Here is a 57,671-nt window from a genome sequence, read left to right as displayed (position 1 = left end):
TAAGCATTTGAATCCACTGTCTGACTATCCATTTGTTTTCTTATCATACATTTGTTCCTCCTTGTTATTTATCCATAATGGTTATTCGTAATGCATATATACGTATCCTATTAACCAAAAGTTATCCAACAATCGCCCAACATGAAAAAATTCCACTTTAGCCTATCTTATAGGAGGGTGGATAACTGGCTTTTTAAATAAGCGTTTCGTTTTTCGATGAACTCGTAAATCCATTCGGGCTCATCATCAAATTGTTCAATACGGTCATTTATATACGGATCATCGGGGACATGTGGCCGCAATTGCTGATAAAGTTCCTCCACTTTTGGCTTCATAAACTCCACCGTGAATTCATGATCTAATGTATGTTTCATGATGTCATAATACATTTTTCGGAAGCTTTCTATATCTAATAATCGAGCTGTTAACGTATTAAATCCTTTGATACGTACGTAATCATAATCCATTGGTTTTCCATTAATATCCCTTCCCCAAGTAGCGTCAAAATCCCACGGAATGATTTCGAATAGACCGGAGTCTGGATTGCGATATAGCGCGTAATTGTGAACGAAGCCGTCAAAATTTTGCGTGCAAACAACTCCTGCGAGCCAGCGCAAATATTTATTTACGTCCAAAATCTTTGATATGACAGATTCATACTCATATTTTGGTGTTGTATTTAATTTGAAAATGAATTCCTCCAGATATCGGTGATCCTCTAGAGTTCCCAGCTTCCTTTCATAGCCTGCATCTAAAGACGTTTTAGGAGCCTTGTCAAACGAACTAATCAGCGAAAAATTAGCGTCATCATCAACCGCGTAAAAAATGGGCCCTATTGGCAATTGACGTTTTTTTAAGAAAAATTCATCCACCGATTCTAATTGAAGATAAATTCCCTCATGTTTTCCATTGATGGATAAAAGAATGTGTTGAGAGGAAGGCGAAAGGACGCCAAGTGCCGAGAAAAAATCGAGGGAAAGTTTATTTCTCATGAGAGAAGGGTCTTTATATTCCGCGTTCAAGTGAAGTTCATGAACTCCATGAAAGAAATAAGGTTTATAAAACGAGATAAAATAGGATTTTTTCTTAAATTTTCGAATATGTGAGCCGCGATAGCTTATATCGATATGAAATTTTTTCTGATGAAATGTAAGCGTGGCAGGAACAAGTTCATCGTTCCAAATATCGCGGCGCAGCTCCCGCAAATCATCAGGGTGGATATAAATCGCAAACAGAGGCAGCTGACTAGTTGGCATCTATTATCCATCGCCTCCTTTCTGATCATGTTCAATAAATCCTATGTGAATGGTAAGGCGCTTGTTACTCTAGGCATTTATCCATTTTTGTGAAAAACAGACAAGTGTCTAAGCAACATATAGTCGCACAACGTACATTGTTTATAGGCAAAGATAGATGACCACCAATTATCCTTACTCTATCTTTCCGAAAATGACATATATTAGGAGGTCAAAAAATGAGCGTTTATACTCAAGATGACATTCAAAAGGCTGTTAAAGAACTTGAGACGGAGGGCTTAGAGGACTTTTTATATCAAGAGCCGGTAGGCCGTAAACACAGCTCAGGCCGTAAGCACAGCTCAGGCCATAAGCACAGCTCAGGCCATAAGCACAGCTCAGGCCGTAAGCACAGCTCGGGCCGCAAGCACAGCTCAGGCCGCAAGCACAGCTCACACCGCACGAGCTGCTTCCGCCCTCGCAGAAAACGAAGATACTGGCATGACAGCAATATGCATACGTTATGGATAAAATGGTCAGATTAAATAACATGTTATGAACTGCTATATTTTTTTTCTAGTACAAAATAGGCGATGTAAAAAAGACATCGTCTATTTCTTTTTTAATAAACATTGTTCTAAATAAACAATTAAAAAAGAAAATTATTTGCTAAGCTACGTTGATTTTCCGAGGCAAAAATATTGCGAAATATTGTGTAGATTCAAGATATGTAGTTATAATGTAAACAAAATAATTTTTTTAGTTAACAATTGGGGGATGAGGATGAAAAATCATATTCAATCCGTACTTCATCAATTAGAACAAAAAACACAAAAGCGCATGTTGAAAAATGTATCCTCTTCGGACGGCGCGTGGATCGTCATGAACGGACAAAAGATGTTAAATTTAGCATCGAATAATTATTTAGGACTAGCGGGCGACGAACGATTGATCGAAGCGGGATGTCAAGCAATGCGTACATACGGAGCGGGAGCCACCGCTTCGCGTCTTATTGTCGGCAATTATGAACTATATACGAGAGCCGAAGAAGCGTTAAAAAAATGGAAAAAGGCAGAAGCAGCGCTCATTTTCAATAGTGGATATACAGCTAATCTAGGCATCATCACGTCCCTGATCGGCCGCGATGATATTGTGTTTAGCGACTGGCTCAATCATGCCAGCATTATTGATGGCATCAGACTAAGCGGGGCAGAACGGTATCGTTATTATCATAACGACCTCGATCATTTAGAGTCATTGTTAAAACAAGCATCTCCGCATAAACGAAAATTGATTGTCACCGATTCGATTTTCAGCATGGATGGAGACATGGCACTTTTAGAAGGATTAGTGACGTTGAAAAAACGTTACAATACCATACTGATGGTCGATGAAGCGCATAGCAGCGGCATTTATGGAGAAAGAGGAGAAGGTCTCGTTCACCATCTTCATTTGCAAGACGAGGTCGACATCCAAATGGGCACCTTCAGCAAGGCGCTAGGATGTTTTGGAGCTTATGTCACGGGAGAACAGTGGCTCATTGATTACTTGATGAATACAATGCGCAGCTTTATTTTTACGACCGCTTTGCCTCCAGCTGTTCTTGGTGCAATTGAAAAATCGATGGAGATTGTTCAAAAAGAACATGTAAGAAGGCAAACGTTGCAAGATCATAGTCATTATTTCCGCACTGAGCTCCAAAAGTTAGGATTTAATATTGGAAAAAGCACGACACACATCGTTCCGATCATCATTGGCTCGAATGAGCAAACGGTTCAAATGAGCGAGCGGCTTCAGGAACACGGAATCGCCGCGGTAGCGATTCGGCCGCCAACCGTTCCCGAAGGTACGTCCCGCATTCGCTTCTCTCTTTCTTCCTCTTTGACGAAGGAAGAATTAGACTGGGCGCTGGAGCGGATTGCGAAAGTAGGAAGAGAAATGGGATTGATCGTATGAACCTCTCCCACCTACACTCTGTTTAGAGGTGGGAGACTTCTCGGTAAATATGTTAAAATGCCCCCCTCGACGCATTCCCTTTCTCATAACATTGAGGCGGGGAAGTTGACTTTCCCTGTTTATTCCTACAACTTTGGACTGATAGGATGGTCATACGAATAGTCGATCAAAGTTACACCCGCGCTCCGATGTCGGATGTTGTTTGATTTTCTATAATCAATACAAACAAGACAGAGGAGCGTGAGAAAATGTTGCTCATCAATGATGTTATTCATAAAATGATTTATGATTTGGAAAAAAGACCAGACATGAAAGTCCAGAACAATCGTCAATCAAACCGCTAAACAGACAATGTTTGGCGGTTTTTTTACATATTGAACATTTTGCCGGCCATACTAACAACAGGTGATGGCGGATGTACACAAAATCGGAATTAGAACAATTTGTCGAACAAGCAAAACAGTATGCGCGCCATGGCAAAGTCGCTAATTACATTCCCGCCCTTGGCAAGGCGAATCCAAACGATTTGTCGATCGCTATTTGCACGCCCGACGGCAATGTCATCGACGCGGGGGATACGACTCATAAAGTGACGCTGCAAAGCATTTCGAAAATTATTGCCCTCGCCCTTGTCCTAATGGACCGCGGGGAAAAAGAAGTGTTCAAAAAAGTAGGAATGGAGCCGACGGGAGATCCGTTCAATTCCATCGCCAAACTTGAAGAAGTGCAGCCGGCAAAGCCACTCAATCCAATGATCAACGCCGGTGCGCTCGCGGTGACGCATATGATTGTCGGCGCTTCGGTCGAGGAGCGGTTCGAGCGGCTTTTGCAGTTTGTCCGGAAGCTGGCGGGAAATCCGACGATTTCATATTCGGAAGAAGTGGCCCAGTCCGAATTTGAAACAGCGTATTTGAATCGTTCATTATGTTATTTTCTCAAGCAGCATGGTATTATCAATGAAGATGTCGAAGAGCTGATGGACCTTTACACGAAACAATGCGCGATCGAAATGACGTGCGTCGACCTAGCGCGCATCGGCCTTGTGTTCGCGATGGACGGGCGCGACCCGCTCACAGAGGAACAAATTATGCCGCTTGATGTCGCTCGCATTTGCAAAACGTTTATGGTCACGTGCGGCATGTACAACGCCTCCGGCGAATTTGCGATTAAAATCGGCATTCCGGCTAAAAGCGGAGTCTCAGGCGGCATCCTCGCCGCTGTGCCGGGGCGGTGCGGCATCGGCATTTTCGGTCCGGCATTGGATGAGAAAGGCAACAGCATCACCGGTATGAAATTGTTAGAGCTGCTATCAAAAACATATTCCTTAAGCATCTTTTAAAAAGGAGGAAACAAAGAATGAAATCATTTACTGTGCAATTTCATCGCGAAGATCAAATGGAAAACATGACTGTTCAAAAGTTAAACGAACAAGACTTTGAAAAAGTGACAGAAGGCGGGGTAAGACATTTATTTGATTTGGATACGAACATCGGCTATTTTGTCTTTTTTGACGCCGAGGACGCAGAGGGAAACGTTTCGTATCTCGTCTTGCAGTACGAAGAGGATAACGAGGACCCAAGCGCGTGCTACGGATTTGAGCTGAAAGATTTTTACGAATTCATCGCACTTTACTTAAATGATCTTGAATTTGGAGATGAGGAAAGCGACGAAGAAGAATACGGTCCAATTCACCATTTGGCCCATCTTCTTTATCATGTTGTGGAAGAAGGAAATTCGATTGAAGTGTAACAAAGCGATCCTGGATCATGCGTGATCCAGGATTTATATTGCCCGCTTTTTGCACGTTTCGACACTGTCTTTCACCAGCCGCCGCTTATGCCTGTCGACGATCCAATTATTAGCACTTCGTTGGCAAAAGTTTTTATCGAAGGCGATTGATTTGCTGAAAAAGCTGCTTTTCAAAGAGGAATTGCCAAATATGTGGTGGGCGTAAAGCAAAAAAGGAAGGTGGCGAGGAGGTCTCCGTCCCTCTTTGCCACCTTATTATTGCAACTGGCGTCATATCGCTTGCTTCTCATATTTTTCAACATTTCCTTTCAATAGTTTCAACTCCTGCCCATCGATGCTTAAATCAATCAGCACCCCATTGAAAATATCTTCATTCGTCTTTTTATCATTCGACTGCAAATATCGTACGCGATACCACTTGCGGCCGTATTGAAAATACATATATAGCCCTTTTGCAAAGTCAAACCAAAACTTAACCCGTTCCCCGTTCACCGTTTTCCAGACGTAGCCCCATGAACGTCCTTGGCGGAAATTGGTCATTTTCGGCCTGCTGGAATTGATCGCTTTGTAATACAGTCTATTTTTTACATCGTACAGTACCATCGTTTACCGCGCCTCCATTTTGGTAGTTCTAGTATATGTATAGCAAAAGAAAGAAAAGTTAGACTTGTTTTCGATGATTGGCCATGAAAAATAGAAAACAGCGGATTGATTTCCCCTCACTTCCCCCTTGGTGAAAGTGAAGGTCTTCACTCTCGTTCATGATAAAAAGCTGAATCGAAAGAACGCGGTCAATGTGTTGATGTATATGGAGAAAGGTTCCGAAATACGAACGCATTAAGGTAAAGGCATCCGAGGCAAGCGGAACAGAGCTAGCTCTTAAATTGAAGGCGGTAACCTAACGTTTGGCTCTTTTTAGCAGTGAATCCTTAGAAATGAAAGGACTCCTTTCTGGCAATGAATAGGTGGGTGTACCATCTTCGTTAGAAAGGAGCCCTTTATGTGTTGAGTGGTGCTAGGTAGAAATCGGTTTAAGTGATGTAGCTGCCATTAAAGAAGCTGTCATGAACACTAGCTTGATGACTGTTCCCTTTTGTTGATTAGCGTCATCAGCATACGCACGAAAAACGAGAGGATAAAGATGGTTATAAACGAATACATCCCCGTCCATCCATGGTACTCAACTAAATTCGTATACTTTTCACAAAGAACCTCAAGGGCCGTTAAAGCGGCGGTATATAATGCGCATTGCACAATAATGCCTAGAAAGCTGGAATGATAAGAGGTTTGATAAAAATAAACACACATGATAGGATACAGAAAGTATTCAAAAAGAATGCTCGTTTCGAAATATTGACCTAAAAACCTTACAGGGTATTCAACCAAGTTTTCTCCTACAACAATAACGCCAAAAAATGAGGAAAAATAGGCTTTCAATAAGAACACTAAAACCGTGTCTTTGATTAGCGGTTTTCTCAGACTAAAACAAAATAAGACAATGCCAATCATCAGCAATGCCCACAAAAGGATTCTGTCCATGGATTCATCCATCTCCTATGATTGATTTGCATATCGTTTAGTATGTCCAGGAGAAAATGAAATATTTCTGAATACATGAAAATGTTGCTTAAGCACTGATTTGGTTGTTTCACTAACTCGTGGCACAAATAGACAAAAGACGCGCTTATTGATCTCTAAATACGATCATGCCGCAAATCATCGGAATGATCATTAACATTGCGACGGTTAGAGTAGGTATCGGCAGCCGGTTTGCAAATATTGCGCCCATCTCTCCCAGAAAACCTCCAATAATAAAAGGAATGGCGGTTTTTGTCTTGTCCCCATTCGGTTTTGCGTGATACCATGCGTCCCATACGCAATAAGCATAAAATCCAGGGTAAAATAACATGTATCCAAAATTGGTCGCTTCGACCGCCTGTTGATGTAATCCGTTAAAATCAAGGTGAATGGCTTCGTTTATATGTCCGAATGCATTATCAAAGTGTTCCACAATGACAAAGAAGAAACCCTTCATGAATTGACCATTATATATTTGCCCAAATCCAGGCATCAGTAATGAAAATAAAGCGGCAATATTTCTCAATTTCTCATCGTATCCCCTTTCGTTTTTTGCCAGCGGAAATAATCATCGTTTGTTACTTATATTTCCTTATGAGCGTGTTCAGTATGTATATGATGTTTCGATTTGGACACGAATTTTTTTCATTTATGGATACCGCGTTGATAAAAGTGCTCAACCAGACGCGCTGATGAACCATAGAAGCCATTTATGAGCGATTCATCCCGGCTTTTCGGCAGAATATTTAGTTGCATGGATGAATGTCGCTGGTTAAGATAACGGGTTTTAGCGTTTGGGTGTTGGGGTTGGAAGGTGAACTCAAATAGGGTTATTTTCTAGGTTGTGGCGGTGATGTCATCCAATTTCCCAGCCCATGTGGGACTATTTTGTTCGGGAGTTGGACTTATTTTATTGATGGCGAAAATCGAACGTATCTCCGGGAACATCTAATCGATGACCGTTCATCACTACTGTCCCGCTAATACCATGAGCAATGCGAACATTATCGAATTTTTTCTTATCAACGTAAAGCCTCCTAGCGTAGATTCATTTTTCGATAGAGGGAAGAAAAGTGCACATTTCAAACCAGGGAAAAATCTTGTAAAATATGTAAAGAGAAAATAAAAAATAGGAGAGGATATAATGCCGGTATACAACAAACTTGTCCGTGATAAAATTCCGCAAATTATTGAACAAGCGGGGAAAACATTGACAACGAGAATATTGGAAGATGACGAATATCGCAAAGAACTGCGAAAAAAAGCATTTGAAGAATTAGAAGAATATATGAATGCCAGTGATGACGAAACAGCGCTGGAAGAATTGGCGGATGTGTTGGAAATTATTCATGCTCTTGCTGAATGCCATGGTGGAACGTTCGAACGTGTCGAGCAAATCCGAGCAAAAAAAGCGGAAAAGCGAGGAGGGTTTAAAGAAAAAATTTTTTTAGTCGAGGTACACGATGAGTAAGGTCGAATTCATTCAACGCAATCTTATCGAAAAGATACAGGAATATATTGAAACATCGTCGACCATATACATATTGACCTCGTTCGTGATGAAATCGGGTGTCCGCCTGCTGAAGGAAACATTGAAAAAAGCGGCGGAACGAGGGGCGGATATCAAAATTTGCGCTGGCGATTATCTCTTTGTCACCCAGCCGGAAGCGCTTTGTGAGCTAATTTCCATTCATCCCGATATCGAAGTCCGTTTATGGCAAAGCAGGGGAGTATCTTTTCACCCGAAAGCATATTTATTTGAAAACACAAAGAGCGGCTATTTTATTGTCGGTTCCTCCAATTTGTCGAAATCGGCGCTAACAGAAGGAATCGAGTGGAACATCGGGCTGGACAAAAACGTTGATGAAAACGTATTTGCAGAAGCCATGGAAGAGTTTTTGAAGCTGTTTTATGCCGATGAAACTGTACAAGTGAACGAAGAAACGTTAAAAGACTATGAAAACCAGTATCATGACTATCACCAGCGGCATCCAAATCTTGCGCGAACATGGGCGGATGCGGAAGAAGTTGAATTAATGCTTCCGCTAGAGAAAATGGAGGCGGATGCAAAAGAATTTGATCATAGCATAATTCATGATCCGGCAACGGTGACATATGAAACGATTCAACCGCGATTTGCTCAAGTGGAAGCGCTCGAACGGCTGGAAGCAACTTATGAAGAAGGTTACGACAAGGCGATGGTCGTCATGGCGACAGGGCTTGGGAAAACATATTTGGCCGCGTTTTTTGCCCGTCGCTTTCAAAAAGTGTTGTTTATTGCGCATCGTGAAGAAATTCTTCGTCAGGCAAAACGCTCATTTCAGCGGGTTATCTCCAATAAAACGTTTGGCATTTATGATAGAAATGAAAAAGAAAAGGACGCCGACATTATTTTTGCTTCCATTTTTACGCTAAGCATGAAAAAACATTTAAAAGTCTTTTCCAAAGACGCGTTCGATTTAATTATCATTGATGAATTTCATCACGCCGCAGCGCGTTCTTATCAGCGGGTGCTTGACTATTTCGAACCAAAATTTCTGCTTGGCATTACCGCAACCCCGGATCGAAATGACAACAAAGACGTATATGCGATTTGTGGCGGAAATGTCGCCTATAAAATTGATTTTATTGAAGCGGTTCAGCGCGGATGGCTTGCCCCATTCCGTTATTACGGAGTTTACGATGATACGGATTATTCAAAAATCAAATGGCTCGGCAACCGCTATGATGAGGCAGAGCTGCTTCAAGCGCAGCTAAGGGAAGAAATGGCGGATAAGATTTTAAAGGCATGGGAGAACTATAAGAAAACACGAACGCTTGTATTTTGTTCATCAATCAAGCAAGCCGATTTTTTATCGGACTATTTTCGAAAACGAAATTATCGAACGGTCAGTCTTCACTCTAAACAGACAGACATTCCGCGCGACAGGGCAATTGCAATGCTGGAAAAAGGAGAATTAGACGCTATTTTCACGGTGGACTTATTTAATGAAGGTGTCGATATTCCATCGGTGGATACATTGCTGTTTGTCCGGCCGACGGAGTCGCTTACCGTGTTCACCCAGCAAGTGGGCCGCGGACTTCGGCTGTATGAAGGAAAGAATTATTGCGTCATTATCGATTTAATCGGGAATTACCGCAATGCAGATGTGAAGCTGAAATTGTTTGATACAGAGCGCAATGCTGATAAAAATGGAAAAAGAGAAAAGGTGATACCGACCGTTCCCGACAATTGCTCGCTTCATTTAGATATACAGGCTATTAACTTATTAGAAGAAATGAGAAAAAAGAGCCAGCCGCGCAAGGAAAAGCTGCTGTGGGACTATAAGCAGCTGAAACAGGAATTAGGTTATCGTCCTACGTATCTGCAGCTTCATTTGCGTGGAAGAAGCGATGCGACAGAATACAAGTCCGAATTTAAATCATATGTGGGCTTTTTATACTGGGCGGACGAATTATCGGAGAAAGAGAAGGAAATTTTCTTAAAGTACGAATCGTGGCTAGTTGAGGCAGAGCGAACGTCTATGGCTAAGAGCTATAAAATGGTCGTATTGCACGCAATGTTAAACCGCGGCCCTTCGCGTTGGCACCTGCCGATTACACCAAAAGAAGCAGCGCCATTTTTTCATCAATATTTAATGGAAAAAGAATATCGGAAACGAATCGACTTTTCAGACAAGAAAACAAAACAGCTATGGATTTATGATGAAGAAAAAGTAAGCAAGCTTATTGCCGAAATGCCAATGACGAAATGGAGCGGAAGCTCGAACGGTCTCCTTTCTTTTGAAAATGGCGTCTTTTCTTTTAACTTTTCCATTGCAAAAGAAGACGAAGAAATTCTGTATCAATGGACAAAAGAGATTTGTGAGTATCGGTTGCATGTGTATTTTGAAAGGAAAGAAAATAAATAATAGAATAGTTTTTGTATTTTACACGCTACCTTTTAAGAGTCAGTCTTCTTTTTCCATTATACATTGGCATGACATGACTTATACCTTTCCTATTCAGGTAAATCGGAGTTCACGAAATATTTTGAGGCGATTCACCAAGAGCGCCAAAAAGTGGATGAGCAGCGACAAAAACATGGATAAATAAAAAATACATAAAAGTAGAGTGGTCTTCTGTTCCACTCTACTTTCCATTTCTCTTTAACTCTTACACGTTGCGACGAGTTTTTCTGTAATCATGTCGTTTTCAAATATCGTTTCAAGCAACATCACCGTTTCAAGCGTTGCTTTGTAGTCGAGCGTTTCGAATTCAGTATGTTCCGCGCGTTTCATTAGGAGAATCGGTTCGTCTGTTATTTGTTTTATCAAGAAAGAGAAGAAGCGTATATGCTGGCAAACGCCGAAAATTTGCGGGCAGAAGATTTGCGGCGAGAGCACGATGTGTATGTAGTCGATCCGCAGTTTGCTTGTTCATTTCCACATTCAGTGCGTTAATAATTGTATCTGATCTGTTTTGTCATCTTCTTAAAGAATAAATGGTAGAATGAAAAGAAGGAAAATTTTGTGATGATTTATAAACACGCATAATAAAAGAAAGAGGGATGCAATAGTGTTAATCGCATTAGACATGGACGGAACGCTGCTCAATTCGCAAGGACAGGTGAGTGAAAGAAATAAAGAGGCCATTGTAACAGCGCAAAAGCAAGGCCATATTGTGGCAATCGTGACGGGCAGGGCGTATAAAGACGCGCGCGCGCCGCTCCGGGATGTGGGGCTTGTTTGTCCGATTATGAGTTTAAACGGCGCGGTGATGACATTAGAAGATGGAACGGTGCTTGGCGATGTGCCGCTTGATAAGGAAAAGTTGATTCCAGCGCTCGAATGGGTGCGCGCGCAGCCCGATTTATATTGCGAAATTTATACGGGCGATGCTGTCTACGTCGGGCTCCATAACCGCGCCCACCTCGAGGCGATGGCCGAGCGGGCAAGCGATATCGCTCCCGAATTAAAGGGCATCGTCGAAAAGCAGTTCCAGCAGGCGCGCGTGACGTATGTCGATGACATCCGCGCCATCTGGAAGGATCGGCAAACCGTTTTTTATAAGGTGCTCATTTTTTCTCTCAATCAAGAACGTTTACAAGAAGCGGCCGCCCAGTTTGCCGGCATTTCCGGCATTACTGTCACCTCGTCGCATCCAAACAACATTGAGATTAACCATGAACAGGCGACGAAAGGACAGGCGCTTGCGAAACTGGTCGCCCATTACGGCATCGATCTGAAAGATACGGTTGTTTTCGGTGACAGCCATAACGATTTATCAATGTTCGCCGTCGCCGGCTACCGCGTGGCGATGGGAAACGCCGCTCCGGAATTAAAAGAAGTCAGCGACATGGTCACCGCCTCACATGAGGAAGACGGCGTGGCGGTCGCGCTGGAAGAACTGATCAGCAAGCGAAAACAGTGACGCTACAGCAAGCGGTGAAGCATGCTGGCAACGGTTTTGCCTGTCGTGCGGGAATCGAGTTTGCGAGATAAGGATGAATGATATGCCAGGAGAGTGAAAAAATATGAAAGGAAATGCGGAAGTTCCTAATCACGGCAAAAATATTGTACTCATCGGGTTTATGGGAGTGGGAAAAACGACAATCGGACAGCTGGTAGCGAAAAAACTAGATTGGGAGTTTATCGATACCGATCAAGAAATTGAACGGCGTCATCACATGTCCATTCCCGCTATGTTTGAACAGAAGGGGGAAGATTATTTTCGCAAAGCCGAAAGAGAGCTGATCGTTGACTTATGTACAAAAGAGCGGCAAAAAGTGCTTTCGCTTGGCGGAGGGGCGTATTTGCAGGAGGAAGTGAGAAACGTCTGTTTATCCCACGGCATTGTCGTTTTCCTCGATTTGTCATGGGAAAACTGGAAAGAACGTCTTCCGTCCATTGTCCATGACCGTCCTTTACTGAAAAATAAGACGCTGGAGGAAATCAAACAATTATTTGAACAGCGGAAACAAGCTTATTCCCAGCATCATTATCGCGTGGCAACGGATGGGCTTGATCCGGAAACGGTAGCAACTCGTATGATGGAATTGATTCGCGAGCGGAATGTGGAATAATCATGGAAAAACACCCTTTGTTTTGTACAAGGGTGTTTTTTGTTGGAATGCATGATACATCGCTGAATCAAGGAGTGCTCTTTTTAGAGGTTTATTTTTGAAGCAGCAGGAAGAAAATAAGAGAGGAGACGGTCATTGCTGCCGATACAACTCGCGAATTTTCCGTTCATGCTGGAGCGTTTTGCTCGAGAGGAAATCGACCGTTTCCTGTGTTTCTGACAGTTCGATGCACAGGCTGTCTACTTTTGTTTCTAAACGGTTGAATCGCTCATCCATTTTTTCTTCTAGTTTTCCGACCCTCTCTCGCATTTCTGTTCTAAGTTGGCTATTCATCTCTTGTATTTCTTTTCTCAACTGATTGGCCGTTTCTTGTATTTCTCCTCTTAGTTGGTTTCTCAATTCCTGAATTTCTGCTCGAAGTTGGCTACTTATCTCTTTTATTTTTGTTTGAAGCAGATGGTTCCATTTCTGCATTTCCACTGAAGATGGGCTGCTTGTTTCTTGATTGTTTGCTTTAGGTCGATCGATTGTTTCTCGCGTTTCGGTCGAAATATGATCGGGATGCAGTCGTAATGCTTTGAAAATTTCCTTCCGCAGCGTTTCCTGTTCCATTCTCTCACCTCCTCATTCCCTATTATGAAGAAAACAAAGTATAAAAGCAAAAAACCTGTTTTTTATTTAAGATTGGCAAATCACTCCAATCAGCGTATGAGGCGGATGGGCTTTTTCACTCAATTTTCACTGTCCTGTTGTATGTTGGAAACACATCAAAAAGAGGTGACGAATCAAGAAAGGGAGTGGGAAAGAAGATGAAATGGATCAAACGGGTGGATGGATGGCTATTGGCCATTGTCCTTATCTCTATTTTTCTTCATTTCTATCATATCGGCAACGCGGGGTCAAACGTATATTATACCGCGGCGGCGAAAAGCATGACGGCGAACTGGAAGGCGTTTTTTTTCGCGGCGCTTGATCCGGAAGGGTTTATTACCGTTGACAAGCCGCCGGTGGCGTTATGGTTTCAAGCGTTAAGCGTAGCCATCTTTGGCGTGAGCGACTGGAGCGTTCTGCTTCCGGAAGCACTCGCTGGCGTCGGTTCGACGCTGCTCGTTTATTTTATTGTCAAGCCGTTTGCCGGCAGGGCGGCCGCCAGATGGTCGAGTTTGATTTTCACTTGTACCCCTATTTTTGTGGCAGTGGCGCGCACGAACAATATTGATGCGATTTTAATTTTCACGTTGTTGGTGGCGGCATGGGCGCTGATGAAAGCCGTACAAAAACAGCGACTTTCGTGGCTGTTCGTCAGCTTTGCGCTTGTGGGCGTGGGCTTTAACATGAAAATGCTACAGGCGTATATGGTACTGCCGGCGTTTTATTTGTTCTATTGGCTGGCAGGAAAAGCGTCCTGGAAAAAGCGGCTCTGGCATTTGACGGCCGCTACTGTTGTCGTCTTGGCTGTTTCGCTTTCCTATGCGGTCATCATCGACGCGATTCCAAAAGATAAACGCCCGTATATCGGCAGCAGCCAAACGAATTCAGTACTCGAGCTGGCGCTTGGCTATAACGGGCTCGACCGTTTAACAGGAGCGGCAGGGCCGGGTGGGAAGCGGGCCATGCGTGGCGATATCGAATTCCAAGGCGGAAATGGGCAAACGAATCGTTCCGCAAACGAAGCTTCGCCTTCATCGCTTTCTGATCATCAAAACGATTCAATATATAGTCCGCCAAACCTAAACGGGGAACGGCCGATGGGCTCGTCTCGTCCAAACGGCGGACAGCCTCCTAGCGGAATGGGGGGAATCGGAAGAGGAGAAACGGGAGAACCTGGTGTGTTCCGCCTGTTTCAGCAGCAGTTAGCCGGACAAATCAGTTGGCTTCTGCCGTTTGTACTGTTTGTTACAATCGGGTTGTTTGCGTCGATCCGTCGGCAGCGGGCGATCACGCCGCTTCACCGATTTGTGTTGTTTTGGTTCGCTTGGCTCGTTCCGATGGCCGTGTTTTTTAGCGTCGCCGGGTTTTATCACCGCTATTATTTAAGCATGATGGCGCCGGCGATCGCGGTGCTGGTCGCGGTCGGAAGCGAACTGTTGTGGCAGTTTTATAAGGAACAGGGAGGTTTTTGGCAATGGCTGTTTCCTAGCGCGCTGCTTATGACGTTTTTGTTTGAATCGTATGTTGTATTTCAGCACCGCTCTTCCTTATCAAGCATTTGGCCGTTGTCGCTTGCGCTCTATGGACTGGCCGTCGTTTGCTTTCTTCACGCGTTTCGCCATCACAGGAAAGCGGCGCTCTATTTGAAAACAGCGAGCTTGCTTGGCCTTCTTGTCATGCCGTTTTATTGGTCGCTCACCCCGCTTTTATATGGCGGAAATAGCGTGATTCCGTATGCCGGACCGGATTTAAAACGTCCGAACGAATACGGACAGCGCGCTTTCGGAGGCGGGGAAGAAAGAGAAGTCAATTCCGATTTGCTTGCTTATTTGGAAAAGCATTATAACGGCGAAAAATATTTAGCGGCAACAATCCGCGCCAATACAGCGGCCGAGCTGATGCTAAAGACGGATAAAGCGGTCATGGCGATGGGCGGATTTTTAGGGACGGACCCGGTGTTGACAACGGAACAATTAGCGAAAATGGCGAAAAACGGCGAAGTGAAATATTTTCTTATCTCCGGATTTGGCGGAGGCGGCGAAGGAAACAGCGAGCTGATTCAGTGGATTGAAACGCATTGTCAAGAAGTGCCGCAAGAGGAGTGGCAAACCAATGCGGCAACAGCGGAGCGCCAGAGCGAACAGGATGGGATGCCGTTGCCGATGGAGCGCGGTGTGAAGCTTTATAAATATGAAGGATAGGAGGTATGGTATATGGTAAAATATTCCGTGGTGATTCCAGTATATAATGAGGCGCTTGTCATTCGCGAGACATACCGCCGGCTAAAGCGCGTGATGGAACAAACCGATGGGCCGTATGAACTGTTGTTTGTCAACGACGGCAGCGAAGATGAAACGATTGACATCCTGAAAGAGCTTGCCGTGAAGGACGAAACGGTCAAATATGTGGATTTTTCCCGCAATTTTGGCCATCAAATCGCGATTACGGCTGGAATGGATTACGCGTCGGGAAAAGCGATCGTCATTATTGACGCCGATTTGCAAGATCCGCCCGAATTAATTTTAGAGATGATTGACAAATGGAAAGAAGGGTATGACGTTGTTTATGCGAAGCGCGTGAAACGAAAAGGGGAAACGATGTTTAAAAAAGTCACCGCCTATCTGTTTTACCGGGTGCTGCGGGCGGCGACCGAAATCGACATTCCTGTCGATACCGGCGATTTCCGCCTCATTGACCGGAAAGTGCGCGATCAGTTAGTCTATATGAGAGAGCGGAGCCGTTTTGTCCGCGGGCTCGTCAGCTGGGTCGGATTTAAGCAGACAGCTGTAGAATATGAGCGGGAGGAGCGGTTTGCCGGGGAAACGAAGTATCCGCTTAAGAAAATGATTCGCTTTTCGCTCGACGGGATCACTTCGTTTTCGTACAAACCGTTGAAGCTTGCCAGTTTGTTAGGCTTTCTCCTTTCCGCCTCAAGCGTGCTTGGCATCATCATCACTTTATATTTAAAGCTGTTTACGCATTCGACGGTGGCGGGATGGGCGTCGCTTTTCATGGCGACCTTATTGTGCAACGGCGTGATGTTTATGATGCTTGGCGTGATGGGGGAATATATCGGCCGCATTTATGATGAAGTTAAGCAGCGTCCTCTATATATCGTTAAAGATACATGGGGAGTTGGAACCAAGTATGAAAAAGTACCGTTTTATATGGAATGAACGAGAAAACATGCGAACGTTATGGCGCTTTTGCCTTGTCGGGGTCGGAAATACGTTCGTGGACTTTATTGTCTTTTTTCTTCTTACCTCGTTTGGCGTTTCCGCGTTACTAGCGCAAGTATGCTCTTATACCGCCGGCGTGGTCAACAGCTATGTGTGGAACAGGATGTGGACGTTTCAAGTAAAACGAAAAGCGAACATCGGAGAGTTTTTGCGTTTTATCGTGGTGAATGTGCTGTCGCTGGCAGTGACGCTCCTTCTGCTCTTTCTCTGCCGGGACGTTGGGCATTGGCCGCTATTTGCCGGAAAACTGATCGCGACGTTGGGAGGCATTGCCGTCAATTTTGCCGGCAGCCGCTTTTGGGTGTTTGCTTCGAAACCGTCCCATTCTTAACATGGGTGTACGACAAACTTTGTACACCCATGTTGATTGGTTAGACACCTAATATTTCGAATCGGATGAACAAGGATGTGTACCATATAATTGTCTTACCATTTTGAGGTTCCTTTTAACATGTTCGAGCTGTTTCATTCCAACCATAACCGAAAGAATTCCGTTAACCTGTAAAATGTCTGCCAGCAGATGATCGGGAGCGAGTCCATGTTTTATCATTTCTCCTGCGTGAAAAGGGGAGAACAATAGTCTTAATTTTCCATAAAAATAATGATACAATAATAATAGAAAGAAGCAGGATAGACGGATGGGAGCAGAAAACTAAGTGATTCATTCTTTCGAGCTGTTGTTTTTAGCGGTTGTTTCGTTTTTGCTGGCGTACTTTATCGGAGTGAAAAAATATACGTGGCTGTTGTCCGGATATAATCAGCGGCGCATTCGTGATCAAGAAAAACTGGCGGGAATGGTAGGAAAATATAATATGATCGTTGGTATTGCCGCAGCGGCTGGAAGTATGATTGATCATCCTGATACGATGGTTATTTTCCCGTTTGCCGTTATTGGTCATGTGGCGCTGGAGGCTTACGTGAACGTCAAAATGGTAGAGTAAAAGCCGAATCCATTGCGTTGGATTCGGCTTTTTCCTTGTTAAGAGCGAATTTGTCCCGTGCCGTAGACGAGCGATTTGGTTGTCGTGATCGCGCGCAATCCCATCGGACCGCGGGCGTGCAGTTTTTGCGTGCTGATGCCGATTTCCGCCCCGTAGCCAAACTGCTCGCCGTCGGTGAAGCGGGTCGAGGCGTTGTGGTAAAGCACGGCGGCGTCAATCGCTTGGAAAAAGAAGCGGACGTTGTCGTTTTGCTCGGAAATAATTGCCTCAGAATGTTTCGTGCCATAGCGGTTAATATGGTCGACCGCTTCTTTGACGTCTTGCACGAGCTTGACGGCTAAAATCGGCGCCAAATATTCGGTGCTCCAGTCGGCTTCGGTAGCCTGCTGGATAAAGGAATACGATGAAGCAAGCTGCGAGTCGCCGCGCAGCTCGACGCCGCGCGCGTGGAGCGCTTCGATGAGTTCGCCGATATACGGCCAGTTTTGATGGATTAACACCGTTTCCACCGCATTGCAGACGGATGGGCGCTGCAATTTCGCGTTCAATACAATATCGATTGCCATTTGCTTTTGCGCGGATTCATCGATGAAAATATGGCAGTTGCCGACACCAGTCTCAAGCACGGGAACGGTGGCGTTTTCGATAACGGAGCGAATCAGCCCGGCCCCGCCGCGCGGAATTAATACGTCTAAGTAGCCGTTTAAACGAAACATTTGCTGGGCCGTCTCCCGGCTCGTGTCTTCAAGAAGCTGGATGGCATCGGCAGGGATGGCGGAATCGCGAAGCGCCTCCTTCATGACATGGACGAGTGCTTTGTTTGAATGAAGCGCGGAGGAGCTGCCCCTCAATAAGACGGCGTTTCCCGTTTTTAAGCAAAGGCTCGCGGCATCGACGGTGACGTTTGGGCGCGCTTCGTACACCATGCCGATGACGCCGAGCGGCACGCGCACTGTTTGAATGCGAAGCCCGTTTGGCCGCGTCCATTCTTCGACGATTTCGCCGATTGGGTCAGGAAGACCCGCAACTTGACGGACGCCATTGACGATTTGCTCGATTCGTTCGCTGGTTAGCTGCAATCGGTCGATTAAGGCAGGAGAAAGACCTTGTTCTTTTCCAAGTGCCACATCTTTTTCATTTTCTTGCAAAATCCACTCTTTTTGTTTGATCAGCGCTTCGGCGATGCGCGTCAATGCTTCGTTTTTTTCTTCCGTGGACAGGAGGGCTAGCGTTTTCGCTGCTTGTTGCAGCCGCTTGGCTTTGGTAAGCAATTCGTTCATTTGATAACACTCTCCTTTCGTAATGATACCCAATTGTCGCGGTGGATCACTTCAGGGCGATGGTTAATCGAATATTTTCTTGCCTCATTGCTAGGAAGGCCTTTGACTTGTTCTAAATCGCCAGAGGAGTAATACACTTGGCCGCGGCCGATGACGGCTCCTTTTCGGTTGACGACCTCGACGACATCCATGGCGGAAAACGTGCCAAAAACGGCGGTAACGCCAGCGGGAAGCAAGCTTTTTCCACGTTGCAATAGGGCGGTTTCCGCGCCTTCGTCAATTTCGATTTTTCCGGAGACCGGCGCATGGTATGCGATCCATTGTTTGCGCATTTGCATATGTCCATGAAACGGTGCGCCGATATATGTTCCGTCTCCTTTTCCTTCCAAAATGTCGCAAAGCTTTTCTTTCCCTGTACCCGTTCCGACAAAGACGCTTACCCCGAACGAGAGCGCTTTTTGTGCGGCGAGAAGCTTTGATTTCATGCCGCCCGTTCCGACCGCAGAGCCGCTGCCGCCCGCCGCTTCAATCATTTCATCGGTAACATTCGGAAGAAACGCGTATTTTTTCGCCTTCGGATTTGTTTTCGGATTATCATCATACAGCCCGTTAATATCGGTTAAGATAATGAGCGCATCCGCGTGCAAAAAGCCGCTGACAAGGGCGGAAAGCATATCGTTGTCGCCAAACGTCAATTCCTCGACGGACACGGAATCGTTTTCGTTAATGATCGGCAAAACCCCGCATGCCAGCAATGTGGTGATCGTGGAAAATAAATTATGAAACCGTTCGCGGCTATAAAAATCTTCTCTTGTTAATAAAATTTGTCCCGTCGTTATGCCGAACTGTTTGAACGCGGAAATATAGCCTTGCATGAGCAGCCCTTGCCCGACCGCCGCCGCTGCTTGCTTTCCCGCCTTAGTCGTCGGCCGTGATGGATAGCCGAGCGGTCCGAATCCGGCGGCGACAGCGCCTGACGTAATTAAAATCACCTCATGGCCGAGCTGTTTGAGGTAGGCGATTGCTTCCACATGGTCATGGAGTTTTTCATCACAAAGCGCGCCTTTCGCGTCCGTTAATGAGCTGCTTCCGATTTTCACGACGACTCGCTGCTTTTTCATGCGCATCCTCCTTTCTGGTTGCCAATAAAAAACGCTTTTTCCCTTCCTTGCAAAAGGACGGAAAAAGCGTTCCGCGGTACCACCTTTTTTGGCGCATCATGCGCCCACCTCTTGCCCGTAACGAGGGCGGACGGCTTATGTTTGCATAAGCGGCCTTTTTAGGGCAGGTTCAATCGACTTCCCGTGAGGAACCTTCCAGCCTACGAGTTCCACTCTCTTGCACGTTCCATCGATTTACTAGTCCCGTACCGTTTTCCGTATCAATGGTTTGTTAGAAATTATCCATACAAATCAGAAAATTGTCAAGGGGTTTTTCTTCGACAACGAGGATGGTTGTTGTTATCGAAATAAATATAATTGTCATTTTATTTGAAAAAATGGTACAATACTAAAAACATCGAGCCTACAATACTACTATTTGGAGGGATTTAGATTGAGAGAACTTCGCAGCAATATGATCAAAAAAGGGTTTGACCGGGCGCCGCACCGCAGTTTGTTGCGCGCGGCAGGAGTAAAAGAAGAAGATTTTGACAAGCCGTTTATCGCTGTAGTGAACTCGTATATTGATATTATTCCGGGACACGTTCATTTGCAGGAGTTCGGGCAACTTGTCAAAGAAGCGATTCGCGAAGCGGGCGGGGTCCCGTTTGAAATGAATACGATCGGCGTCGATGACGGCATCGCGATGGGGCATATCGGCATGCGCTATTCGCTGCCAAGCCGTGAAATTATCGCGGATTCGATCGAAACGGTCATTTCTGCGCATTGGTTTGACGGAATGGTTTGCATTCCAAACTGTGACAAAATTACGCCGGGCATGATGATGGCAGCGATGCGGTTAAACATTCCGACGATTTTCGTCAGCGGCGGGCCGATGAAGGCTGGGGTGACGAGCGACGGGCGCAAAATTTCGCTTTCTTCCGTATTTGAAGGGGTCGGCGCCTATCAAGCAGGGAAAATTGATGAAAAAGGATTGCAGGAATTAGAAAAATACGGCTGTCCGACGTGCGGCTCCTGTTCGGGGATGTTTACGGCCAACTCGATGAACTGCTTGGCGGAAGCGTTAGGGCTTGCGTTGCCAGGCAACGGCACGATTTTAGCGGTAGATCCGGCCCGGAAAGAATTGGTTCGCCAATCGGCAAAACAATTAATGTATTTGATCGAGCATGACATTAAACCGCGAGATATTGTTACGGAAAAAGCGATCGACAACGCGTTTGCGCTGGATATGGCGCTTGGCGGCTCGACGAACACCGTCTTACATACGCTGGCGATTGCCAATGAAGCAGGAATCAACTATTCGCTCGAGAGAATTAACGAAATCGCTGCGCGCGTTCCGCATCTTGCCAAACTGGCACCGGCTTCCGATGTGCATATTGAAGACTTGCACGAAGCGGGAGGCGTATCGGCGGTATTACATGAATTAGCGAAAAAAGAAGGAACGCTTCATCTCGATACGTTGACCGTAACCGGAAAAACGCTTGGGGAAAACATCGCCGGCTGTGAAGTCAAAGACTATAACGTCATCCGCCCAATTGACAATCCGTATTCTGAAACAGGCGGGCTTGCCGTATTGTTCGGAAATCTTGCCCCAGATGGCGCGATCATTAAAACAGGCGGCGTGCAAGACGGCATTACGCGCCATGAAGGACCGGCGATCGTATTTGATTCGCAAGAAGAGGCGCTCGAAGGTATCGCAAGCGGCAAAGTAAAACCAGGCCATGTTGTCGTCATCCGCTATGAAGGGCCAAAAGGCGGGCCAGGAATGCCGGAAATGCTTGCGCCAACTTCGCAAATCGTCGGTATGGGGCTTGGCACGAAAGTCGCGCTCATCACCGACGGACGGTTCTCGGGGGCCTCGCGCGGTTTATCGGTTGGACACGTTTCTCCGGAAGCGGCGGAAGGCGGTCCGATTGCCTTTATTGAAGACGGCGACATCATTGAGATCGATATTACGAACAGAACGATTAACGCAAAGCTTTCTGATGAAGAATGGGAAAAACGGAAAGCGAACTGGAAAGGGTTTGAACCAAAAGTAAAAACCGGTTATCTCGCGCGCTACTCGAAGCTCGTTACTTCCGCAAGCACGGGCGGGATTATGAAAATTTAACAGTCTATCAAAACCTGTTCGACCAGAGCGGACAGGTTTTGTTTTTACAAAAAATTGATTTGGAAACGCTTACAATTAAGGTAAAGGTGTATATGATAGAAATATAGGAGGGATTAGATGAACGAAACGAATAAACGAATGGAAACGATCGTTATTCATCATGGGTATGATGCGAAACAGCATCTTGGCAGTTTGTCGATGCCGATTTTTCAAACATCGACGTTTACGTTTGACACGGCGGAACAAGGAGAAGCACGCTTTGCCGGGCAAGAAGACGGCTATATTTATTCACGTCTTGCCAATCCGACGGTGCGAGTGCTGGAAGAAAAAATGGCATGTTTGGAAGGAGGGGAAGCGGCGCTTGCGTTTAGTTCCGGGATGGCGGCCGTGTCTGCGGTATTGTTTGCGTTAACAAAAGCCAATGACCATATTATATGTTCGCAAGGAGTATACGGCTGTACGTTTGGTCTGTTGCAGCTGTTGAAAAGGAAATATCATGTTTCCCATGATTTTTGCGCGATGGAATCGGAAGAGGAGATCCGCCGCCTTATCCGCCCGGAAACGGTTTGCATTTATGTCGAAACGCCAATTAATCCAACAATGAAACTCATCGATTTGCAAATGGTCGTGAAAGTGGCAAAAGAGCATGGCATTGCGGTTGTGGTGGACAATACGTTTTGTTCGCCGTATTTGCAGCAGCCGCTTGAATTTGGCTGTGATGTCGTCGTGCATAGCGCGACAAAATATATCGGCGGCCATGGCGATGTCATTGCCGGCATCGCGGTCGGGAAAAGAGAATTGATGGAGGAAATCGCGAAAACGACGCAAAAAGATATTGGCGGCGTTCTTTCCCCGTTTGACGCTTGGCTATTGTTGCGGGGATTAAAGACGCTTCCGGTACGGATGGACCGGCATTGCGATAATGCAGAGAAAATTGTGGAACGGTTAAAAACACATCCCCTCGTTGAACGCGTTTGCTACCCTGCTGATCCAGACAATCGCGATTATCCGATTTATCAAAAACAAATGAAACGCGGCGGCGGCTTAATTTCGTTTGAAGTCAAAGGAACAAAACAGGACGCCCAGCGCTTTCTCAATCATCTTCAACTCATTCAAATCGCCGTCAGCCTTGGCGATACGGAAACGTTAATTCAACATCCGGCAACGATGACCCATTCTGTTGTGCCGGAAGAGGAAAGAATAAAGATGGGGATCAGCGACCAATTGATTCGTTTATCCGTTGGGTTGGAGGCGTGGGAAGATATTTGGAATGATTTAGAGCAGGCGTTATTTTCTTTAGAATAAAACATGACTAATTAAGGTCTTTCCATGTTTTTGATTTAGGAAAGACCATTATTTTTGAAATTCTTCTTTTTTACGTAAAAGCAATAAAATAATAGTTGACAATTTAGAATATTAGCGATATTTTTAACTTAAATATGATGATAAATATATATTACGTTGTATAAACGTGATATATATTTATTTTTTTAAAATATCAATGAAAGCGCTTTAAAAAAGGGAGGATGGGCGTAATGATTTTGCATCGCATCGAAACGGCTTCGAGAGCGGAAATGGAAGCGTTGCAGCTCGAGAGGCTGCAACAAACGGTCAAGCGGGTATACGAGCATGTGCCATTTTATCGCCAAAAGCTCGATGAAAATGGCGTAAAGCCGGAGCATATTCGCACGCTGGATGATGTGAAGAAGCTGCCGTTTACAACGAAAAAAGATTTGCGGGACCATTATCCGTTTGGGCTGCTTGCCGTCAGAATCCAAGATTGTGTCCGTGTTCACGCCTCGAGCGGAACGAGCGGAAAGCCGACGGTGGTGGCGTATACGAAAAACGACATTGACCATTGGGCAGATGTGGTGGCGCGCGCGATTACCATTGCCGGCGGAGAGCCGGGGCATATTGTGCACAACGCCTACGGATATGGACTGTTTACCGGCGGACTTGGACTCCATTACGGAAGCGAGCGGTTAGGCGCGGTAGCCATCCCGGTGTCGGGAGGAAATACGGACCGGCAAATCATGATCATTGAAGATTTTCAGCCGGATATTATTTGCGCTACTCCTTCCTATGTGCTGAACATTGCAGAGCGAATGAAAGAGCTCGGCAAAGATCCGCGCAAAACATCGCTGAAATACGGGATTTTTGGAGCGGAACCGTGGTCGGAGGAAATGCGGAGAACGTTGGAAGAAACGTTTGCGATTAAAGCGTGCGATATTTACGGGCTGAGCGAAGTCGTCGGACCTGGCGTCGCCATGGAGTGCCATGAGGCGCAAAACGGTCTGCATGTGGCGGAAGATCATTTCTTTGTTGAGGTGATCAATCCGAAAACGCTTGAACCGGTCGAAGAAGGGGAAGAAGGCGAACTTGTCTTTACGAGTCTGACCAAAGAAGCGTTTCCGGTCATCCGCTATCGCACGGGCGATATCGCTTCGATTACGAAAGAACGGTGTATTTGCGGCCGGACGACAACAAGAATGTCGAGAATTAAAGGCCGTGTTGACGATATGCTAATCATCCGCGGCGTCAACGTCTTTCCATCGGAAATCGAGCATCATTTATTGACGGTACCGGAACTTGCCCCTCATTATCAGCTGCATCTTTTCCGCAAAGGAACACTCGATGTCGTGGAGCTGCAAGTCGAAGTTAGCGACCGCTTCTATCAAGAAGTCGGTGAAAATCTTCACGATGAACGCGTTCATTCCTTAGCAAAGCAAATACAGTATCTATTGAAAACGAATCTCCTTGTATCCATTGATGTTCATGTGCATCCTCCTAAATCGCTTCCTCGTTCGGAAGGAAAAGCGGTCCGTGTCGTCGACCGTCGCAAAGAAAAGGCGTTATTATAAGAAAATTAACAATTTTATAGTTGCAAACTTTATAACGTTATTTTATAATTACGTTAAATAAACGTTATATAATAAATTGGGAGGGGCAAAAGAAAATGCCTGTTGTCACATCGTTTAGGCGATTGTCAGAAGAGGAAAAGTATGAGCGGTTTATGCAAAGAATTGAAGCGGGGGAAAAAATCGAAGCAGACGATTGGATGCCAGAAGACTATCGCATGACGCTGATCAAACTTATTTCGATGCACGGGATCAGCGAAGTTATGGGAGCGCTTCCGGAAAAAGAATGGGTTCCGAAAGCTCCTTCCTTAAAAAGAAAGCTTGGCATTATGGCGAAAGTGCAGGATGAAATGGGGCATGGCCAGCTTCTGCTTCGTGTTGCCGAAGACTTAATGGCCCCGCTTGGAAAAACACGCGAGGAAATTATGCAAGATTTGTTTAATGGAGATTTGAAGTTTCATAATGTGTTCCATATGCCTGCGCCGACTTGGGCGGACGCCGGTTTAATCGGCTGGCTCGTCGACGGGGCAGCGATCATCACGCAGACCAATATGCTTGATGCTTCTTACGGGCCGTATGCGCGGGCGCTAAAGCGCATTTGCGCCGAAGAAGTGTTCCACGCCCAGCACGGCGAATCGATCATTATGGCGCTCGCTGAAGGAACGAAGGAGCAAAAAGAAATGCTTCAGGACGCGCTCAACCGCTGGTGGGAAGCGCTGCTGATGTTCTTCGGTCCGGAAAGCGCGGCGACGACAGGAACGTCCAAACAAGACATTACGATTAAATACCGCATTCGTACGAAAACAAATGAACAATTGCGCCAAGATTTCTTTACAAAATATGTGCCGCGCATTTTGGCGCTTGGACTGAAACTTCCAGATGAAACGATGCATTTTGATGAAAAGCAAGGAAATTGGATTTACAAACAGCCGGATTGGAACAAGTTTAAAGAAATCATCCGCAACAACGGACCAAAATCAAAAGAGCGGCTTCGCCTTCGCGAATTGGCTTACTACCATAACGCTTGGGTTCGCGAAGCGTTAAGCAGCCAATCAGCAGCAGTGTGAAAAGTGGGGGAATTGAGAATGAGTAATGGCGCAAAAGGATTTTATCAAGTGTTTGAGGTATTTAGCAGGAAAAATGATATGGCACCGCTCCAGCATCAATTCAGCCTGCTTGCTCCAAACCATGAAATCGCGCTGGTGATGGCGCAGGAAAATTTCATGCGGCGTGAGCCGGTGTCTGATATATGGGTCGTGAAACGCTCCGATATCCGCATGATGACGGAGGATGAAAAAGCATCGTTGCAGCGGCTCGATAATAAAGATTATCGTACTACAAAAGGGTATGGATACTTGAAAAAGAAATGGCGTCAATACGAACAGCAAATGCTCGATGAAAAAGAGATTCTTTCGTGGAAGGGCGAGATCAGGCGATGAAAATCACGAAACCAGAGGAACTTCATCAACATCCCGAATATAAAGAAGCGCTTGTCGAGCTGTTGTTCCAGCTCGCGGATGATGATTTTATCCTTGCTTACCGCGGCTCAGAATGGCTCGGACTTGCGCCGCATATCGAAGAGGATATTGCGTTTTCGTCGATCAATCAAGATATGATGGGGCATGCGGCCATGTATTATCAGCTGCTTGAGGACATCGGCGTCGGGAAAGCGGATGAGCTGGCGCACGCCCGCCCGTCCTCTGCAAGGCGCAACGCGGTGTTATTGGAAGAAGTGAACGGCCCCGGCCATTATTTGCACGAGCCTCGCTATGACTGGGCGTTCACCGTTGTCCGCCACTACTTTTACACGCAGGCAAAAAAAGTGCGCATCGATTCGCTGAAGCAAAGCTCATACGAACCGCTTGCCCACGTTGCGGTCAAAATCAATATGGAGCTGTATTACCATCTCCTGCATTGGCAAACATGGTTTATTCAACTTACGAATGCGCCTGGAGAGGCGCGCGAACGGATGAAAAATGCGGTAGCGAAAGTATTGGACGATTTTGGCGGCGTGCTGACGCTCGGGCCGAAAGGAGAACAAATGGCGGAATTCGGGCTGATTGACAGCGAAGCCGTGCTGACGCAGCGCTTCGTGCAGGTGATGGAACCGATTTTTGCTAAGGTGAATCTCGAGCTGCCAAGCGAGTTTGCCATGAAGCGCGGCAACGGCCGCAACGGAGAGCATACCGCCGATTTAGATGAAGCGCTCGCGACGCTTTCAGAAGTATATCGCCTCGATCCACAAGCCGCTTGGTAGTTTGCAAGTTTGTGAGAAAGAAGTGATCACAATGGTATCTCATTTGACGATCGAAACGATTTTTCAAGCACTCGATGCCGTGAAAGATCCGGAAATCGATTCGGTCAGCGTCATTGATTTAGGGATGGTCGAAGACGTGCAGCTGCAGCATGGTGAAGTGACCGTCAAGCTGCTTCCGACGTTTATCGGCTGTCCCGCCCTCGATATCATCCGGCAGCGTGTCGAACAGACATTGCTAAAAATAGAAGGAATTCAACGTGTGACGGTTGAATTCATCCATCATCCACCATGGACGTCTGATCGCATCACGGAAAGAGGAAGAGAAAAATTAAAAGAGTTTGGCATCGCGCCGCCGCCGCGGCAAATCGGCCCAAACGGCGAGTGGCATGTCGAATGCCCGTATTGCGGGTCCGCCTTGACGGTGATGGAAAACTTATTCGGTCCGACCGCCTGCCGCAGCATTTTTTACTGCAAGCAGTGCAAAAATCCATTCGAAACAATGAAACCGGTTTCAACATGGATGTGAAAAATTTAAATAGAAAAGGAGAAGAGAACGATGGTAAAAATGATTGCCCTTTATAAACAGCCGAAAGATAAGGAAAAATTTGATGAGCATTATTTTCAGACGCATGTGCCGATTACGGCGAAAATTCCAGGGCTTCGCAACATGAAAGTGACGAAAATTACCGGCACGCCGATGGGAGGAGAGAGCGAATATTACTTATTATGCGAAATGTACTATGACAGCTATGAGGCGTTCAAGGAAGCGATGAAGACGAGCGAAGCGAAAGCGTCCGCCAAAGACTTAATGTCCTTTGCCGGCGATCTCGTCACATTGATGGTTGGCGAGGAAGTGGAAAATGACTGAGTTTGCCTATATCCGCACGCGTGTCGAAGGGGAAATTGCCGTTGTCGAGCTTTACCGTCCCGATGTATTGAACGCATTAAACCGGCAGATGGTGACCGAAATTGTTTCCGCGCTCGAGGCGTATGACCGCAATGACGAGGTGCGCGTCATTGTCCTTACGGGAAGCGGGCGCGCATTCGCCGCCGGAGCGGACATTGATGAGATGGCAGGCGACGATCCGATCAAGCTCGAATTATTGAATCAATTTGCTGAATGGGACCGCCTCTCTCTCATTAAAAAGCCGATGATTGCCGCCGTCAACGGGTTTGCGTTAGGGGGAGGATTTGAGCTGGCCCTCAGCTGCGATTTGATTGTTGCCGCAGAGACGGCGGAATTCGGCTTTCCGGAAGTCAACATCGGCGTGATGCCGGGCGCGGGCGGAACGCAACGCCTGACGAAACTCATCGGCAAAACGAAAGCGCTCGAGTGGCTGTGGACCGGAGAGCGCATGTCGGCAAAGGAAGCGCACGCGCTAGGGATTGTCAATCGCGTCGTTGCCCCTGAGTTATTGCTTGAAGAAACGATGCGGTTGGCGCGAAAATTGGCCGCCAAACCTCCTTTATCGCTTCGCCTTATTAAGGAAGCCGTGAATAAGGCGGTCGATTACCCTCTATACGAGGGCATGCAGTTTGAGCGGAAAAATTTCTATCTTCTTTTTGCTTCCGAAGACCAAAAAGAAGGCATGGCGGCGTTTATCGAAAAGCGGAAGCCGCGTTTTCAAGGAAGATAAGGAGAGATGGCAATGTATGAAACGATCCGCTATGAAGTGCAAAACAACGTCGCATGGCTGACGTTAAACCGCCCCGATAAGTTGAACGCGTTTACCGAGCAGATGAATAAAGAAATCACAAATGCCCTGAAACAAGCGGCAAAGGACGACAAAGTCCGCTGCCTCGTCATCACCGGCGCGGGGCGGGCGTTTTGTTCGGGGGAAGATCTCGGCGGCGTGACGGAAGAAATGAACCACGGCGAAGTGCTAAGAACGCGGTATGCGCCGATGATGAAAGCGCTCTACTATTTAGAAAAACCGGTTATTGCGGCGGTCAATGGCGTTGCCGCGGGCGCGGGAATGAGCTTGGCGCTTGCCTGCGATTTTCGGCTCGTTTCCGAGAAAGCAAGCTTTGTCGAAGCGTTTATTCATGTTGGCCTTATTCCTGATGCAGGAAATTTATATTATTTGCCGCGTCTCATCGGCCACGCTAAAGCGCTTGAGTTAGCCATTTTGGGCGAAAAAATTTCCGCGCAAAAGGCGGCCGAGCTCGGGCTGGCGACCGCAGTCGTTTCGGAGGCAGCATGGGAAGAAGAGGTGCAGCGCTTCGCCGAGCGGCTGGCCGCCATGCCGACGAAAGCGATCGGTTTGATCAAACGTTTGTTGCGCGAGAGCTGGCATTGTAACTTTGAAGAGTATTTAGAAAAAGAAGCATACGGCCAGCGCATTGCCGGGCTGACCGAAGACCATCGCGAAGGCATTCGCGCTTTCTTCGAAAAACGTAAAGCCGTCTTTCAAGGAAAATAAGGAAGAAGGAGTGGGAGGAAAATGGCAACGGTAAAAGAATCCAAAATGGAAACACTTGCAACGAAACGGGATATGTATCATCTCATTATTAACGGAGAGCGCGTTGAAAGCGCTTCAGGCGAAACGTTCGTCACCTACAACCCAGCAACAGGCGAGCCGGTCGCAAAAGTAGCGAAAGGAACGAAAGAAGACGCGGAACGCGCGATCCAAGCGGCGCGCCAAGCGTTTGACCATGGCAAATGGCGCCACTTCCCTGTGCAAAAGCGGGCGCGGGTGTTAAATAAAATCGCTTCGATTATGCGCGCCCGTTTCAACGAATTAGTAGAATTAGAGATTTTAGATACGGGAAAAGCGCTGTCTGCCGCCCAAGGACAAGTGATGCAGGCAATTGAAGATTTTGAGTTTTTTGCGAGCGCCATTATCGGCCATCGCGGTACCGTTAACAACATGCCGGGTTCGTTCCATAACTTTACGGAAAAAGAGCCGGTCGGGGTGTGCGCGCAAATTATACCGTGGAACTACCCGCTTATGATGGCGGCGTGGAAAATCGCGCCGGCGATTGCGGCAGGCTGCTCCGTCGTCGTCAAACCGGCTTCGCTGACGCCGCTCACCTGCATTGTACTGGCGGAAATTTGTCATGAAGCCGGCGTTCCGGAAGGCGTCGTCAACGTCGTTACCGGATCAGGCTCGGAAGTCGGCAATTATTTAGTGGAACACCCGCTTGTCGATAAAGTGGCGTTTACCGGTTCGACGCCGGTCGGGAAGGATATTATGGAAAAAGCGTCGAAAACATTAAAACGAGTCACCTTGGAGCTTGGCGGCAAATCGCCAAACATCATTTTCGAAGATGCGGATATCGACGCGGCCGTTGCCGGCTCGTTATTCGGAATTTTCTATAACAGCGGCCAATCATGTGAAGCGCGCTCCCGCTTATATGTACACGAAAGCATTTATGATCAATTTATGGAAAAATTTGTGGAAAAGACGAAAAAATTAAAGCTCGGCAATCCGTTTGATCAAGATACCCATGTCGGCGCCATTATTAGCCGTGAGCAATTGGAAGTGATTGACGGCTATGTCAAGTCGGCAATCGCAGACGGCGCCACGGTCGTAGCGGGCGGAAAGGAAGCGAAAGTGGAAGGATTTGAAAACGGATTCTGGTATGAGCCGACGATTATTACGAATGTCAACCATGAAATGAAAGCGGTCAGGGAGGAAATTTTCGGTCCGGTTGTCGTCGTGATGAAATTTAGCGATGAGAAAGAAGCGATCCAGCTTGCTAATGACAGCGACTATGGACTCGCCTCCGCCATTTGGACGAAAGACCATGGCCGCGCTATTCGCGTCGCCAAACAAATTCAAGCCGGCATCGTCATGATCAATAGCCCGTTCTCCGCGTTTCCGGGCACGCCGTTTGGCGGATATAAACAGTCCGGCTTCGGCCGTGAGCTGTGCATCGAAGCGCTTGATTTGTATACGGAGACGAAAAGCATTCTTTCTTACTACGGAAGCCGTCCGCTCAACCCGTTTGGCGTATAAACAAAAAAATATGGCAGCAAAGCACTCTATCCGGCAGGGTGGGGTGCTTCTTTTCCATTGTCCAACATACATATCGAACGATGAAGGAGGGGTTTTTTTGATTCACCGTATTGTTGTCATTGGATCTGGCGTCATGGGGAGAGGAATTGCCTATGTCAGTGCCGTCGGAGGTTTTGAAACGATTCTCGTCGATGTGAAGGAAGAACAGCTAGAAAGCGCGAAACAAGAAATAACCGCGATTTTTGTGCAAGCCGTCTCCCGCGGCAAATTGAAGGAAGCCGAGCGGCAGGAAGCGGAAGCGCGCCTGCGTTATTCCTTGGATTTAGCCGAGGCGGTGCGGGAAGCGGACTTAGTGATTGAAGCCGTCCCGGAAAAATTAGAGGTGAAAAAACAAGTATTTGAAACGATCGACAAGCATGCGCCGGCGTCTTGCTATTTTGCGACGAACACATCGACGATGAGCCCGACGGAAATCGGTTCGTTTACGAAGCGGCCGGAAAAAGTGATCGCGATGCACTTTTTCAATCCGGTCCACAAAATGAAGCTCGTCGAAATCATCCGCGGCTTAGAAACGAGCGATGATACCGTCAACGTTATTCAGCACGTCGCGGAAAAAATGGGCAAAGAAACGGTCGTCGTGAACGAGTTTCCGGGATTTGTGACAAGCCGCATCAGCGCGTTAATCGGCAACGAAGCGTTTTACATGCTTCAAGAAGGAGTCGGAACGCCGGAACAGATTGACAAGGCGATTAAACTTGGCCTCAACTTTCCGATGGGTCCGTTTGAGCTCGCCGATTTAGTCGGGCTGGATACAAGGCTGAACAACTTAAAATACTTGCATGAAAAGCTGGGAGAAAAATACCGCCCTGCTCCGCTCCTCGAGCAATACGTGAAAGCGGGACGGCTTGGCCGCAAAACGGGAAAAGGGGTATATGATTACACCAAACAAGAAAACAAGGGGGACGAATCATGTTAAGAGAAGTCGTGATTGTCGATGCGGTGCGCACGCCAATCGGGAGATATAAAGGAGCGCTCAAAGACGTCCGTCCTGATGATTTGGCGGCGACGGTCATCCGCGCGCTCGTGGAGCGCAATCCGAGTCTTCCGGTCGAACAAATTGAAGATGTGGTGTTTGGCAACGCCAATCAGGCGGGGGAAGATAACCGTAACGTCGCACGCATGGCAGCGCTTTTGGCGGGCTTGCCGATCGAAGTGGCGGGAACGACAGTAAACCGCCTGTGCGGCTCGGGGCTCGATGCCGTCAATTACGCGGCGCGTGCGATTATGACAGGAGAGGCGGAAATCATGATTGCCGGCGGAACGGAAAGCATGACGCGCGCGCCGTTTGTCATGGCAAAGCCAAGCTCCGATTTTCCGCGCGGGAATATCGAAATGTTTGATACGACGATTGGCTGGCGTTTTATCAATCCAAAAATGGAGGAAATGTACGGCACCGACAGCATGCCGCAGACGGCGGAAAATGTCGCGAAACGGTTCGGCATCACTCGGGAGGAGCAGGATGAATTTGCTTACGAGAGCCAAATGAAAGCGAAAAAAGCTATCGAAACGAACCGTTTTGCCGATGAATTAGTGCCGGTCGTCTACCATGACCGAAAAGGCAATCTCGTCGTCGTCGACAAAGATGAACATCCGCGTCCGGATACGACGCTCGAAAAGCTGGCCAAACTGCCGCCGCTGTTTGAAAACGGCACGGTGACAGCGGGAAACGCTTCCGGCGTCAACGACGGGGCAGCGGCGCTGCTTTTGATGAGCGCGGAAAAAGCAAAAGAGCTTGGGATGAAACCGCTCGCTAAATACGTCACGTCCGCCGTGGCGGGCGTAGAGCCGGCCGTGATGGGAATCGGTCCGGTCTTCGCGACGAGAAAAGCGCTTCGCCGCGCCGGCCTGGCGATCGATGACATCGGCCTCATCGAATTGAACGAAGCGTTTGCCTCACAATCGATCGAATGCATCCGCCAGCTGGAATTAGACCGCGCGAAAGTCAATGTCAACGGCGGCGCGATCGCCCTTGGGCATCCGCTTGGTGCCAGCGGCGCCCGCATTTTGACGACGCTTATTTATGAAATGAAAAAACGAGGCGTGAAATACGGCCTGGCGACGATGTGCATCGGCGTCGGACAAGGAATTGCCACGATCGTGGAAAATACGGAGGAGTAAAGAGGGGAACGGTATGGAAGTGACGATGGCCAACGTGCTTTGCGAAAAACGGCCGCCGCAATTTACCGGGGAGTGACCCGCCTAGCGGGCCTCCTTTTTTGTTTCACGCTTTTTATCCGTTCGTCTTGTCAACGTTATAAAAATTTGTTACGATTATGTCTTGAAAACAAGATAAAGGGTGTCGACCATGAGCATGAATACGCGATCAATGATTTTTACGATTTACGGCGACTACATCCGCCATTATGGCAATGAAATTTGGATCGGTAGCTTAATCCGGCTGCTGAAAGAGTTTGGCCATAACGACCAAGCGGTGCGCGCGGCGATTTCGCGCATGAGCAAACAAGGATGGGTCAAAGCGGAAAAACGCGGCAATAAAAGCTACTATTCGCTCACCGAACGTGGAGTAAAGCGGATGGAAGAAGCGGCAAAACGCATTTATAAAATCCGCCCCGAAAAATGGGACGGCAAGTGGCGCATTTTAGTGTATACGATTCCAGAAGAAAAGCGGAGCGTGCGCGACGAATTGCGCAAAGAGCTCGTGTGGAGCGGATTTGGCACGATCTCAAACAGCTGCTGGATTTCGCCGAACAACTTGGAAAAGCAAGTGTACGACCTGATCGATAAATATGAGATTGAACCGTACGTCGATTTTTTTATTGCCCAATATGACGGGCCGCATACGAACAAACTATTAGTCGAGAAATGCTGGAATTTAGAAGAAATCAATAAAAAATATGAGGAGTTTATTTCCGTCTACAGCCAAAAATACATTATCGACAAACATAAAATCCAGCGCGGAGAAATGTCCGACGCCGAATGTTTTGTCGAGCGCACGAAGCTCGTGCATGAGTACCGCAAGTTTCTCTTTATCGATCCGGGCCTGCCGGAGGAGCTGCTGCCGAACGAATGGATGGGCAGCCATGCCGCGGCGCTGTTCAGCGACTATTACAAGGAATTGGCAATGCCGGCGAGCCGCTTTTTTGAGTCAGTGTTTATGGACGGAAATGAACTTGAGAAAAAAGATGAAGAGTATAATGTGTACGACCATCCTTTTATTGTGGAGTAATGCTTTTCTGCAAAAAAGCGGAAACGCGCTGCCTTGAAAAAGCAGCGCGTTTTCTTTCATTTGTTGTGGCTCGCTAGCAATTGACGGTACTCTTTTCCTTTTTGTACATACGTGTCAATGGATAGTTGAATCAATGCCAAGTCTTTCTCCGTAATTTCGCGCACGACTTTGCCCGGAGACCCGACAACTAGCGAGCGCGGCGGAATTTTTTTGCCGGAAGGAATGAGCGTGTTGGCGCCGATGATGCATTCTTCGCCGATTTCCGCCCCGTCTAAAATCGTCGATCCCATGCCGATAATCGACCGTTTCCGAATCGTGCAGCCGTGCAAAATCACATTATGCCCGACCGTCACTTCATCTTCGACAACAAGCGGCGACCCTTCGTATAAATGGCAAGTCGAGTTGTCTTGAATGCTGCAGCGCGCGCCAATGATAATCGGCGCTTCGTCCCCCCGCAAGACCGCGTTAAACCAAATCGTTGATTCTTTGCCAATCGTGACGTCCCCAATAATATGCGCTCCTGGGGCGATAAATACGGTTTCATCTACTTTTGGCATTTTGCCGTTGTATGGATAAAGCATTCCCATCCTCCTCAAAGTATGATAAGGTTATGATAAGTATAACACAATTTTAACGGGGTGGGAATTTTATGAATGATGTTTGTCGACTTTTACAAATTCGTTATCCGATCATTCAAGGGGGAATGGGAAACATCAGCAACGCAAAGCTAACCAGCGCCGTGTCGGAGGCAGGCGGGCTGGGGACGGTCGGCGTCGGCACGATGCCGCCTGACGAAGTGGAAGAAATCATTGTTGAAACGAAGCGGCGCACCAACCGCCCGTTTGCCGTCAACATTCCGCTTCAAGTCACGCCATATTTGGAAGAAATGGTGTCGCTCGTGTTGAAACATCGCGTTCCGGTCGTCTCGCTGTCGGCGGGAAATCCGGCGCCATGGATTCCCCGCTTTGCCGCACAAGGAATAAAAGTCATTGTCGTCACCGCATCGGTCAAGCAGGCGAAAAAAGCGGAAGCGGCAGGAGCGGACATCATCGTCGCCGAAGGGTATGAAGCAGCCGGCATCAACTCTTCGCTGGAACTGACGACCATGACATTGATTCCGCAAATCGCCAGCGCGGTGAACATTCCTGTCGTCGCAGCCGGCGGAATCGGCGACGGAAGGGGGCTGCTTGCCGCCCTTGCTCTCGGCGCGCAAGGGGTGCAGTTAGGAACGCGCTTGATTGCGACGAAGGACGCTCCGTTTCATGAAGCGTACAAACAGCTGATTACGAATGCCGAGGACAATGAAACGGTGATTGTCGGCCGCACGGTCGGACGTGTGCGGCGCATCATGCGCACGCCGTACGCCGAGAAATTACTTGAATTAGAAAAACAAGGAATGCCGCCGGAACAGTTTCAAGAATATACGTCGGAAGACCGCCATCGCCGCGGGGCGCTTCACGGCGACTTTCACGAAGGATTTGTCAACGCCGGGCAAATTGCTGGCTTGATTGACGACGTGCCGACAGTGGCGGAACTGTTCGAGCAAATGATGGCGGAAGCGAAGCAGCAGCTCGGAAAGCTTCGCGCTATTTTAGGAGAATGAAATAAAGCATGGATCGGAGGGTGTCTGCGATAAGACACTCTTTATTTTTTTACGATTATTATTTTTTTGAAAATTATTGACTTTCTTTGTTGGTTATTGATAATATTTATTTAGTATAACGTTATTTTAACGTTATTAATATTTTTTATAATAAAAAGTTGTAATCGCTTCCAAAAAGGCTACATAACAAAAAGTATTCGTCAAACCAATTTCAAGGAAAACGAGGGGGAGTAAGGATGAAAAAAGCGGTCAAACGTCTCGCTGTGCCTGTGCTCGCAGGAATGTTAGCGCTTACAGGATGCGGAAAGGAGGAAGCGACCGGTAGCAAAGGAGATGAGAAGGAAGGCAAGACAGTGACGATCGGCGTCACGCAAATTATTCAGCATCCGTCGTTGGATGCCGCTTTTAACGGCTTTAAAAAGGCATTAGAAGACAACGGATTCAAAGAAGGGAAAAACGTTAAATACGACGTGCAAAACGCGCAAGGCGACCAAAGCAACAACCAGACGATCGCCAATAATTTTGTCGCGGAAGGTGTGGACCTCATTTTCGCCAATTCGACTCCTAGCGCGCAAAGCGCCTTGAATGCGACGAAAGACATTCCGATTGTATTTACGTCTGTCACCGATCCGGTTGGCGCCGGCTTAGTCCCGTCCATGGACCAAGCGGGGGAAAACATTACCGGCACAACGGACAGCCACCCGGACGCGATTCGCAAAACGATTCAGTTTATTGACGAACAAACGGACGCCAAAACGGTCGGCTTGATTTATAACGCCGGGGAGCAAAACTCGGTGGCGCAAGTGAAGAAAGTGAAAGAAGCGGCGAAAAACACGGACTTGAAGTTTGCCGAAGCGTCGGTGTCGACGACGGCGGAAGTGAAGCAAGCGGCGGAATCGTTGGTCGGGAAAGCGGATGTGTTTTATATCGTGACTGACAATACGGTCGTATCGGCGATCGAATCGGTCGTCAGCGTGGCAAACGAACACAAAATCCCTGTTTTTACCGGCGAACTCGATTCGTTAAAGCGCGGCTGTTTTGCGGCATATGGATTTGACTATTATGACATCGGCTATCAGGCGGGGAAAATGGCGGCAGCGATTTTAAAGGGCGAGAAAAAGCCATCGGAACTAAAGCCGGAATATCCGGACAAACTGAAGCTCGTCATTAACAAAACAGCGGCGGAAAAACAAGGGGTAAAACTGAAACCAGAGTGGGATAAGATGGCGGAGTATATCGAATAACCGAAGAAAGGATGAAGACCGTTGCTCACGTCGATGATCGGTGCGGTGGAAGCGGGAATTATTTACGCGATTATGGCGCTTGGCGTGTATTTGTCATTTCGCATTTTAGATTTTCCGGATTTAACGGTCGACGGCAGTTTCGTCACCGGAGCGGCCGTAGCGGCAACGCTCATTGTCAGCGGCGTTAATCCGTTTGTGGCGACAATCTTGGCTCTTATTGTCGGCTTTCTTGCCGGCTGCATTACCGGGCTGCTCCATACGGCGGGAAAAATTAACGCGCTTTTGTCGGGAATTTTAATGATGATCGCCTTATATTCGATCAATCTTCGCATCATGGGACGCTCTAACGTTCCGCTTCTCAATCAAAAAACGATTTTTACGACCATTCAGGAATGGGGGGTGAAGGCGGGGCTTGACCCTGCCGCGGCGAAAACGTGGGGGGTTTTCCTCTCGATGGCGCTGCTTACGCTGCTATTCAAATGGTTTACGGATTGGTTTTTGCAGACGGAAATCGGTCTTGCGATCCGCGCTACCGGCGACAATCCGCGCATGATTCGCAGCTTGTCGGCCAATACAAATTTATTAATTATCATTGGCCTCGGCCTTTCCAACGCGATGGTCGCCTTTTCCGGGGCGCTGATCGCCCAGTACGGTTCGTTCGCCGATGTCGGCATGGGAATTGGCATGATTATTATTGGGCTCGCTTCTGTCATTATCGGCGAGGCGGTGTTTGGCACCAAAACGATTGCCAGAACAACGCTTGCGGTAATCGGCGGCTCGATTATTTACCGCATTGTCGTCAGCTTGGCGCTGCAGGCGCAGTTTTTAGAAACCGGTGATGTCAAATTGATTACCGCCTGCATCGTGATCATCGCGCTCGTTGCGCCACAAATCGTCCGCCAGCGCCAGGAGAAAAAGAGAAAAGAACAGCGGCGGCAGGAGCGGGCGCAGCTTGTCGCCGTTTCCGCAGGCGGAAAGGGGGAGAGCGATGTTACGGTTAAATCGGATTTATAAAGTGTTTAACGAAGGGACACCCGATGAAAAAATTGCCCTGCAGCATGTGAATTTGACGTTAAAAAAAGGCGATTTTGTCACGATTATCGGCAGCAACGGCGCCGGCAAGTCGACGCTTATGAACTTGATTTCCGGCGTGCTATTTCCCGATGAAGGGACGATTTACATCAACGGCCAAGACGTCACGTCCATGCCGGAATACGTCCGCTCCCGTTATATCGGACGCGTCTTTCAAGACCCAATGGCCGGAACGGCGCCAAGCATGACGATTGAAGAAAATTTGGCGATGGCGTACGCCCGTAGCCAAAAGCGCACTCTAAGACGCGGGGTGACGAAAAAACGGCGCGATTATTTCCGAGAAATATTATCGACGCTTCACCTTGGGTTGGAAAATCGCCTGCAGGCGAAAGTCGGCCTGCTTTCCGGCGGGGAGCGGCAGGCGCTGTCATTGCTCATGGCGACGTTTACCGAACCAGCGATTTTGCTTTTAGATGAGCATACCGCCGCGCTCGACCCGGCGCGGGCGGAGCTGATTACGAATTTAACGAAAGAAATTGTCAAGAAGCACGGCTTGACGACATTGATGGTCACCCATAATATGCAGCAGGCGATCGATTTAGGAAACCGTCTCATTATGATGGACAAAGGACAAATCATTCTCGAAGTTGACGAAAACGAAAAGAAAGGATTGACTGTCGAGAAGCTGCTGGCGGAATTCCAGCGCATCCGCGGTGAGCAGCTCGCAAGCGACCGCGCGGTGTTAAGCTAAAATAAGCGATTAGGAAGCTTCTCTCTTTTTTTGATATAAAACAATTTAATATATAACGTTTTAAAAACGTATATATAATTTATAGAAATAGAAATGATCGTTTTAATCGATTTTCCGCATTCGTCTTTGCCCACATCAGGGAGAAAATCCTTTTTCCCGCCGTTAGCAACAAACCGGTTTAGGGAGGAATAACGATGAGTACCGTCATCAGACAAACGAGCCAGGTGGATATATTTACGCAAATGCGTGAGCATGAGCAAGTAGTGTTTTGCAATGATGAGCAAACAGGATTAAAAGCGATTATTGCCATTCATAATACGACGCTCGGCCCGGCGCTTGGCGGATGCCGCATGTATCCGTACGCGACCGTCGAGGACGCTTTGTTCGACGTGCTTCGTTTATCGAAAGGAATGACGTATAAATGTTTGGCGGCCGATGTCGATTTTGGCGGAGGCAAAGCGGTCATTATCGGCGATCCCCACAAAGACAAAACGCCGGAATTGTTTCGCGCCTTCGGCCAGTTTGTCGAATCGTTAAACGGCCGCTTCTATACGGGAACCGATATGGGAACAACGCCGGACGATTTCGTTCACGCGTTAAAAGAAACGAATTGCATCGTCGGCGTTCCCGAAGCATACGGCGGCAGCGGCGATTCCTCGGTGCCAACGGCCTTAGGCGTCATTTACGGCATTCAAGCGACGAACAAAGTCATTTGGGGCAGTGATGCTCTGTACGGAAAAACATACGCGATTCAAGGGTTAGGCAAAGTAGGCAAGAAAGTCGCCTTGCAGCTGTTGGAAGAAGGGGCGGATTTATACGTTTGCGACATTAATGAAGCGGCGGTCGAAGAAGTGGTGGCGTATGGCAAAAAACTTGGCGCGAGCGTGAAAGCAGTGCAAGGGCCGGAAATTTACAGCACCGATGCCGATGTGTTTGTTCCATGCGCCTTTGGCAACGTCGTGAACGATGACACGATCCATCTATTCAAAGTAAAGGCGATCGTCGGCTCGGCGAACAACCAGCTTCTCGACGTGCGCCACGGGCAGCTTTTAAAGGAGAGAGGAATCGTATACGCACCTGATTATATTGTGAATGCCGGCGGGCTGATTCAAGTAGCTGACGAGCTTTACGGGCCGAATAAAGAGAGAGTGCTTGAGAAAACGAAAACGATTTATTCGACGCTTCTTCATATTTACGCCCAAGCCGAAGCCAAGCATATCACCACGGTTGAAGCGGCCAACCGCTTTTGCGAGGAACGGCTGCGGCAACGAAGCCGCCGTAATAACTTTTTTACCCATCATAAGCGGCCGAAATGGGATATTCGCCGCTAACAACAAGGAGGGGGATTCGATGGAACGGCAATTCCCAATCAGGCAAATCATGGATGAACAAGGGCGGATCGTAGAGCCCGAGTATCGGGAGCAAATAACGAAAGAACTCGTAATGGCGATGTACCGCCATCTCATCCGGACAAGAACGTTTGACCGCAAATGCGTCAGCTTGCAGCGGCAAGGGCGGATCGGCACGTACGTTCCGTTTGAAGGGCAGGAGGCGTGCCAAGTCGGCAGCGCCCTCGCTTTAGAGGATGGCGATTGGATGTTTCCGACGTATCGCGACCACGGGGCGATGATGACGTTTGGCCGCACATTGACACAGACGCTTTTGTATTGGAAAGGGCGGACGGAAGGATGCATCCCGCCGCAAGGGAAAAAAATCGTGCCGCCGTACGTTCCGATCGCGACGCAGCTGCCGCAAGCTGCCGGAGCGGCATACGCGGAAAAACGGAAAGGAACAAAAAATGCGGTGATCGTTTATTTTGGAGACGGTGCGACATCGGAAGGCGATTTTCATGAGGGGTTGAATTTTGCAAGCGTTTTCAACGTGCCGGTCGTCTTTTTCAATCAAAACAATCAATATGCGATTTCCGTGCCGATCACCCGGCAAATGAAGTCAAAAACGATCGCGCAAAAAGCGCTCGCCTATGACATTCCTGGCATTCGCATCGACGGAAACGATATTTTCGCCGTCTATTTTTACACCAAACAAGCGTTGGAACGGGCGCGAAACGGGGAAGGGCCGACGCTGATCGAAGCGGTCACCTGGCGCTACGGCGCCCATACGACTTCCGATGATCCATCGAAGTATCGCGATCAGGAAGAAAGCAAACGGAGACGGGAAACGACCGATCCGATCATGCGGCTCGAGCGTTTTATGCGGCAAGAAGGCTTTTGGGATGAAAATTGGGCCATCGATGTACAAGAAGGGGTAAATGCGGAAGTGGAGCAGGCGGTGGCGGAAATGGAGCGCTATCCGAACGCCAATCCGGAAGATATATTTGATTATGTGTTTGCTGAGCCGACGTGGACGATTGCCGAGCAAAAACAAGCGTATATGGAGTGGAAACGGGGGATGGAAGGATGACAACAGCGGTGAATACAAAAACGTTGACGCTCGTGCAGGCGGTAAACGACGCGTTGCGCACAATGTTAAAAGAACGCGACGACGTCATTTTGCTTGGGGAGGATATCGGGAAAAACGGCGGGGTGTTCCGCGCGACCGAGGGCTTGCAGGCGGAGTTTGGCGAGGACCGGGTCATCGATACGCCGCTTAGCGAAGCAGGGTTTACCGGAGCGGCGATCGGGATGGCGCTAAACGGCTTTCGTCCGGTCGTCGAGATTCAATTTTTAGGATTTATTTATCCGGCGTACGAGCAAATTATGACCCATGCGGCGCGGATGCGGGCGCGGACGATGGGGCATTTCACCGTCCCGTTGGTGATTCGTGCCCCGTACGGCGCGGGGGTGCGCGCTCCGGAAATCCATTCCGATAGCACGGAGGCATTATTTACCCATATGCCCGGCATGAAAGTCGTCTGCCCCGCCTCGCCATATGACGCGAAAGGACTGCTGATTGCCGCGATTGAAGATCCGGACCCGGTGCTGTTTTTGGAGCCGATGCGCAGCTACCGCGCGTTTCGCGAAGAAGTGCCGGAAGGAAAATATACGTTGGAAATCGGCAAAGCGAAAAAACTGCGCGAAGGCGACGACGTGACCGTGATCGCCTGGGGGGCGATGGTGCCGGTGGCGATGAAAGCGGCGGAAAGCGCCGCGGAAAAAGGGATTCACGCCGATGTGATCGACTTGCGCACGCTCTATCCGCTCGATAAAGACATGATCGCCGCGTCGGTGCAAAAAACGGGACGAACGGTGATTGTCCAGGAAGCGCACGCCACCGGAGGACTTGCAAGCGATATTGTCGCGCTGATTAACGATACATCGTTTTTGTACCAAAAAGCGCTTGTGGCGCGCGTCACTGGATTCGATGTCCCGGTGCCGTTTTTTGCCTACGAAGACGATTATTTGCCGACGCCGGCACGCGTCTTGCACGCGATTGAAAAAACAGTCAACTTCTAGCGGAAGGGGTAGAAACGATGGAAGTAAAGCTTCACGATATCGGCGAAGGGATGACGGAAGCGGTTGTATTAACGTATCTCGTGCAAAAAGGCGACTATGTCAAGGCCGATCAGCCGCTGGTCGAAGTCCAAACAGATAAAATGGTGGCGGAAATTCCCGCTCCGGCGGAAGGAATTGTGCAAGACATTCTTGTCCGCGAAGGGGAAACGATAGCGGTCGGCACGACGATTTTGACGCTGCAGACAAGCGCAGCGGTGAAGCCCAATCCCGCTTCTTCCTCCAATGCAGGGGAATCTTTCCGGTTGCCAAGCGCCAACGAGGAAACAGGCGGTTCCGTCCTGACGAAAAATATCCGCCGCGTGCTTGCCACGCCGTATACGCGCAAGATCGCCCGCGAACATGGCGTCGATTTGGAACAAATTGCAGGCACTGGTCCAGGCGGGCGCATTACGGATGAAGATGTATACCGCTTTATTGAGGCAAAGCAAACAAAAAGTGCAAGCAGCGCGCCGGTTGCCGAAGCGGCGCCGAAAAAAGAAAATTCGTCCGCGTCCGCTACATCGGTCCTTCCGTTCCGCGGCCGCCGCAAACAAATCGCGAAAAAAATGGCGCAGTCGCTTTATACGATTCCGCATTGCACCCATTTTGAAGAAGTCGATGTCACGGAGCTCATTCGTTTCCGCGAAGAGCTGAAGCAGCATGACATTCACATTTCGGCAACGGCGTTTTTCATTAAAGCGCTGTCACTGTCATTAAAGCAGTTTCCGATTTTTAACGCGCGCCTTGACGAAGAGCGGGAAGAAATTCACTTATATGCCGAGCATCATATCGGCATTGCCGTCGACACCGAAGACGGTTTAATCGTACCGGTAATTAGACATGTTGAAAGAAAATCGCTGCGGGAAATTCACGAAGAGGCGAAACAGCTTACGAAACGGGCGCAGGAAAACAAGCTGTCCGTTTCTGAAATCACGGGAAGCACCTTTACCATCAGCAACGTCGGCCCGCTTGGCGGAAGCATCGGTGCGACGCCGATCATCAACTATCCGGAAGTGGCGCTGATGGCGTTTCATAAAACGAAAAAACGGCCGATGGTGATGGAAAACGACGAGATCGCCGTCCGTTCGATGATGAACATCTCGATGTCGTTTGACCACCGTGTGGCTGACGGAGCGACAGCGGTCGCGTTTACGAACTATTTTGTGAGACTCATTGAAAATCCGAAACGAATGCTTATGGAGTTGGTGTAAATGGTCGTTGGAGAATTGGCACAGGAACGGGATGTCGTCATTATCGGCGGCGGGCCGGGCGGATATAGCGCCGCGATCCGCGCCGCCCAGCTCGGGTTGTCGGTCACATTGATAGAAGAAGGGGAACTTGGCGGCGTCTGTTTAAACAAAGGATGCATTCCGTCGAAAGTATTTGCCCATGCGGCGCAAAAGATGGCAGACATCCCGCATCTAAAAGACATCGGAATAGATTTAGAGAATACTGGCTTCCAACTTGGCAAGCTGCAAAACTATAAAGCGAAAATCGTCACTCAGCTCCGCCAGGGCGTCGAAGCGCTTTGCAAGGCCAATCGCATCGAGGTCCTTCGCGGCCATGCCTCGTTTTTGGCGGAAGACCGCATCGGCGTTGAAGCGGGCGATGCGTTTGAAGTCTACCGTTTCCGCCATGCGATCATCGCCGTCGGCGCGTCGCACGTTTCGCCGCCGTCCGTTTCCGTTGACCATGAACGGATATTAAACGTCGATTCCATCTATAGTTTAGAAACATTGCCCGGCCATTTGCTTGTATATGGGAACGACTATATCGCGCTCGAAGCAGCAATGAGCTTCCACGCGTTTGGTTCGCAAGTGTCGGTCATCAGCGATGACGGTACGTTTGGCTTGGACGGCACCATTGTGAAAGAACTACAGCGCATATGGAAAAAACGAAAAATCAAACTTTATACACGATGCCAGATCGAACGGGCCGAATCCTCCCTCGACTGCGTTGCGGTCACGATCCGGACAGCAGAAGGAGAAACGGCCACCCTTGAAGGCACTCATTTATTTGTTTCGTGCGAGAAAAAAGCCAATACCAATGGATTAGGCATCGAGCGGCTTGGCATGAAAACGGATGAAAACGGGTTTATCCAGGTCAACCGTCAGGCGCAAACGTCCCTTTCCCATATTTATGCCGTTGGCGATGTCACGGGCGCGCCGTTTTTGGCCGTCAAAGCGATCAAGCAGGGAAAAGCGGCGGCGGAAACAATCGCTGGGCAAGCGGTGGAAGTCGATCTTACCTTTCTTCCAACCGTCGTCCATTCGATTCCGCCCATCGCCAGCGCCGGCCTGACGGAAACAGAAGCGCGCCGCCAGTATGAAACGATCCGCATCGGCGAATTTCCGCTCGCCGGAAACGGATATGCAAGCATCCTCGGGCAAAAGGACGGGGTGATCAAAGTGATCAGCGACGCCGCCACCGATGTCCTTCTCGGCGTGCACATGATCGGCGCCGGGGCGGTAGAGCTGATTTCCAGCGGCGTGCTCGGCTTGGAAATGGCCGCCCGCGAAGAAGACTTCCGCTTCCCTCTCTATCCTCACCCAAGCGGAAACGAAGCGCTGCTGGAAGCGATCGAAGCGCTCCGCGCGCAGGCAATCCACCTCGCGCCGGCAAAACAAGGGAAAAAGGAAGGCCACACAAAAGGCGTTACTGCCTAGCAGCGGCACAAAAAGGATGTCTCGAAAAAAGGTTTCGGGGCATCCTTTGATTTTTACGATGAAAATAACAAAGTTCTTAAAGGGATTTACATTTGACGTTTAGATTTATTATCAAGAACAAACAGGCTTTTATACTTCTGCTACAGTTTTTTTCTGGAATGATGATGAAAGAAACTGGGTTGGTGTGAGAATAATAAAAGGACATATAAAGAAATAAAAGAAGACCCTAGACCTTCAATAGAAATTTGGAAGAGTGAAATAGTGAAATAGTGAAATATGGAAGGAAGTAACTAAATACCAAGATTAAATTTATAAACTATGTTAGTATTTGAAGAATGGCCTTCTAATGTTTCATGTTTAAAAATTTCTCTCGATATTACGAATAACAAAGTGAAATTGTAATATTATTGTAACTAACAAATATTACCAAAGGACACCTGTATAAGTAAAGTGTCCTTTTTTAGCTTTTACCAACGAGTGTTTTGTTATCCTCTTGTGACTCTCTAATTTGTTCTTGAGGTAAATCAAAAAATCTAAATTGAGACCCATAAACATATTCTTCCACAATTTCAGATGTAATCCAATAACGTCCTAATTCTTCAGCAACCTCCCCAGTGACACAACTACCACCAAATGGATCAAAAACTACATCACCAGGATCAGTTAAAAATTTAATAAAGAATGCAGGTAGTTCCTTCGGAAAACGTGCGGGATGAGGTTTTAGTTTTAATTTTCTACATGCTTCTAGGTAACGGTCCTTTGAACTTGTATTGGCGATTTCTAGAAGATTAGGAGGTATAGCTCCTCCATTATCCCGTCCCCAAACTTGTGATACATTATGTCCAGAGGGTCTAGGTCCGTGATTATAGCCATCTTTTAGAAGTTTTTTCATACTTTTCTTATAAGGTGTTAGAACATTTCTATTGTTAGCCTTAGGTCTCTCCTCTTTTGATAACCACCACACTGGGTTAACAGCATCTTTAACCCTAATCCGTTCTATATTAACCCATTGTACTGGAGTTGGCAATTTTGCAGGGTTATACCAGTAAAATTCTTGGGCAAGGTGAAACCCTGGAGAATTATCATTCTTCTTACAAAGTTCTAATAACAGTTCAAAATGATACAATGATCTTGTTGGGCTTCCCTTAATCCAAGTACCCCCAATATCAATAACGAGACTGCCAGTTGGCTTTAAAATCCTCTTAAATTCATGTGCAAAGTTGTTAATAAACCATTCAATATATTCAGATGAACTTTCGTTTCCATATCTTTTTTTTCTTATAAGAGCAAAAGGCGGGGAGGTTATAATTAAATCTATACTATTATCATCCATAACTTTTAAAAGCTCTACGGTATCACAGAGGTATGCTTGTCCGAACTTTGTTTTAAAGTAAGGTTCTATTCCCCTAATTACGATATTAGACAAGAGAAAACACCTTCCTCCCTATAAAAATTCAGCTGCAGTTATTATAACAAAAAAGATAAAGATAAATAATAAAATATACAAATTTAATTAATTATTTATGGGAAATAACAAAATTCAAAACAATTGTAAAAATGTTATTCCCTGTTTAATCTTTTTAATGGTAAAATTTAAGTGGTTTCATGTGATAAAATAACCATTTTAATTAGGTTAAGCCCCGCTCTTTACGTGGGATAAAATAACTATTTTAATTAGGTTAAACAACGCCCTTTACATAATTAAAACTATAATTTTAAGAATTATTGTTAACCAGTTTGGATTATATAGCTTTTGTTAAATTGGAGGGAGGATTTAATGGGTAGTTTATCCATAAATCAAAGATTAAAGGCACTTGAGGCAATTATGCCTAATTCATTATACATAAATGAAAATTATGCTGAATGCTTCCGAAACATGATCGCAACTTCGGAAAGTGATTGGGGACGCGGAATGCTCAATAGTGAAAAGTTTTGTTTGGTTGAATCAATTAATACTGAAGATTCCAAAACAATGGTTTCAAAAGTTGCTACATCTAATTTAGATAATTTTCTTTTAACATTATCCCTAGGCGCATACTATGTCTCTAAGAAACAATCGCATTCAGGGGATATTATTTTCTCTCTCCCTCCTTTTTCGTATTCTTTTCCATTACTTCTATCGTATCATTTAATTTTAAACCATCTTTCCTCAAATCTTATTGAAGATAAGGATAAACCTAAATTTGATAGTAATACTGGAATATTAATAGTATCTGACAATATTGAGCTTTTGTCACATACCTGGAGAACATCAGTGAATAATGTTGCTTTAAGAGACTTTGTACCAATTTTTAATTATACAGGCGGTAAATTTAAACTATTTAATTTTAATTCATCAAAAAAGAATAACTCTAATTTTGACGGTTCTTTACCATGGATTACTTTTTTTAGAGCGTTTAGGAAGAAATTACCTGAAAAATTAGAGTATAAGCCAGAAGTCATCATTTTAGATTTATTACCTCTTCTTCACAGAAATAGAGCTAAAGAAATTGTTGAATGGGCTAAAACTCAGTCTGAACACCTAATTGTAATTAAATCGTCAAATGATTTAATTACAAATGAAATATATGATTCTTTTGAAAATAAAGTTTCCCTAAATATAAATTCAATTAATATGCTTAAAGAAATTATCTCTATAGAAGATCAAACTCCAATTAATCCGATAACAGCCTCCTGGAGTATACAATCATCATTACCGTTTTTGCTAGCGGTAGATAAAAAAATTTTTAATATAAATAGACCAAACAAAATTCCTAATGAGTTAGGGCAACTACTTAATAAGTTTAATAACATTTTCGAAAAGGCAAAGTGTAAGAATGGAGAGTATCCAAAAAGTTTTTTAAATGTAAAAAATAACTTATTGAAGATGCTCTCTATATGTATTCCATTAGAATGGTACGAAAGAACAAGATGGGCAAACGGTAAAACAACTCTCTTAGAAAATATAAAATCAGCAATAAAAATCCAGCCAGTATATGAAGAAGAAAAAATGGTCTATGATTTATTAATGCCTCACCTAAAGGAAACTGTGCTATCAATATACGAATTATATAAGAAACTCAAAATCAACCCAAGAGGTGCAGCAATTATAGACGTACTTAAAAATAATATACACCGTTATAAAAAAGTACAGTTAATTGTATTAGATACCGTAGATGCTAGTGAATTACGGGTTTGGCTGAAGTCACTTCGTATCTTAAAGGAAGAGGACATTTCAAAAATTGAGATTATAACTCAAAGGGAATGGATAAAAAGTCAAACAAGTGAAATTTACTTAAGTAGTAAGTTCCCTGATCTTATAGTTTTATCTAATCCTTTACTCAAGAAATATATGGGGGGACTTTATTTTAATAAGGAAGCTCAGATAGAGATGTTAGATATTTATAATGAGACAGGATTATTTAAACATCAAATTAGTAACTTATACAATAATGAAAAAACCCTGTTTGATTTATCTATAACTTTGGCAAACTTATTTAAAGATACGTTCCATGTTCCTGATAAATTTACTGAACCAATGCCTATTGCTGATATGATTCGTATTAGAGAATTTAACATCTCCAATTATATTAAAGAAACCAAAGAAGTTGATACAAAAATGGAAAGCTCAAAAATTGAAATTTCTAGGTTATTTGATGACGAAGTATTACTAAATATTCTAGAGAACGAGGAAGATGTTTCTATTGATTCGCTTAGAGATGAATATTCAACTAATGTTATTGATACCAATGATTTTTATTTAAGAAACGAAATGAATGAGTGTATAAGGTTAATAGTCAACTCAGAAAACTCAAATAAGAGTATTTATTTACCGATAGATATGTTATTTAAGGTAAAAAAATTTAATAAAGATGAGGTTGAAAGTATCTCCCCATATGAAATAGCAACCAATGATATTTTAGTCAAGGTGAAAGAGCAGCAAAGAAAGGAACTATTTAATGAAATATTAAATCTTGCTTCAAACACATTACTAATGAAATGGATAAAAAGTAATGTTGCTGAATGGCAAAATTTAATTAAACAGTTGTGGCAGATGTTCTACACTCCCTATCAAAATAAGAAAAATATATATATAAAAATTCGAGATAGCATTAATTCTAACGGTGGCAAAGTAGAATCTTACTCAACAATAGCTAATTGGATAAATGGCGATGTTTTACTAGTAAGGAATATAGAAAATATGAAAGCTGCGGGAAGAGTTGTCGAAAACTACGAATTTGTTGAGAGAGCACAAACTATTTATAAAGCAATGAAAGAGTTATGGGGGATCCATATAAAATTAGGAAAAGCTTTAGGTAAGTTAATCGAAGAATATGCATCTGCAATAAGTGAAAATAAGTATCAAGATGAACAATGGTTAAACATAGGAAATGATATTGTTGTTTCAGTAGAAGATTTATTAAGTGCTATACAAATTTTTAAAGTAATCCAAGTTAATAAAGAAAAGATAATTAAAGTACATCCCGCTTTTACAGAGAAACCGTTGGATCCAGGCATTGAAGACAAACTAAAACAGAAGGGAATGATAATCGATGAAAACTAAAAATCATGTAACAAAGGAACAGATACTAAAGGACGAAATAACATTTGTTAACCATATGGCAAATGTTATTCGTAATGGTTTCACTGGCGAAAATTCCGAATTTGTTATTGGAGAAGAACCAAAACGGCGTTTCTACTCCGGGGTATTATTCCCAACAGAGCAGTTTTTACAAGAATTGAATAGCGAAGAGGAGGATTACAACAGTAATTCTAAACAATATGATAGATTAACTAAAAACTGTAATATGGGACTAGAATTTCTTGTTTCTTCAAACAAAGATCAAATTAAATTAAATATATCTGGGAAATTCGCAATATATACTAGACTTATCCCTTCGTTTTCAGAACAACTTGATTCGATAAAATATTTAACAAATGATTCAGTTGATTCGGATGAAGAAGTATTAATTAGTATAGAGGATAATAAAAAAGAGGGAAAAGGCGTTCCGCTTTTAGAGAAGTATGGTAAATCAATAATTGAATTTAAAAATAAGCTAGTTACAATTGATCTCAACAATTTAGAACAACAAAGTATTCCACTCAAGACAGAGATTCAAGATAAAATTTCTAGCATAATCAAAAGAGAGGATCTATTCAATTTAGATCCTAAGTCTCTCGATAAAGTAGGTAATTTTTTCTTTAAAGATATTCCGGTTAATGAACTTGACTATTTGTCAAATCTTGAAAGTGCTAAAAGTGAACGATTAAATTTACCTGATTGGAATGCTTCAATTAATGTTGATCCATTGTTTTACAAGGATAGAAACGGAAATTTGTGTGTAAAAATAGTTGTATCATTAGTAAATGAAACACCTTTAGATAAAGATCTAATAACGGGCCATCCTACTGAACTTTTTGAATGCGAAATTAAAGTGTTGATTGAAGAAGGCGAGCATATACCGTTTTATTTTGATAGTGTAGTAGATGACTATAAGTTCGATAAGAACTATGCTGTCAAAGGGATTAACTGCGTGGGTGAACTTCAAAATAACAATAATAAAATTTGTCTAAAATCCGAAGTTATCCCAACATACTTTCAAAAATACTATAGAACACGCGAAGATTTTTCGGTAGATTTTGATAGTTTAACCACTCCAGAAAAAATTGTTGATACTCTGAACAATATTTTACATAAAATGAAAATATATTTAATAAACTGGAACAATTTTATAGCTAACAGGGGTGATCATGAACAACAGTTAAGCACTCCCGAGGAAATAAACAAATGTATAGAGGACATGAAGGAATTTGAAGAAGAAGTAAAATCATTTGAACTTGGTATATATGTACTTATGCAAGATGAAAGACTAATGAATGCATTTTCAATTATGAATAAAGTCTTCAAAGCAGCTGGAGAAGGAAAATACTTTTCATGGAGATTGTTCCAAATAGTATTCATTGTCCGAATGTTACCAAGTTTATATTATAGGGAAATTAAGGAAGATGATCCGAGATTTGATGAAATTGAACAATCAGCAAATTACGCTGATGTATTATGGTTTCCTACTGGTGGGGGTAAGACAGAAGCTTATTTAGGATTGATAGTTTGTTCTTTGTTTTATGATCGTTTAAGAGGTAAAAAACTAGGGTGTACAGCTTGGCTAAGATTCCCTTTAAGAATGTTATCAAAAAACCAATTAGATAGACTCGCTAAAATTATTTTGTATGCTGAAGAGTTTCGCCAAAAATCTGAAATTTTGACAGATAGAGGATTACCATTTTCGATTGGTTTCTTTGCTGGTGGAAGAAATACTGACAACTTTGTAGATGAACAAACACTGAAAAAAGCTTTTACAAATGAACAGACGAAAAAAAATAAAATGTTGTTGCATAAATGTCCTAGATGCAACAGTCCATTAGAGTTCGAATTTGATAGGGATAGCTGGAGATATCTCCATAAATGTAATAATAATAAATGCTTTGTATATCAAAATGAAGAGCTTAAAGGTATTATACCAATATATATTACAGACTCTGAAGTGTACCGTTTTATTCCTAGCGTTATTTGTGGTACTGTCGATAAATTGGCGATTTTAGGTAGATATAGAGAGTTTGCTCATATATTTGGACAAATTGGTGGGTGGTGTCCACGACATGGTTATTATTCAGATAGATGTATAGTGGGCGCTTATGATGTATATCAAGCATGTAACGAAAAAGCTAAGAACACTGCTAAACATAAAAGTTTAGTGGAATCTATTAAACGAAAGATTTATGATCCAGTTCCTTCGCTTTTTATTCAAGATGAATTACATCTTTTAAAAGAGGAGTTAGGTGCACTAGATGGCCATTATGAAGGAGTCCTTAATGAGTTTGCAAGAACATTTGGTAGAAAGAAGACCCATCTCCCAAAAGTTATTGCAGCAACAGCTACTATTGAGGCATATGAAAACCATATAAAACATCTTTATCTAAGAAATCCTAGAAAGTATCCTTCAATGGGATATAAAAACGGTGAGTCTTTTTATGCAACTTCAACTCCTAAAATTGATAGAAGACTTTATATGGGGGTATTACCACACACCAAATCCCAAGAGGAGGTAATTAGTAGAGCAGTATATTTATACCAAAAAGAAGTTCAGCGACTCCTAAAAGATATTGATGCATCAATTAAAGAATTAAAGCTTGTATCAATAAGAACGGCTGAGGATTTTAAAGAATTTATATCAAAATATGATTTATCTACAATCTATGTAAACACCAAGCCAACGGGATACGACATTCTAAGACGTTTAGGGGAAATTAAAGATCTAGATATTAATCTTTCCGCAGAGATACTAACCGGGGAAAATGATATGGAGAAAATTGTGGATATTATTGATCGAATTGAAAATGAGGGTGGAAAAACTGAATATAAAGATAAGTTACAAGTACTAATTGCCACTAGCTTAATAAGTCATGGAGTAGACTTGGCTAGAATTAATAGTTTCTTTATGGCAGGAATGCCATCGAAGCAAGCAGAATACATACAGGCTTCTAGTAGATCTGCTAGATCTCATGTTGGATTAGTATTTGTTAGTTTTAGACCAACAGATTTGCGCGAAAGATCACAGTACCAGTTCTTTGTACAAAATCACGTGTTTATGGATAGATTAGTAGATCCTGTTCCTATAAATAGATTGGCATTAAAAGCAATTGAAAGAACTCTGCCAGGAATACTATCAGGATTATTACTCGGTATTCATTCACAATTTCATGAAACTACAATTTATAATTGCGGAGCATATGATTTGTATACATCTCAACAAACTGTAAAAGGTGTAAATATCAAACAAATGATTTTGGATCAGTTATATAGAATTTATGGTGTTGATAGCAGTTTCTTCCCTCTTGCGGCAAGAAATAAAGTAAAAAAACATATTGACAACTTATTTAATCAATTTGATTACTTGCTAACGTCAAGCTCTACAACATTAAAAATAAAAGATGAAGATGCATTAAATCCAATAACTAGTTTTAGGGACATTGAAGAAGGGATTCCGCTAATACCAAGTATAGAAACCACTATTTTACTCCGTTATTCCAATTTTCACAAAGAAAAAGATGGGGGTGAAAACGATTTATGAAAACGAAACCCTTAAAGAGAGGGAAAAGCCAAGTTTTATTTAGGTATTTACCAGGATCAGTATTTATGGAAGATAACAAGTGGTATAAAGTCGATGAGTTAAAATTAAAAAAACTTAATGAAAACACTACCCATTTACTTCAACAAGTAAAAAAATTTATTAGGGACTGGACCCTTAATAGGGAATTAAAAAATGACCTATTTCCGAAACAAGATGAACTATACTATTTTGCTGAAATAGAAGAGGTAATTTACAACTTATTTCCCTTAGTTTTTTATTGTAATGTGTGTGAAAACGTTCATGAGTACAATACTATAAATGAAATTCAAAAAAAGAATCCAGAACTCAAGTGCCAATTCTGCAAAAAAGGAATTTTAAAACAATACCCATATGCTTTAATCCATCCAAATGGTGACATTAAATCAATAAATGTTGTTGGAAATAAAGGTGCTAAAAATTGGAGAGAAAAATATAAAGGAGTAAAAATGAGGGACACGCGCAGATTTACTACTGCTTCGTGGTATAACAGTATAACTAATACACCTTTAAGTACATCCTTAGGTACAAAGGTAACTACTCTCCCTGTAACAGAAGACATGAAAAAGAATAAAAAAATATATTTAGGTGGTACACATTTATCAGATGGAGATATTCATTATCCAGCTCTAAAATCGGTAGTAAATTTGCAACAAGAGATGCTGGTTGAAAGACAAAAACTCGAAGATTTTCCGTTTATTCAATTAGCAGCAATGTTAAATTTATCCTCAATTAAAACCGGAGATTTTTCCGAAAACTATAGGAATAAAAAAAGTACCAATAATTTACAAAAACTTTTAGAAAGTGCAAAGAATGAGTCTGATAGAGCTGTTTTACTGAAAATATTAAAAGATAGTGGAATGGACAAAGAAATAAATGAGGTAAACTTCAAAGACGAAGTTAAAAGGTTATTTGGAGAAATTAATGAAGAAATAGTTGTTAATGACAGGTTGCTACATGAATTTGTTTTCTCTTGGTTTGAAAATGGAGGTAAGGATATTGAGAAGAAAATACAAGAAGCAAAAGATATGAACGATACTATTCAGGAGACAACATTAATTAATGCTAAAAGAGAATTAAACAACTTAGGATTTTCTTCTGCACTTCTTCTTGAAAAATTTCCAATTATTACAATGGGTATAGGGTTTACTAGAAAATATTATGATAAAAGTAAGGCGATCTTAAATCCCTTTACTCAAAAAATTGGTAATAACAATAAAAAGTATGTTGTAATCCCAGTATTAAAGAATGAGAATGAAGCAATCATTTTTAAGTTAGATCCGCTAAGAGTTTTAGGGTGGCTAGTAATAAATAATTTATTAACAGTAGAAGACTTTCCTAAAAGTAAAGAAGAAGCCCATGCTTTGATTTATAAAAATTTGTTACTTGGATCTATTGAACCTGAAGAGCTATCTAACATAGATCCTGCTAAAGTCGAGAATAACAATCCACTGCTAGCTTCTGTATTAACATTTCAGTTGATTCACACATTATTACACAGTTTACTTCAAGCTGGAAAATCGGTGATTGGATTAGATGTAGATAGTATGTCTGAATATATTTTCCCTTCTGCACTTTCTGGTGCAATTTATGTATCGAAACTGCAAGGCGGTGGAATGGGAACTCTGATAGCAGCATTTGATAATGACCTTGAACGTTGGTTACGAAATACTTATGATAAATCCCAGACATGTCTGTACGATCCTATTTGTAAAGGACAACATGGTGCTTGTCATGCCTGTTCTTATCTAAAGTTTTCTTGTCAATATTTCAATAGATCATTAAGTAGAAATTTATTAATTGGTGGAATCGTAGGAAATAATTCTATTAAAGGTTACTATTCAAAGGAATTAGATGAATTTTTAAAAATTAATTCATGAAAAGAAAGTAGGATTTATGGAGAGACTGATAATATTAATTAAAAGATACTCTTTAGAAAAATACGTACTTAGTTGGGCAGGAGCATTTAGACTCCTGTTTTCCCAAAAACCTGATGGTTTTACAATAGAAGATTGGATGGAGTTAAATGGTAAAATTGATAAAAATCTTGCGCATACCATATTTCGTATCCTAGAAGAGGATGGATACATTTATCAAAAGAACTTAAAATTTAGGATTAAGGATGAACAGAATCTTCAAAGATTTTTAGAGTTAATTAATATTATAGTTCAAATTAATTTTTCCAATATTGAAGAGAATGATAATGTATTACTTTGGACTGTGCCTAGGGAGCAACTTTACAGAATCCCGAACGAAATATCCGAAAACTTTAATTATTTATTAAGTTGGTTGAGAGAACTTATTTTAACCGCAAACGAAAGAATAATATTTCTTGCTCCTTATTTTAGTGAATCGGGAATTAGACAGTTACTGGTAAATATTAATTCCGTTACGTCAATTAAACAAAATTTAAAAATTGAATTTATAGTTAGTGATATGGAGGATACTTTAAACAAAAAAGCTTTTGAATATCTAATTAATAATATAAGCTTAGACAATAACAATTGTGTGAAAATTTACGAACCTGTTGATAAACACAATAACAAATTATGGTTCCATGCTAAATTATTATTGGTCGATCGAAAAAAGGGATATTTAGGTTCTGCAAATTATAGCGAGAGAGCTCTAAGTTCGCAGTTTGAACTTGGAGTCCCCCTTGTTGAAAGACAAGCAAACGCTCTAGCAACACTAATTGATTTCTGGATAAAAAACCGTTATTTAAAACTTAAACATGAAATTAGATAAAAAGTTGTTACATGATCAAGATACAAACAGAAAAAAGAACTTCAACGACCTATAGTATTTTTAGACGAAAAGCTTGTCACATCAACCTTTAGAGGACTTTTTGTTGGTGCCATTCTGGTGCCAAGTTTGGTGCCATTCGATAAATTTGGTATAACCTAGCGAATGTTCAAATTAGCAAAACCTTGATATATCAACGTTTTTCAAATGTTAAAGGTCTCATCTTTCTCGAATAAAACTAAGAAAATCAGCTGTTTCACCTTGACAGGGTGTTTTCTGCAAGAAAACGCCCTCTTCGTGTTGCTTTTTAGCAAACTAGATAGTAATGTGCTAAGTATTTACATGGAAATTATTGAAAAATTAATCGGATAATTATAATTTTTATTTAGTAGTTAAATAGTTAGGAGATGAGAAAGTATGGATGAGTTATTATTACATGCCTCAATTGACAAAGAAGAGAATTTACCACAGTGCACTAATAATCAACTTAAGGGAAACGCCGGAGCAGGAGTTATTGGAAAAATTTTTAGGAATGATTTCGGTTGGTTGTTTACAGAAATACCAAACCAAAACGATATGGGTATAGACGGTTACGTAGAAATTATTAATCACAACTCCGCTATAGGAAAGGGCTTCATGGTACAAATCAAAAAAGGGACAAGCTGGTTAAATGAATTTGATGAGAATAATTTTTATTATAAGTTTGATACAAAAAAATATAATTATTGGAGTAAACATGTATTACCTGTTATTCTAACATTTGTAAATGATAATGATGAAAAAGTGTACTGGGCATGTTTTAAAAAAGAGTGTGTGGAAAAGAAAGGGAATGATACTTATCATATTAAAGTTCCAAAGAAAAATTTGTTGAATCCTGAAATTGCTAGGGATAGTTTAATGGCGTTAGCCTTAAACCCTGATCCTATATCAAAGAGAGTAATGTTACTAGAGAGGCACGTGGAGTTATACAAATTATTAAAAAAGTACCCGTGTGCTAAGTTTATTAAAGGGAAGGGAATTGAAAGAGTTGGGAACATCGCAACTTTAGAGGTTGATCTTTTAGACAAAATGGGTCAGCTAAAGGAAGTTTACACTGTTTTTACGGCTTACAATATGGAACAAGATCAAAAGGAACATTTATTAAAAGCATTACCGGGTGTGAGTATTTCTGAAATTCCCCCAGAAGATGTAGAAGAACCTGAGATAGCCCCATATGAGGAAGACAATTTTGAAGATCCAGAAGAGGAAGAGCAAAGAAATGCTGAATTTGGGGGAAAGTTGATATTTGATTCAAATTCTACACTAGAGGATGAAGATAGTAAAAAAGAAACTGAAACTGAAGAATCTGATGAGGTTTGGCATAAAGATATGGAGGAAGACCAGCTTTATCTTACACTTAATAATTTAGGTGAAAGTTATCTATTAATGAGAGATTATTTACTAAACCAAGAAAAATAGTCTAGGTTAAACCACTCATATAATTATATGAGTGGTTATATTACAAATTGTAAAGTATTCTTACCTGAGATGATGTATAAAATTTTGTGTCAAGCATTTGGCTAGACCAAAAGAAAAAGGTAGGGTATTCTCTGATTTGGCCAAAAATCTTAGAGAAAGGAGAACCCTACCTATGTCTAAAAGTATACCGAATTTAGACTGGCTCAATCAACTGGAAAACGCCATTCGTCAGTTTGTAAAGGAAAAATTAGAGTTGATCATGAAGGAAGAAATTCAGAGTTTCCTCGAAATTGAACAGAAGGGAACGTCGAATAGAAGAAACGGCTATTAC

The 57,671-nt window shown here is 44.4% G+C and carries 50 protein-coding genes and 2 pseudogenes (1 of these 52 running past the window's edge); 42 read left to right on the top strand and 10 right to left on the bottom strand.

The window, feature by feature from the left end; translation table 11 throughout:
- Together AC1WMD_RS16055 and AC1WMD_RS16050 are read right to left on the bottom strand one after the other, a co-directional pair.
- On the bottom strand, positions 1 to 47 hold the 5' end (the start) of the coding sequence (locus AC1WMD_RS16055; protein WP_494257983.1) for a hypothetical protein. It extends 1,378 nt beyond the left edge of the window; the window shows 47 of its 1,425 coding nt (coding positions 1-47); it begins with the start codon at positions 45 to 47; its stop codon lies off the left edge, out of view.
- A gap of 120 nt (positions 48 to 167) precedes the next feature.
- Positions 168 to 1,256, bottom strand: a complete 1,089-nt coding sequence (locus AC1WMD_RS16050; protein ID WP_494257982.1) for a CotH kinase family protein — start codon at positions 1,254 to 1,256, stop codon at positions 168 to 170.
- 218 nt (positions 1,257 to 1,474) lie between these two features.
- Here AC1WMD_RS16050 and AC1WMD_RS16045 point away from each other — a divergent pair, with 218 nt between their 5' ends.
- The 4 genes from AC1WMD_RS16045 (at position 1,475) to AC1WMD_RS16030 (ending at position 4,940) form a co-directional block, all read left to right on the top strand.
- The gene (locus AC1WMD_RS16045; RefSeq protein WP_494257981.1) at positions 1,475 to 1,780 is read left to right on the top strand and encodes a CotG/ExsB N-terminal domain-containing protein; all 306 of its coding nucleotides are present in this window, start codon (positions 1,475 to 1,477) and stop codon (positions 1,778 to 1,780) included.
- 238 nt (positions 1,781 to 2,018) lie between these two features.
- On the top strand, positions 2,019 to 3,191 hold the full coding sequence (bioF, locus tag AC1WMD_RS16040) for an 8-amino-7-oxononanoate synthase (protein WP_494257980.1): 1,173 nt from the start codon (positions 2,019 to 2,021) through the stop codon (positions 3,189 to 3,191).
- A 415-nt stretch (positions 3,192 to 3,606) separates the two neighbouring features.
- Complete coding sequence (gene glsA / locus AC1WMD_RS16035; protein WP_494257979.1) at positions 3,607 to 4,530, top strand: glutaminase A; 924 nt, start codon at positions 3,607 to 3,609, stop codon at positions 4,528 to 4,530.
- A gap of 17 nt (positions 4,531 to 4,547) precedes the next feature.
- Positions 4,548 to 4,940 (top strand): hypothetical protein, encoded by a 393-nt coding sequence (locus AC1WMD_RS16030; RefSeq protein ID WP_043905178.1) that lies wholly within the window; start codon positions 4,548 to 4,550, stop codon positions 4,938 to 4,940.
- A 270-nt stretch (positions 4,941 to 5,210) separates the two neighbouring features.
- Here the strand turns inward: AC1WMD_RS16030 and AC1WMD_RS16025 are convergent, their stop codons facing one another.
- From AC1WMD_RS16025 to AC1WMD_RS16015, 3 genes are all read right to left on the bottom strand, one after another.
- Positions 5,211 to 5,543: a hypothetical protein gene (locus AC1WMD_RS16025; RefSeq protein WP_043905177.1), complete on the bottom strand. Its 333-nt coding sequence runs from the start codon at positions 5,541 to 5,543 to the stop codon at positions 5,211 to 5,213.
- Positions 5,544 to 6,011: 468 nt separating this feature from the next.
- A complete protein-coding gene (locus AC1WMD_RS16020; RefSeq protein WP_494257989.1) occupies positions 6,012 to 6,479 on the bottom strand; it encodes a CBO0543 family protein in 468 nt (155 codons plus the stop codon).
- Between the two features lie 145 nt (positions 6,480 to 6,624).
- Entirely contained in the window at positions 6,625 to 7,044 is a 420-nt protein-coding gene (locus AC1WMD_RS16015) for a hypothetical protein (protein WP_494257978.1), read from the bottom strand.
- A 618-nt stretch (positions 7,045 to 7,662) separates the two neighbouring features.
- On the opposite strand from AC1WMD_RS16015, the gene AC1WMD_RS16010 reads away from it, so the two are divergent.
- The 5 genes and pseudogenes from AC1WMD_RS16010 (at position 7,663) to AC1WMD_RS15990 (ending at position 12,582) form a co-directional block, all read left to right on the top strand.
- The gene (locus tag AC1WMD_RS16010) at positions 7,663 to 7,989 is read left to right on the top strand and encodes a nucleoside triphosphate pyrophosphohydrolase (RefSeq protein ID WP_494257977.1); all 327 of its coding nucleotides are present in this window, start codon (positions 7,663 to 7,665) and stop codon (positions 7,987 to 7,989) included.
- A complete protein-coding gene (locus AC1WMD_RS16005) occupies positions 7,982 to 10,429 on the top strand; it encodes a DEAD/DEAH box helicase family protein (protein WP_494257976.1) in 2,448 nt (815 codons plus the stop codon). Before AC1WMD_RS16010 ends, AC1WMD_RS16005 begins: the two co-directional genes overlap by 8 nt.
- Before the next feature lie 390 nt (positions 10,430 to 10,819).
- Positions 10,820 to 10,960 (top strand): annotated as a pseudogene (locus AC1WMD_RS16000) (DUF4275 family protein); the annotation flags it as partial.
- A 115-nt stretch (positions 10,961 to 11,075) separates the two neighbouring features.
- Positions 11,076 to 11,930 (top strand): Cof-type HAD-IIB family hydrolase, encoded by an 855-nt coding sequence (locus tag AC1WMD_RS15995; RefSeq protein WP_494257975.1) that lies wholly within the window; start codon positions 11,076 to 11,078, stop codon positions 11,928 to 11,930.
- Between the two features lie 103 nt (positions 11,931 to 12,033).
- Positions 12,034 to 12,582, top strand: coding sequence for a shikimate kinase (locus AC1WMD_RS15990; RefSeq protein ID WP_494257974.1), 549 nt, complete (start codon positions 12,034 to 12,036; stop codon positions 12,580 to 12,582).
- Positions 12,583 to 12,714: 132 nt separating this feature from the next.
- Here the strand turns inward: AC1WMD_RS15990 and AC1WMD_RS15985 are convergent, their stop codons facing one another.
- Entirely contained in the window at positions 12,715 to 13,056 is a 342-nt protein-coding gene (locus AC1WMD_RS15985; protein ID WP_494257988.1) for a hypothetical protein, read from the bottom strand.
- Positions 13,057 to 13,391: 335 nt separating this feature from the next.
- Here AC1WMD_RS15985 and AC1WMD_RS15980 point away from each other — a divergent pair, with 335 nt between their 5' ends.
- The 4 genes from AC1WMD_RS15980 (at position 13,392) to AC1WMD_RS15965 (ending at position 17,413) form a co-directional block, all read left to right on the top strand.
- On the top strand, positions 13,392 to 15,434 hold the full coding sequence (locus tag AC1WMD_RS15980) for a glycosyltransferase family 39 protein (RefSeq protein ID WP_043905149.1): 2,043 nt from the start codon (positions 13,392 to 13,394) through the stop codon (positions 15,432 to 15,434).
- Positions 15,435 to 15,446: 12 nt separating this feature from the next.
- A complete protein-coding gene (locus tag AC1WMD_RS15975; protein WP_043905148.1) occupies positions 15,447 to 16,409 on the top strand; it encodes a glycosyltransferase family 2 protein in 963 nt (320 codons plus the stop codon).
- Positions 16,381 to 16,803: a GtrA family protein gene (locus tag AC1WMD_RS15970; protein WP_043905147.1), complete on the top strand. Its 423-nt coding sequence runs from the start codon at positions 16,381 to 16,383 to the stop codon at positions 16,801 to 16,803. The genes AC1WMD_RS15975 and AC1WMD_RS15970 overlap by 29 nt, the downstream gene beginning before the upstream one ends.
- Positions 16,804 to 17,128: 325 nt before the next feature.
- Entirely contained in the window at positions 17,129 to 17,413 is a 285-nt protein-coding gene (locus AC1WMD_RS15965; protein ID WP_494257973.1) for a DUF3784 domain-containing protein, read from the top strand.
- Between the two features lie 38 nt (positions 17,414 to 17,451).
- Here the strand turns inward: AC1WMD_RS15965 and AC1WMD_RS15960 are convergent, their stop codons facing one another.
- A complete protein-coding gene (locus AC1WMD_RS15960) occupies positions 17,452 to 18,693 on the bottom strand; it encodes a glutamate-5-semialdehyde dehydrogenase (RefSeq protein ID WP_494257972.1) in 1,242 nt (413 codons plus the stop codon).
- Positions 18,690 to 19,814: a glutamate 5-kinase gene (proB, locus tag AC1WMD_RS15955; protein ID WP_494257971.1), complete on the bottom strand. Its 1,125-nt coding sequence runs from the start codon at positions 19,812 to 19,814 to the stop codon at positions 18,690 to 18,692. The genes AC1WMD_RS15960 and proB overlap by 4 nt, the downstream gene beginning before the upstream one ends.
- A 454-nt stretch (positions 19,815 to 20,268) precedes the next feature.
- Here proB and ilvD point away from each other — a divergent pair, with 454 nt between their 5' ends.
- From ilvD to paaX, 14 genes are all read left to right on the top strand, one after another.
- Positions 20,269 to 21,924, top strand: coding sequence for a dihydroxy-acid dehydratase (gene ilvD / locus AC1WMD_RS15950; protein ID WP_409994244.1), 1,656 nt, complete (start codon positions 20,269 to 20,271; stop codon positions 21,922 to 21,924).
- Between the two features lie 117 nt (positions 21,925 to 22,041).
- Positions 22,042 to 23,229: a methionine gamma-lyase gene (gene megL / locus AC1WMD_RS15945; protein ID WP_494257970.1), complete on the top strand. Its 1,188-nt coding sequence runs from the start codon at positions 22,042 to 22,044 to the stop codon at positions 23,227 to 23,229.
- 230 nt (positions 23,230 to 23,459) lie between these two features.
- Complete coding sequence (gene paaK / locus AC1WMD_RS15940) at positions 23,460 to 24,785, top strand: phenylacetate--CoA ligase PaaK (protein WP_043905141.1); 1,326 nt, start codon at positions 23,460 to 23,462, stop codon at positions 24,783 to 24,785.
- Positions 24,786 to 24,880: 95 nt separating this feature from the next.
- Positions 24,881 to 25,849 (top strand): 1,2-phenylacetyl-CoA epoxidase subunit PaaA, encoded by a 969-nt coding sequence (paaA, locus tag AC1WMD_RS15935; protein ID WP_494257969.1) that lies wholly within the window; start codon positions 24,881 to 24,883, stop codon positions 25,847 to 25,849.
- An 18-nt stretch (positions 25,850 to 25,867) separates the two neighbouring features.
- The gene (gene paaB / locus AC1WMD_RS15930; protein ID WP_043905139.1) at positions 25,868 to 26,221 is read left to right on the top strand and encodes a 1,2-phenylacetyl-CoA epoxidase subunit PaaB; all 354 of its coding nucleotides are present in this window, start codon (positions 25,868 to 25,870) and stop codon (positions 26,219 to 26,221) included.
- Positions 26,197 to 27,039 (top strand): 1,2-phenylacetyl-CoA epoxidase subunit PaaC, encoded by an 843-nt coding sequence (gene paaC, locus AC1WMD_RS15925; RefSeq protein ID WP_043905138.1) that lies wholly within the window; start codon positions 26,197 to 26,199, stop codon positions 27,037 to 27,039. The genes paaB and paaC overlap by 25 nt, the downstream gene beginning before the upstream one ends.
- Positions 27,040 to 27,070: 31 nt before the next feature.
- Complete coding sequence (gene paaD / locus AC1WMD_RS15920; RefSeq protein WP_043905137.1) at positions 27,071 to 27,565, top strand: 1,2-phenylacetyl-CoA epoxidase subunit PaaD; 495 nt, start codon at positions 27,071 to 27,073, stop codon at positions 27,563 to 27,565.
- Positions 27,566 to 27,595: 30 nt separating this feature from the next.
- On the top strand, positions 27,596 to 27,907 hold the full coding sequence (locus AC1WMD_RS15915) for an EthD family reductase (protein WP_043905136.1): 312 nt from the start codon (positions 27,596 to 27,598) through the stop codon (positions 27,905 to 27,907).
- Positions 27,900 to 28,676 carry an enoyl-CoA hydratase/isomerase family protein gene (locus tag AC1WMD_RS15910; protein ID WP_043905135.1) on the top strand — a complete coding sequence of 259 codons (777 nt, stop codon included), beginning with the start codon at positions 27,900 to 27,902 and terminating at the stop codon, positions 28,674 to 28,676. Before AC1WMD_RS15915 ends, AC1WMD_RS15910 begins: the two co-directional genes overlap by 8 nt.
- 12 nt (positions 28,677 to 28,688) lie before the next feature.
- Positions 28,689 to 29,462 carry an enoyl-CoA hydratase-related protein gene (locus tag AC1WMD_RS15905; RefSeq protein ID WP_494257968.1) on the top strand — a complete coding sequence of 258 codons (774 nt, stop codon included), beginning with the start codon at positions 28,689 to 28,691 and terminating at the stop codon, positions 29,460 to 29,462.
- Between the two features lie 21 nt (positions 29,463 to 29,483).
- On the top strand, positions 29,484 to 31,001 hold the full coding sequence (locus tag AC1WMD_RS15900; protein WP_494257967.1) for an aldehyde dehydrogenase family protein: 1,518 nt from the start codon (positions 29,484 to 29,486) through the stop codon (positions 30,999 to 31,001).
- A gap of 97 nt (positions 31,002 to 31,098) precedes the next feature.
- Complete coding sequence (locus AC1WMD_RS15895) at positions 31,099 to 31,977, top strand: 3-hydroxyacyl-CoA dehydrogenase (protein WP_494257966.1); 879 nt, start codon at positions 31,099 to 31,101, stop codon at positions 31,975 to 31,977.
- Positions 31,971 to 33,179, top strand: coding sequence for a 3-oxoadipyl-CoA thiolase (pcaF, locus tag AC1WMD_RS15890; RefSeq protein WP_494257965.1), 1,209 nt, complete (start codon positions 31,971 to 31,973; stop codon positions 33,177 to 33,179). Before AC1WMD_RS15895 ends, pcaF begins: the two co-directional genes overlap by 7 nt.
- 193 nt (positions 33,180 to 33,372) lie before the next feature.
- A complete protein-coding gene (gene paaX / locus AC1WMD_RS15885) occupies positions 33,373 to 34,248 on the top strand; it encodes a phenylacetic acid degradation operon negative regulatory protein PaaX (RefSeq protein ID WP_494257987.1) in 876 nt (291 codons plus the stop codon).
- A 56-nt stretch (positions 34,249 to 34,304) separates the two neighbouring features.
- On the opposite strand, the gene AC1WMD_RS15880 is transcribed toward paaX, so the two are convergent.
- A complete protein-coding gene (locus AC1WMD_RS15880; protein WP_043905130.1) occupies positions 34,305 to 34,829 on the bottom strand; it encodes a gamma carbonic anhydrase family protein in 525 nt (174 codons plus the stop codon).
- 68 nt (positions 34,830 to 34,897) lie between these two features.
- On the opposite strand from AC1WMD_RS15880, the gene AC1WMD_RS15875 reads away from it, so the two are divergent.
- The 9 genes from AC1WMD_RS15875 to lpdA all read left to right on the top strand — a co-directional run bounded on the left by AC1WMD_RS15875 (position 34,898) and on the right by lpdA (position 44,996).
- The gene (locus AC1WMD_RS15875) at positions 34,898 to 35,851 is read left to right on the top strand and encodes an NAD(P)H-dependent flavin oxidoreductase (RefSeq protein WP_494257964.1); all 954 of its coding nucleotides are present in this window, start codon (positions 34,898 to 34,900) and stop codon (positions 35,849 to 35,851) included.
- A 236-nt stretch (positions 35,852 to 36,087) separates the two neighbouring features.
- Positions 36,088 to 37,095, top strand: a complete 1,008-nt coding sequence (locus AC1WMD_RS15870; protein WP_043905128.1) for an ABC transporter substrate-binding protein — start codon at positions 36,088 to 36,090, stop codon at positions 37,093 to 37,095.
- A 21-nt stretch (positions 37,096 to 37,116) separates the two neighbouring features.
- Entirely contained in the window at positions 37,117 to 38,109 is a 993-nt protein-coding gene (locus tag AC1WMD_RS15865) for an ABC transporter permease (protein WP_043905127.1), read from the top strand.
- The gene (locus AC1WMD_RS15860; protein WP_494257963.1) at positions 38,084 to 38,878 is read left to right on the top strand and encodes an ABC transporter ATP-binding protein; all 795 of its coding nucleotides are present in this window, start codon (positions 38,084 to 38,086) and stop codon (positions 38,876 to 38,878) included. Before AC1WMD_RS15865 ends, AC1WMD_RS15860 begins: the two co-directional genes overlap by 26 nt.
- Before the next feature lie 194 nt (positions 38,879 to 39,072).
- Complete coding sequence (locus AC1WMD_RS15855; RefSeq protein WP_494257962.1) at positions 39,073 to 40,209, top strand: Leu/Phe/Val dehydrogenase; 1,137 nt, start codon at positions 39,073 to 39,075, stop codon at positions 40,207 to 40,209.
- A 19-nt stretch (positions 40,210 to 40,228) separates the two neighbouring features.
- A complete protein-coding gene (gene pdhA / locus AC1WMD_RS15850; RefSeq protein WP_494257961.1) occupies positions 40,229 to 41,299 on the top strand; it encodes a pyruvate dehydrogenase (acetyl-transferring) E1 component subunit alpha in 1,071 nt (356 codons plus the stop codon).
- Positions 41,296 to 42,291: an alpha-ketoacid dehydrogenase subunit beta gene (locus tag AC1WMD_RS15845; RefSeq protein ID WP_494257960.1), complete on the top strand. Its 996-nt coding sequence runs from the start codon at positions 41,296 to 41,298 to the stop codon at positions 42,289 to 42,291. The genes pdhA and AC1WMD_RS15845 overlap by 4 nt, the downstream gene beginning before the upstream one ends.
- Positions 42,292 to 42,308: 17 nt before the next feature.
- A complete protein-coding gene (locus tag AC1WMD_RS15840) occupies positions 42,309 to 43,541 on the top strand; it encodes a dihydrolipoamide acetyltransferase family protein (RefSeq protein ID WP_494257959.1) in 1,233 nt (410 codons plus the stop codon).
- Positions 43,542 to 44,996, top strand: a complete 1,455-nt coding sequence (lpdA, locus tag AC1WMD_RS15835) for a dihydrolipoyl dehydrogenase (RefSeq protein WP_494257958.1) — start codon at positions 43,542 to 43,544, stop codon at positions 44,994 to 44,996. It abuts the gene before it with no gap.
- Positions 44,997 to 45,456: 460 nt separating this feature from the next.
- On the opposite strand, the gene AC1WMD_RS15830 is transcribed toward lpdA, so the two are convergent.
- Positions 45,457 to 46,422, bottom strand: a complete 966-nt coding sequence (locus AC1WMD_RS15830) for a DNA-methyltransferase (protein ID WP_494257957.1) — start codon at positions 46,420 to 46,422, stop codon at positions 45,457 to 45,459.
- 351 nt (positions 46,423 to 46,773) lie between these two features.
- Here AC1WMD_RS15830 and AC1WMD_RS15825 point away from each other — a divergent pair, with 351 nt between their 5' ends.
- The 6 genes and pseudogenes from AC1WMD_RS15825 to AC1WMD_RS15800 all read left to right on the top strand — a co-directional run.
- Positions 46,774 to 49,539 (top strand): DrmE family protein, encoded by a 2,766-nt coding sequence (locus AC1WMD_RS15825; RefSeq protein WP_494257956.1) that lies wholly within the window; start codon positions 46,774 to 46,776, stop codon positions 49,537 to 49,539.
- Positions 49,529 to 53,104 carry a helicase-related protein gene (locus AC1WMD_RS15820; protein ID WP_494257955.1) on the top strand — a complete coding sequence of 1,192 codons (3,576 nt, stop codon included), beginning with the start codon at positions 49,529 to 49,531 and terminating at the stop codon, positions 53,102 to 53,104. The genes AC1WMD_RS15825 and AC1WMD_RS15820 overlap by 11 nt, the downstream gene beginning before the upstream one ends.
- Complete coding sequence (locus AC1WMD_RS15815) at positions 53,101 to 55,020, top strand: DUF8724 domain-containing protein (RefSeq protein WP_494257954.1); 1,920 nt, start codon at positions 53,101 to 53,103, stop codon at positions 55,018 to 55,020. The genes AC1WMD_RS15820 and AC1WMD_RS15815 overlap by 4 nt, the downstream gene beginning before the upstream one ends.
- 16 nt (positions 55,021 to 55,036) lie before the next feature.
- Positions 55,037 to 55,885, top strand: a complete 849-nt coding sequence (locus tag AC1WMD_RS15810; RefSeq protein ID WP_494257953.1) for a phospholipase D family protein — start codon at positions 55,037 to 55,039, stop codon at positions 55,883 to 55,885.
- A 414-nt stretch (positions 55,886 to 56,299) separates the two neighbouring features.
- The gene (locus tag AC1WMD_RS15805) at positions 56,300 to 57,340 is read left to right on the top strand and encodes a DUF4365 domain-containing protein (protein WP_494257952.1); all 1,041 of its coding nucleotides are present in this window, start codon (positions 56,300 to 56,302) and stop codon (positions 57,338 to 57,340) included.
- Between the two features lie 172 nt (positions 57,341 to 57,512).
- A pseudogene (locus AC1WMD_RS15800) lies at positions 57,513 to 57,671 on the top strand (IS256 family transposase); the annotation flags it as partial.

The sequence above is a fragment of the Parageobacillus sp. NEAU-HV-2 genome (assembly GCF_059115485.1).
Note: the sequence above shows the minus strand (reverse complement) of the source record. Positions and strands in the feature narration are given on the sequence as shown.

Bases quoted from the DNA above. Each gene is read 5' to 3' on its own strand.
- pcaF (WP_494257965.1), top strand. From the start codon at position 31,971: ATGTTAAGAGAAGTCGTGATTGTCGATGCGGTGCGCACGCCAATCGGG.
- AC1WMD_RS16020 (WP_494257989.1), bottom strand. From the start codon at position 6,479: ATGGACAGAATCCTTTTGTGGGCATTGCTGATGATTGGCATTGTCTTA.
- AC1WMD_RS15900 (WP_494257967.1), top strand. From the start codon at position 29,484: ATGGCAACGGTAAAAGAATCCAAAATGGAAACACTTGCAACGAAACGG.
- megL (WP_494257970.1), top strand. From the start codon at position 22,042: ATGAACGAAACGAATAAACGAATGGAAACGATCGTTATTCATCATGGG.
- AC1WMD_RS15990 (WP_494257974.1), top strand. From the start codon at position 12,034: ATGAAAGGAAATGCGGAAGTTCCTAATCACGGCAAAAATATTGTACTC.
- AC1WMD_RS16005 (WP_494257976.1), top strand. From the start codon at position 7,982: ATGAGTAAGGTCGAATTCATTCAACGCAATCTTATCGAAAAGATACAG.
- AC1WMD_RS15860 (WP_494257963.1), top strand. From the start codon at position 38,084: ATGTTACGGTTAAATCGGATTTATAAAGTGTTTAACGAAGGGACACCC.
- AC1WMD_RS15870 (WP_043905128.1), top strand. From the start codon at position 36,088: ATGAAAAAAGCGGTCAAACGTCTCGCTGTGCCTGTGCTCGCAGGAATG.
- paaD (WP_043905137.1), top strand. From the start codon at position 27,071: ATGGTATCTCATTTGACGATCGAAACGATTTTTCAAGCACTCGATGCC.
- AC1WMD_RS15905 (WP_494257968.1), top strand. From the start codon at position 28,689: ATGTATGAAACGATCCGCTATGAAGTGCAAAACAACGTCGCATGGCTG.
- AC1WMD_RS16045 (WP_494257981.1), top strand. From the start codon at position 1,475: ATGAGCGTTTATACTCAAGATGACATTCAAAAGGCTGTTAAAGAACTT.
- paaX (WP_494257987.1), top strand. From the start codon at position 33,373: ATGAATACGCGATCAATGATTTTTACGATTTACGGCGACTACATCCGC.
- AC1WMD_RS15815 (WP_494257954.1), top strand. From the start codon at position 53,101: ATGAAAACGAAACCCTTAAAGAGAGGGAAAAGCCAAGTTTTATTTAGG.
- paaB (WP_043905139.1), top strand. From the start codon at position 25,868: ATGAGTAATGGCGCAAAAGGATTTTATCAAGTGTTTGAGGTATTTAGC.
- AC1WMD_RS15820 (WP_494257955.1), top strand. From the start codon at position 49,529: ATGAAAACTAAAAATCATGTAACAAAGGAACAGATACTAAAGGACGAA.
- AC1WMD_RS15880 (WP_043905130.1), bottom strand. From the start codon at position 34,829: ATGCTTTATCCATACAACGGCAAAATGCCAAAAGTAGATGAAACCGTA.
- AC1WMD_RS15980 (WP_043905149.1), top strand. From the start codon at position 13,392: ATGAAATGGATCAAACGGGTGGATGGATGGCTATTGGCCATTGTCCTT.
- AC1WMD_RS16025 (WP_043905177.1), bottom strand. From the start codon at position 5,543: ATGGTACTGTACGATGTAAAAAATAGACTGTATTACAAAGCGATCAAT.
- AC1WMD_RS16010 (WP_494257977.1), top strand. From the start codon at position 7,663: ATGCCGGTATACAACAAACTTGTCCGTGATAAAATTCCGCAAATTATT.
- AC1WMD_RS15975 (WP_043905148.1), top strand. From the start codon at position 15,447: ATGGTAAAATATTCCGTGGTGATTCCAGTATATAATGAGGCGCTTGTC.
- AC1WMD_RS15985 (WP_494257988.1), bottom strand. From the start codon at position 13,056: ATGCAGAAATGGAACCATCTGCTTCAAACAAAAATAAAAGAGATAAGT.
- AC1WMD_RS16050 (WP_494257982.1), bottom strand. From the start codon at position 1,256: ATGCCAACTAGTCAGCTGCCTCTGTTTGCGATTTATATCCACCCTGAT.
- ilvD (WP_409994244.1), top strand. From the start codon at position 20,269: ATGATCAAAAAAGGGTTTGACCGGGCGCCGCACCGCAGTTTGTTGCGC.
- AC1WMD_RS15915 (WP_043905136.1), top strand. From the start codon at position 27,596: ATGGTAAAAATGATTGCCCTTTATAAACAGCCGAAAGATAAGGAAAAA.
- AC1WMD_RS15875 (WP_494257964.1), top strand. From the start codon at position 34,898: ATGAATGATGTTTGTCGACTTTTACAAATTCGTTATCCGATCATTCAA.
- proB (WP_494257971.1), bottom strand. From the start codon at position 19,814: ATGAAAAAGCAGCGAGTCGTCGTGAAAATCGGAAGCAGCTCATTAACG.
- AC1WMD_RS16030 (WP_043905178.1), top strand. From the start codon at position 4,548: ATGAAATCATTTACTGTGCAATTTCATCGCGAAGATCAAATGGAAAAC.
- lpdA (WP_494257958.1), top strand. From the start codon at position 43,542: ATGGTCGTTGGAGAATTGGCACAGGAACGGGATGTCGTCATTATCGGC.
- AC1WMD_RS15960 (WP_494257972.1), bottom strand. From the start codon at position 18,693: ATGAACGAATTGCTTACCAAAGCCAAGCGGCTGCAACAAGCAGCGAAA.
- bioF (WP_494257980.1), top strand. From the start codon at position 2,019: ATGAAAAATCATATTCAATCCGTACTTCATCAATTAGAACAAAAAACA.
- AC1WMD_RS15855 (WP_494257962.1), top strand. From the start codon at position 39,073: ATGAGTACCGTCATCAGACAAACGAGCCAGGTGGATATATTTACGCAA.
- glsA (WP_494257979.1), top strand. From the start codon at position 3,607: ATGTACACAAAATCGGAATTAGAACAATTTGTCGAACAAGCAAAACAG.
- paaA (WP_494257969.1), top strand. From the start codon at position 24,881: ATGCCTGTTGTCACATCGTTTAGGCGATTGTCAGAAGAGGAAAAGTAT.
- AC1WMD_RS15810 (WP_494257953.1), top strand. From the start codon at position 55,037: ATGGAGAGACTGATAATATTAATTAAAAGATACTCTTTAGAAAAATAC.
- AC1WMD_RS15840 (WP_494257959.1), top strand. From the start codon at position 42,309: ATGGAAGTAAAGCTTCACGATATCGGCGAAGGGATGACGGAAGCGGTT.
- AC1WMD_RS15805 (WP_494257952.1), top strand. From the start codon at position 56,300: ATGGATGAGTTATTATTACATGCCTCAATTGACAAAGAAGAGAATTTA.
- AC1WMD_RS15825 (WP_494257956.1), top strand. From the start codon at position 46,774: ATGGGTAGTTTATCCATAAATCAAAGATTAAAGGCACTTGAGGCAATT.
- AC1WMD_RS15970 (WP_043905147.1), top strand. From the start codon at position 16,381: ATGAAAAAGTACCGTTTTATATGGAATGAACGAGAAAACATGCGAACG.
- paaK (WP_043905141.1), top strand. From the start codon at position 23,460: ATGATTTTGCATCGCATCGAAACGGCTTCGAGAGCGGAAATGGAAGCG.
- AC1WMD_RS15845 (WP_494257960.1), top strand. From the start codon at position 41,296: ATGACAACAGCGGTGAATACAAAAACGTTGACGCTCGTGCAGGCGGTA.
- AC1WMD_RS15910 (WP_043905135.1), top strand. From the start codon at position 27,900: ATGACTGAGTTTGCCTATATCCGCACGCGTGTCGAAGGGGAAATTGCC.
- pdhA (WP_494257961.1), top strand. From the start codon at position 40,229: ATGGAACGGCAATTCCCAATCAGGCAAATCATGGATGAACAAGGGCGG.